The organism is Varibaculum cambriense DSM 15806, assembly GCF_000420065.1.
Classification (GTDB): domain Bacteria; phylum Actinomycetota; class Actinomycetes; order Actinomycetales; family Actinomycetaceae; genus Varibaculum; species Varibaculum cambriense.
Window position 1 is genome coordinate 57,672 of record NZ_ATUF01000003.1, and the last position, 57,671, is coordinate 115,342.

Below are 57,671 nucleotides of genomic sequence, written 5' to 3' on the forward strand. Positions count from 1 at the left end.
AAATGCGGCCGCCGCGCGCTCGGTTTTAGTTGCAGCAATACAACTAGCGACAGCGCCAACACTAACAGGGCGCCGGCAGCAAAGGTTACAAAACTGCTCGGGGTTAGTCCCAGACGTGCATAGCTAGCATCAGCGCGTTGAGAAGTACCCGCTAGGCGTTCGAGGCGATCAGTAGCACTTTGAGCGTCATTAGCGCTAATCATGAGGGGAGAACCCGAAGTGCTCAACTTTTCGTCGCGAGCTCCCAGCCAGTCCAGTACCGTAGCCGGTAAATCCGCGGTCTGCGCAATCCCTACTTGATGGGTAGAGGGAGAATAAGCTATCCCCGCGGTGATACCTTTCCCGTAGATCATGGCCGCCTGTAAGCGTTGGAGGGCAGAATCGGGGCTGGCGGAAACCACCAGGGCGCGAGTACCTTCTGGAAGCGCTGCCAAGGTGTTCTCCAGGGCGTGTATTTGCTTTTCTTGTTGCGCAAGCGTGATTCGGGCAGGCTGCATCCCGCGCAGATCAGGATAGGTCGATACTGTCGGAAACAGTCGGGCATTTTGCTTACGAGTCTGCGCTAAGTACTCGTGATCAACTTTTTCGTCGGGACTAAGCACTGTCGAAAGCTCTAGGAGGTGTAAATCCTCGGGTGAGAACGGCTGGTCAGAATCCCCAAATAATCCGGGCGTGGTCGGCGGAGTGGGATTTTCCTGCGGGGTCATCTCTTCACGGCGAAGTCTATTGCGATCTGATTCCTGCGGGCTAGGGTTTGCCGAATCGCTTACCAGGGTGCCTGCCTGTAAAGAGTTCCCCGACAGAGAGCCGCCGTTTTGCAGGAGCCAAACCGGATCCCAAATCTGGGTTTTTTTCAGTTGAGATTTCCCCGAGGACGGGTCGAGGAAATTAAAAAGATCTTCCCGTTGGGCGAGTATCTCTTGGGTCTGGCGCTCCGGGTTAAGGTTCTGAGGAGCAGCTTGCGCATCAATCAAGGTGAGGGTATGTGTAGATACCATCTTGTGTACTGCCTGCGCATATCCAGTGGCCAAGGGGGTAGTGTCGTCAACTTGCCCGCGGATAACCCCGTCCTCATCTGCTAGCGCTAAGGCGGCGCTATTGCCAATAGCTCCCGCAGAAATTTGGTTTTGACGCAGTTGGTCAGCAAATCCCCCCAGTCGAGCCGCCAGGGAGCTCGCTTCAGCAGCGCGCTGATAGTACTCCCACATTTTCACCCGCTCATCTTCGTCTAAAGCTTCGGGCTGTAAACACAGGTTCCGTCCGGCGAGAGAATATCGAGACGGGGCTTTGCCGGCCGAAAATGCCAACCAGGCATCCTGGGGACAAGCCATGGCTTTAAGCGGGTAGGGAGCCAGAGAAAACAGCGTCCCGCTCTTTACTCCCGGAGAGTTTTCTACCAGCTGCGGCTGCGCGGCCACTAGATCCTCCCAGGACAGACCGGAAGTAAAAATTACCGCAACTTTAGTGTCTGCGGACTTGGGTAAGGAAGCGATCTTAGTGGCAGGAGCGTCGGGATTAACCCCCCAAATGCCGATTATCCCCGCTCCCGCCAGGGCAACTGCTCCCAGTACTGCAGCTACCGACACGGCTCGGAAACCAGAGCGAGGACGCGAAACGGAATTTGGGTCCGGAACGATAAGTCCATAGGCCCGTAAAGCTACGGTAAGAGGCGCGAGGAAAAGCAGACCGCAGAGCAAGGCAGATAAACCTGCCCACAGGTAGATGCAGGTAAATAGGGTTGCCGCTGCTACCACAGTTATTACTCGGCATTTAAGGAGGTGTTTATGCCAGAAGGCACGCAGAGACGAAAAGGACGCCAGGATACAAATCGCCGCTAATGCCACGCAGGAAAGCGCTAAGGACGTGGCTTCGGCAGATAGCTGCCAAAAGAAAGGACCTGCCAGAACGTTATAGCCGAGCGGGGATCCCAGTTGCGCATAATCAGCGTCTTGACGGGCAAATAGTAAAATCCCCAAGGTGAGGGCGCTGGCAGCTATGCCCGCCGCACGCGCCGATAAAGCGGGAGGGAAAGCAAAACTTTGGCGCAGCGCAAAAACCAGCAGCGCCAGCAAAGCGCTTAACGTTAATGCAATTAGGATTATCGCCCCACTTATCCAGGCAGCAGACGCCGACCAATCAGCACCTGCTAGCAGATAGGGACAAAAAGAGGCGGGGAAAAGCAAAGCGGTGAAAACTCCGGCGGCACTTAGAGCGAGCCCGCTGCGGCGACGCTTTTGTGGCGCCCGCATCCGCCACCACAGATATCCCCCTAAAGTAAAGAAGAAACAGCAGAAAATAGCCAAATAAAACCAGGTTTTTGCGTAGCTGCTGCTACTGGAGCGATCTGCCTGGTTTTGTAAATAATCTAAACGCAGCTGCAGGTTTTGTTGCGCGGAATTAGTGGCGGCATTATTTAGATTTATTAAAGGTTGTATCTGGTCTGGGAGACTACTAGTTGTTAGTGCTGCCCCGTGGTTTTTATCGGGCACAGGTAGGGCAAAACGGAAAAGGATCTGGGCATTAATATCCGCTAAAGTGGCTAGACCTGTAACATTAGTACTCGCGGAAGTGGCTAGGCCGGTAGCTTCGGAGGGGGAATAACTCAGCACCTGGGGGGCAGAATTCCCCGAACCCGCCACTAGGGACAGGGAAATCAAATCGGATTGGGGAGTCAATCCGGCCAGCGCCCCCTCTAGCATTGCTAGCTGCTGTTCCGGATTGGCCAAGGAGGTCAAATCTACTACCGTGAGCCCGCCCGCGTCCATACCGGCTTTCACCTGTGTCGTGAGCCGGCGCGCGGAAGCGGGGAGCGCTTTATAGTCTTTAACTTCCCCCTTTGGGGAAGCGAGGAGTAATCCGGCCTGGGGGCCAATCGCGCGCGCCTTAATCCCGAAAGCCTCCAAAATTCCCGCTAATTGTCCCGGGCTCGCCTCTTTAGGTCCCCGCCAGTACTCTGCGGGCATTCCTGCTATTTTCCCGCCCGCCACCTCCGCTTGGGGGCAGGGATTCCAGGCCGAGGAAGCAGTGCCGTTTTGTATGGTCAACACGGATTCGCTAAGACATCCGGGGGCTGCCAGGTTACCGACACTGCCCGCCGCGGCATATTTCATTAGCTGCGGGTATTTTTTGAAATTTTTCGAGATATCTTGCCAGGATAGATTGCTAGTTAGTGCCACCAGGAGCGGGTTTCTTACCCGCGGCGTCGAGTAGGTGTCGAGGTCCGGATAGTAAACCTTTTGCGCCGGGGTGAGGGTCTTAGGGGCGGGCTCCGGCTCCCAGGTAGTAGCCTCGGCAAGACCTAAAGGCAGAGTAAGTACCGTAAAGAACAGGCTGAATAGAAGGGTGAAGCCCGCGAGGAGGAAGTGCTTAACCGTTCTTGCCATAGCCACATTCTACGGTCTAGATGGGGGTAAAGGACATTCTTCCTAGTATCGTGAAAGCAGTAGAAAAAGGAAGCGAAAATGAATACAGCAGTTAAAAACTATGCCTTCTTAGGCCCGATAGGAACTTTCTGTCACCAGGCATTGCTGCAAGTAGCCCCCGAGGATGCCCGGTTATTCCCCTGTGCCGGAGAACGCCTAGCCATGGACATGGTACGGGATGGGAAAGCTGATCGGGCGGTGGTGCCAATCGAAAACTCGATTGAAGGAGGCGTGAGCGCCACCTTGGACTCTCTGGGGTGGGACAAACGCCTGCAAATCGTAGCGGAAATGATTGTCCCGGTAGGGTTCACCTTAGCGGTGCGCGAAGGGACGCAGCTTTCCGATATTTCCCACATCGGCACCCATTCTCACGCCTGGGCGCAATGCCGCAACTGGGTGGCCGACCATCTGCCGGGGGCAGTTCATGTAGCCACCACTTCTACCGCGGAATCAGCGCGGATGCTTTCCGAGGGAGATGCGGGTTTCCAAGCGGTGCTAGCCTCGCGGGCAGCAGTAACGACCTATGGGCTTACGCCTCTTTACGAGGACGTAGCCGACAATCCGGGGGCAGTTACGCGTTTCGTGGAAGTAGCGAATCCCGGTCAGGTACCGCAAGCTTGCGGAGCAGATAAAACCACTATCCAAGTGCGTTTACCTAATGACTATCGCTCCGGGGCGCTCCTAGAGATGCTGCAACAATTTTCGGCGCGGGGAATCAACCTTAGCCGTATTGAGTCTCGTCCCCTGGCAGGACAACCGGGACGCTACGTTTTTAGTATCGACCTGGATGGACACGTGAGAGAAGAACGGGTGCAATCCGCGCTGCGCGGTCTTTATCGCATCAGTGAAGACTTACGTTTCCTAGGTTCCTATGCCCGCGCCGACCAGGTAAGAAATGACCATGCTCCGCGCACCGGGGATAGTGATTTCCAGCGCGCCCAGGGCTGGGTGGATTCGATTTTGCGCAAATAAGTTAAAAGTATAGGCAGATAGGAGCCGAATATAGCGGGGAGCCTCCTAGGGGACGCGTACCACTACCGCTCCGCTATCTAAAGAAGCAGAAATCTCTCGATAGCTGCCTACGGTATCGCCATCGACCTGAATCATCCGGGGTTCGCCGTGCACCTTGGCGCTGGCTGTCCGGGTGCGGATCACATCGGTTTTCGATACCAATCCGGCAGTGAGTTTTTTGACCCCTAAACTATCGCGAAATACTCCGCTGATTACCTCTAAAAACCCAATTAAGCCGCCGCGGACACTCAGCATTAATACTTCTAACCAGCCATCATGCGGGTTAGCCTCCGGCAAGAGCGGAATCCCACCCACCAGTTCCCCGCAGGAGGCAAATAGCAGGGTATTGACTTTGCGGGTGCGTGAATGGGACTGTCCCCCAAACGCAACGTCCATAGTGATCGGAGGTTTATTCGAGGCCGCGATTCCAGAAACCACATAGGCGCCCCACCCGATCGACTCCTTGAGTTTGTTAGACACTCGGCTCATAACCTCGGCGTCATAGCCAATCCCCGCCATGACCAGAAAAGGAAACTCCGCTCCGGTTTCAGTTTGCAGATGCCCCAAATCCACCCCGGTGTTTTTCCCGGTAAAGGCAATCTCGCAGGCGCGGGGAAGAGAATTAATGGGAATGTTGAGGTTGCGGGCTAAAAGATTCCCGGTACCCAGGGGCAAAATCCCGAGCGGAATCCGGCTTTCGGCCAAGGTAGCCGCGATAATCCGTAAAGTACCGTCCCCACCGGCAGAAATAACCAGTCCTGCTTCTTGTCGGATCGCTTCTTTAGCTTGGCTAGCTCCTAAAGACTCCGGGTCGGTTTCTAAGAAAATCGGCTCCTCGTACCCGGTAGATTGGGCACGCTGGGTAACGATGCGGCGGAATTCATTCGGATCCGCAATCTTCATGGGGTTATAAATGACCACCACCCGTTTTGAAGATTCATTGCTGCAGGTAGTGGCAGGAGCAGAAAATCCTTGTTTTATCGCAAGTTTCATCGCCCGGGTGGCAATCCGGCGGGCATTAACCGCCCAGGACAGAGCGATACCTCCTAAAGCCAGCGCCACGATTACCAGAATCCAGAGCACAGTGGTCATAGCAGCTAGTTTAGAACATTTGTAGTGAGCTCTGGGCTAGCAGGTATTTAGGACAGAAGCGACGGCTAGCAAGTGCCAAATCCCGCCGAGATCGGGGGTTCCAGGTGTTCGCCAGGAAAGGCAAGATGAGAAGCGATGCTCGGTGACGATATGATAAAAACATGATTGATATTCGTCAGCTGCGTGAGGATCCGCAGCCCGCTAAAGATTCCCTAATTGCCCGCGGGGATGACCCCGCCCGGATCGATGAGGTACTGGCCGCTGATGGGCTCCGACTGAAAAAACAGCAAGATTTTGAATCCATGCGCGCGGAGCAAAAAGCGCTTTCAAAGAGCATTGGGCGAGCCGACCCCAGTGAGCGGGCAGCGGTGCTAGCCCAAGCCAAAGAGCTGGCAGCAAAAGTTAAAGAGGCTGAGGCTGAAGCGGGAGCAGCTTCCGCTAAAGCCCAGGAGTTGTTGGCGGCACTGCCGAATATCATTATTCCCGGGATTCCCGCGGGCGGCGAGGACGACTACGAAGTTATTGCCCACCGCGGCTCAAAGATTCGCGATTTTGCTGCCGCGGGCATCAAGGTGCGTGATCACCTGGAAATCGGGGAGATGCTGCAAGCAATCGACGTTAAGCGGGGTGCTAAAGTATCTGGTTCCCGCTTCTACTATCTACGAGGGATCGGGGCGCGCCTGGAACTGGCGCTGCTCACTTGCGCCTGGGATTTGGCAGAGCAGCACGGATTCATCCCTATGACTACCCCCACGATGGTCACTCCCGATACGATGCGGGGAACCGGATTCCTAACTGAACATTCCGAAGAAATCTATTACCTACCTGCCGATGATCTCTACCTAGTAGGTACCTCAGAGGTTGCCCTCGGGGGATACCACGGCGGAGAAATCCTGGAGCTAGGGGAAGAACCTCTACGTTATTCTGGCTGGTCAGCATGTTATCGGCGGGAAGCCGGGTCGCACGGTAAAGATGTACGCGGGATTATTCGGGTGCATCAGTTCAACAAGGTAGAGATGTTTTCTTACTGCCGACCCGAAGTGTCGCAGGATGAGCACCAGCGTCTGCTGGCTTTAGAAGAAGAAATGTTGGCAAAGGTGGAGTTGCCCTATCGAGTAATCGATACCGCCGCTGGAGATTTGGGTACTTCTGCGGCCCGCAAGTTCGATTGTGAAGCTTGGCTACCCAGCCAAGAACGCTACTTAGAGCTAACTTCCACCTCTAATTGCACCACCTATCAGGCACGTCGCCTGGGGATTCGTTACCGGGACGAGAACGGAAAAACTCAGCCGGTTGCTACTTTGAACGGCACTTTAGCGTGTACCCGCTGGCTGGTTGCTATCTTGGAAAATCATCAGCAGGCAGATGGTTCAGTGTATGTTCCCCAGGCGCTGCGTCCCTATTTGGGAGGAAAAGAAGTACTAGAGCCAGTACCGAACGCCTAAATCTGAGCGCAAAGCATGAAAAGATTAGGCTAGGGCGCCCTCGGGTATCCCGAAATAGTTACTAAAGGGACGGAGAGAATCGATGGCTGATTACCTGCAGTATCCTCAGGGAGATTATGTGCCCAAAGTGGTTGAGCGCGCTCTCGAAAGCTACCGAGGCTACGGGGAAGATATTGCTACTGCTGCGATAGTGCCAGAAAATAGCCGTGCCCGCGTGCAATTTGTAGCCCTCCAGGATGGTCGGATCTGCGGTATCCCCGTTGCTCGCGAAGTACTAAAGCAAGTGCTCGGGGACTATGAACTGCACTTACGGATTGCCGATGGCACCACGGTAACTGCGGGAACTCCGGTTTTGGAGCTCAGTGGTGATACTCGCGGTCTATTGGAAGCCAGGGATCTTTGCCTCTGGTTCTTATCGCATCTGTCGGGGATTGCTACAAAGACCGCGCAATGGGCTCAGGCGCTCTCGCAGACAAAACTGGTGGTAAGGGATACGCTTTCGGTTACTCCTGACTTAGGTGAGCTTGAAAAATATGCGGTTCGAGTCGGCGATGGGATGACTTCTCGCCTTGGCGTCGGTTCTTTCCCGCGGGTGACGGTGGAACATCTGAAACTGGGAACCGGTCTGGGAGACGTTATCAACCACGTGCGTACGGCGGCCCAGGGCAAACCGATTGAGGTAGAAATAGATCGGCTGCAAGACTTGGATCCTTTGCTAAAAATGCGGGTTGACCTGGTAGCTCTACAAGGATTCCCCCCGGAACAGGCAACCATGGCAGCTGATCACCGCCAGACGATTAATCCGGGAACCTTGTTGGAAGTCAGGGGAGATGTAAATCTGGAAGATGCCGGTGCTTATGGCGAGTCCGGAGTGGATTATTTGGCGGTACCCGCTTTAACTGACACGGTTACCCCCGTGCGTCACCAGATGAAGTTTGTCTAGTCTTTTACCTGCCCCAAAGAAAACATCAACAAAGGAGCTGAACAATGTTTTGGTTCGACTCAATCGAACACAACCGTTGGCTGTCTGGCTGTTTGCAGGACTTGCTGGATTACGGGCGTAAATCAGAGGTGAAAACGGGATTCGCCTGCCTAGATCGAAACGGCGAAGTCGACCTAGAGCAGCCGATTCAGTTGTATCTAACCGCCCGGATGGTACACGTGTTTTCTCTCGGGGTGTTGCTGGGGGTACCCGGATGTCGCCGCCTGGTAGAACACGGGATTCGCTGCCTTAACCAGTATTTCCGCGACCCTGAAAATGGCGGCTGGTTCGATGCTATTGAGCATGAACTTGACCAGGATGGAAAGGCGATCCCCTATAAAGGACGTGACGATAAACGTTCCTACTCTCACGCATTTTTACTGTTGGGAGCGGCCTCGGCAACTGCTGCGGATCGTATCGGTGCCCATGAACTGATGCAAGAAGCCATTCGGGATAATGATCTGCACTGGTGGGATCCGGAAGCGGGGATGGTCTGCGAAAGTTTCGATCGCGACTATTCTGTTTGCGAAGACTACCGGGGTCTGAACTCTAATATGCATATGGCAGAGGCATATATGCTGTTAGCTCAGGTTACTAATGACAGTAAGTGGATGGATCGCACGCTGCGGATTCTGGAGCGAGTTGCCCGGGTATCGCGCGAATACAATTGGCGAATCCCGGAGCATTATGACAGTCAGTGGCAGCCGCTACTGGGGTATAACCGGGAAAATCCGCAGGAAACTCACCGTGCATACGGATCTGATGTGGGTCACTCCTTCATGTTCTCGCGTCTGATGCTTGAGGCGCGGGCGATGCTGCAAATCAGTGGAAAAGAAGTTCCCGCATGGATGAATGAAGCTGCAACCGGAATATTTGAGCGGGCTCGAGAAGATGCCTGGAGGCGTGATGGGGCTCCCGGGTTTGCCTTCACCGTGGATTGGGAAGGCAAACCGGTGATCCGGGATCGTCAGGCCTGGGTACAGTTCGAGGCAATCGGAGCGGCAGTTACTTTGCTCCGGGTCGCTCAGCAAGAGGGATCCTTAGCAGAGGAAGTGGACCACTACGAACATTGCTATCGCGCCTGGCTAGATTTCGCCTATGAGCATTTTCTGGTGCGTGGTGGGCGGATCGTGCATCGGCTCTCCCCGGATAATCAGCCTCTGGATCTAGAGAATCAAAAACTGCGTGACAGTGTTTATCATGCGGTTCAGGCGGTACTGCTGCCCCGCTTGCCGTTGGCGCCCGCCTTTGCGACGGCTCTGGCGCAGGGGAAACTAGACAAGCCGCTGTCTGAGGAGCCCAGTCGGAAGAAAAGATTTGGCGGATTTTAGCTCTGGCGGTTAGCAACTGTAACATGGGGCTTGTCCTTACGCTTTAGCGTAGGCCAGGAGAGTTGTCCGAGTGGCCGAAGGAGACGGTCTTGAAAACCGTTATACCCGCAAGGGTATCAAGGGTTCGAATCCCTTACTCTCCGCCAATGCCCTCACTGGAAGTTGATTCTGGTGAGGGCATTTAGTCTTTTTACGGCATTAACGCCAAAGTTCCGCTGGGAAAATAAGATTACAGCTTATGCCACTCTATCGGCTGCGGCAGAGGGCGATGCGCAGAGGAATCGGGGCTGGTTAAAGCCGGCTTTAACGAAGGCTTCTAGTACGGATTGGGCAGTTGCCTCTAGCTGATCGCTGCGAACCAGGGCGATGACGCACCCCCCGAAGCCTCCTCCCGTCATCCTGGCGCCATAAGCACCGGCCTTCCGGGCTGCTTCCACCGCAACATCTAGTTCTTCGCAGGTAACTTCGTAGTCACGCCGTAAAGATTTGTGGGAGGCATCTAGCAACTTGCGCCATTGATCTAGATCCGCGCCCGCTTCTAAAAGCTCACACAACCGCTGGCAGCGAGCGATCTCGGTAAGTACATGGCGCACTCTGGAAACTTGCTCCGCATCCTCCAATTTATCTAACTGCGATTGCACCCAAGAGGGCGGATAGTCCGCGAATTCTAAGTCGGTGAGGTTATCGGAGGACGCAATCTTCTTCGGTACCAGCTCACCAAGTTCTTTTACCCCCAAAACCTGAGCCGCAGCTTCGCAGGCTGCGCGGCGTGCCCCGTATTGTCCGTCCGCAAGATCATGGGAAGTGCAGGTATCGATCACTAGTAGGGATAGGCCAAGCGCAGACAGATCAAAGGGATGCGAACGAGTTTGCCAGGTGGAGCAATCCAACTCCAGGACACGATCCTGTTCACAAAGCATAGAAGCAGATTGATCTAGGCCTCCGGTAGGGGCTCCCACATAGCGGTTCTCAGCTATTTTTCCGGCCTCTACCAGCAATTTCCTTCCCTCAAAGTTGTCTGACAGTCGCAACGAAGCAAGGTCATTAATGCCCACCGCGATTGCACATTCTAAAGCGGCGGAAGAAGACAGGCCGGCGCTTAAAGGAACGCTGGAAGCTATCGCTACTTCTAATCCCGGGACTTTCTGCGCGAGTTCTCGTGCCTTTTCATTTTGACCGCGATCATTGAGTACCTGCCGCAAACCTAAAATCACGCCCCCGACAAAAGCTCCGGGGCCACTAGCGGGATAGTTTTTTGCTAACTCAGAAAGGCTATGAACACTTAGCTGTGGGAAGTCTTCAGAAACAATTTTTAGTTGATCGTCTTCACGTACTCGTAGCGCCACATAGATAGCGTGGGGGAGGGCGAGGGGCAATGCCTTTCCACCGTTGTAATCGGTGTGTTCCCCGATTACGTTGACCCGACCGGGAGCGCGCCAGACTCCTACCGGCTTGGCTGTAAAAGTTTTCTCGAAAAGCTCTCTAGCTCGGCGTGCGCCCTCTTGCGGCTCATACGCGGCGATAAACTCCGGTTTCATGGTTGCGTTAGAACCTTTCTATTTAGCCTGGTGCCAACCATTCTACCTTGCAGTTAGTCCCCGCAGGGAGGGTTTCTAAAATAGCAAACGAGACAGGCGCTGCCGTGCCAATTTCACTGCCTCGGGGTTGCGAGAAAGGCGGAATAGCTCCAGAAGACGTTGCCGATATTCATCGCGCTCCTCGTCAACAGACTTTGCAATCAGGGACAGCAACAGATCAAAAGCTTGCGGTTCATTACCGGCTTGGAAAAAACGATCTGCCAATACCAGAGGATCGGAGTCGTCTTGTCCTTCCTCTGCCTGCAAACGCTGCGCTATGGAAACTTTGTCCACCAGTGCCTGATAACGGGAGGCTTCCTCAGGTGAGTTCCGTAGTAGCTTTTGCGCCTGTTCCATGGCCTTTGTGTATTCGCCTGCTTCGACCAACGCTTCTACCGCTTTTTCTTCTTCGGTTCGCGGATCTTCCTGCGCAGGGTCACCTTCCCCAGCCATGACGCCAGTCAGCCCCGCCTGTCCCGCAATCTGTAAGACCTGATCGATAAGCGGTTTAATCTGGGCTTTAGGCTGCGCCCCTTGGAAGAGCGGTGCCGGTCTACCCCCGATTAACGCCACCACCATGGGAATGGATTGTGCCCGGAATGCCTGCGCTAACTGCGGAGAATCATCCACATTGATTTTTACCAGCTGGAACCGTCCCTGATATTCACGGGCCAGTTCCTCGAGAATCGGGCCGAGCTGTTTGCAAGGTCCACACCAGGGAGCCCACAAATCAATAATTACCGGCACTTTAAGCGAAGTTTCGGCTACCTCTTCAAAAGTGTCATCGCCAGCGTCGCGAATAAAGGGGCCAGCAATTTTAGCGCCGCCGTCCTGGTTTAGTCCGTTTTCAGTATTAGCTGTAGCTTCGCTAGCGGCAGGATTACCCGCCGGTGCTGGTTGAGAATCCGCGGTATTTTTAGCAGCGAACTCGGAAAGATCTACTGCTCCATGTGTCTGTGCCAATCGAAACCTTCCTTACTTAGCGGCCGCCGTCAAAACCTCAGAAGCCGCGACTACCCGCACCTTGCCATCTTTGGTGCCCTTGGGGGGTATCTGCAGTAGCACGCAGATAACTCGGCTCCAGGAAGCTTTTTGCGTGACCTTGCCGTTGTCTAGCAGATTAACCACGTCACCGCTGAGGGTAACCGGCTTATCACTAGCTACGTCGGTTAGCTTAACTTCTTGAGTGTAGGTGGTCGCCACCAGTGCCCCATTTTTCGCGGGCAGATTAATCGCTAGGGTGTTGTTTTTAAAATCAGCAGGAGTGATGGTGGATGCCACCTTACCGGCATTACCCACTCCCTCGGTTAGTGCCTTCAATTCCGCGCGTTTCCCTTCCATCAGCGGATCTACGAACACTAGGTTGGCGTTTTTTGCCTTCGCATCAAATACGGTCTGAGCCCAAGTGCTGACCGCTACTTCCGGAGAAAGTAACAGGTTCGCATCACTAGCGAGATCTAAAGTTTTCGATCCGCGAGCCACTACGTCAGTTTCCGGCAAAGATGCCTTGGGGAGGAGCTGCATCCATTGCCATAGCTGATAGGGTCTAGTTGCCTGGTTTTGGCGGATTACTTCCACATATTTTGCCCCGTTGTTATCTGCTCCCGTCACGTTTAGTAAAGCGCGTGGCCACTTGTTTCCGGAGGTAACGGTAGTGATTTCCGAGGACGCAGGCAGCGCAGTGGGAAGTGCTTGGTTGTTCTTTTGATGCATCTGGTATTGCGCGGTGCGCATGGTCAGTGCTGGGCCGGCCACTCTGGGATTTAATACTCCGGCATCAAACTTGGCGTCTCCGGCCGCTAAAGCCGAGTTAACTGCCTTAAGGATGGGGTCTACCTGCTCCACTCGCAGAGCTGGATAAGTCTCGGTGGGGGTAGAGTTTGGCACCTCTTTACGCTGTGCGGCGCTAGTGCATCCTGCCAAGCTGGTTATTGCTAAACAGCTAGCTGCAGTGACGGACAATAGTACTCGCATTTTTCTCATCGGTTGCTACCTCCTTGGCTCTGGTCAAAGGTGGAATCGCCTTCGAAATCTGCCGTATCAGGACCATCGCCCAACCCGTCCAGGTCGAAATCATCGTCCTCGAACCATTCTTCCGCGCGGTCAGGAGCTGTCTCCGCTGGCGCTGCGGGGGGTTGGTAAGAGTCTGCCGGGTTGTAAGAGACCTCCGGTTGGTAGGACTGAGCTGGCTGCGGGGAGTCTGCCGGGTTGTAGGAAACTTCCGGGGTAGCTTCTGGGAGTGGAGAATAGGCTGCCGGCTGTGGGCTTTGCACCGGTCGCGGCAGCTCTGCCGCCGGCATGGTGGGAGCGGGAAGTTCATTAGTGGCTGGAACTTCTGGTGACAGCGAAGCCTCAGCTTCGGGATTGATGGCTTTTCCGTCGGCATCTGTACGAATTACCGGCACCAATCCAGTGGGGAATTTTACCCCCTCAACTTCGATAGTGGCCTCCCCACGTTCGCGGGCTTTGCGTAGTTCTGAACGCGAAGGAGGCTTAGAAACCGCATTGAGAGCCGGGATTTGTACGGTTTGCTCTCCTTGAGCTGCAGCTTCCTGGGCGCGCTGCTCGCGGCGTTTACGTATTTCTGCTTCTTCTTTAGCTGCCGCTTTAGCCAGACGATTAAGAAGTACAGCCACAATCGCGCCGATTAACACCAATAGCAGTCCGGCGATCAGCAGCGGCCAGAACCAGGGGGTAGAAACTGGCTGTTTCCACTGCAAAGTCAGCTGTACGTTCCCCTCCTCTGACCAAGCAATCAGAGACCATGCGCCCTCAGAACGATCCCAGGTTTCGCTGATGCGGCCGGTATCTACCTCTTTATATTTGACCCACATATCTTTCCCGGCAGCTTCTCCGGGTTGGCGGGGGTCAGCTTTGCCCCGGTGCGGTTTGGTCAATAGGGTAGTGTCATCTTTTTGTCCGGTAACTTCTACATAGTTTTGGTCAGCTGCCCAGGCAGTGACATCGGTCGAGCGGCCGATGGCTAAGGCTACTTTTCCTTGACCGGAGACGGTGATTTTGGTGGGGGAGTCGTAGAGTTCAAACATTCCCGGTCGGGTAATCGCCAAAGTTTGTTTTTGGCTATTACTAGGCAAAGATGCCGAGACCTGCGGAGTTGGTTTCCAAATGGTGGCGCTTGCTACTCCAGATAGCGCAACCAGAGCCCCCACGATTACTAGAAGTAGTGGAAGCCAATATCTACGTAAGAAAATGTTCACCAGTTTCCCCTCAAGTCGTAGCTGAACAACTATAACTACACTGTACTTTCTTTGCTGCGGTGATGCTTATACCCGGTTAGGGGTGTGACTAGGGTCAATTTTACCTTAACGTTTGGTTTCAGGCTTAAATAAGTGAAAGACTAGGCAGTGATACGGGGTTTCGCACTACTTGATTAATGGAATAAAATGTTCCGAGTAATGCCTAATCTCAGCGGCTCATCTTCAGGGAGGACCAGGTGGAAGAACAAACTGATTTCCCGATCGTAATGCGCGGTTATGATCGCGTTCAGGTCGATTTGCAGATTCAAACTTTGAATAACCAGATTACCGAGTTGCAGCAGAAGCTGGACACGGTTGATCAGCGCAATGTGGATTTGGGGGAACAACTCGCGGAAGCGCAAAAGCAGTTGCGTTCTTCTGATCGCAGTTCTTACACGGGGATCGGCGCGCGGATCGAGCAATTGCTGCGCAGCGCGGAAGAACAATCTACCGCGGTTATTAACAAGGCCAATGCTGAAGCCGAGCAGCTGATGGAGAAGACCCGCAAGAACGCTCAGGACATGTCCGAGCGGGCAGAAGCGGAAGCTGCCTCCCTGATTTCAGAGGCACGCCGGGAAGCTGAAGAACGTACCACTACCGCGGCCACCGAATCAGAAACAGTGTTGACCAATGCGCAGCATCGGGCAGACGAACTGGTAGCAGCGGCAGAACGGGAAGCCTCCTCGCTGCGGGCAGAGACGAACACCCAGGTTTCTGACTTGAAAGCAACCGTTGATCGGGAAACCGAATTGCAGCGTGCTCAGGCAGAAAAAGACTACGTGGAAATGCGGGTTAAGGCCGAGCAGGAAGCTTCCCAACTGCGCAATGACGCCACTGCAGAGGCGCAGGCACTGCGGGAATCCTCCTTGAGTGAAGCCACTAAGACTCGGGAAGAAGCCAAGGAACAGGCAGAAAAGACCTTGGCGGATGCGCGTACCCAGTCTGAAAGTATTTTGAAGGAAGCGCGGGAAAGCGCGGATACCATTCGTGCCGAGATCCAGCAGATGCGCCAAGAGGCCGAAACTGAGATCGCGGCCGCTCGTGCCGCCGCTCGCGAGGCCGATGCCCAGGCTCATGAGCAGTCTCGCTCCGAAACCTCCGCTATGGTGGCTGCCGCTAAGGCTCAGGTTGCCGATGCCGAGAAGCACTTGGGTGAAACTTTGCAGCGGGCAGAGCGCTTGCTAACCGATACTGATGCAGTGGTACGTCGCCGTCAGGAAGATGCGCGCCGCGCGGCTGAAGCCACCATTGCGGCCGCCGAGGGCGAAGCCGAGCAGGTGCGCGAAGCTGCCCGGATCGAAGCCCAGGCAGAGCGGGCTGCTGCGCAACGTACAGTGGAGCGTTTGGAACGGCAGCGCGAATCCATCGCCGCTTACCTCGAAGAAATGCGGGGCTTGCTGGGCTCGGAGACCGCTACTGGTCTCGAAGGCCTCACCCCCATGCAGCAGCTGCCGGCAGTACTAGCTCAGGCAACTGAAGAGGTAGAGAGTGAACAGCCGGCTCCGGTGGAACCGCCGGTATCTCCGGTAACCCCCGATGAAGAATCGGCGGCTACCGATCTGTTCACCAGCGAGGAACAGTAACTTCAATAAGCTCGTTTAACTAACTTTGGGCGCGTCTTTGGAATATCAAAGACGCGCCCAAAGTTTTTTGCAGCTGCGATCAGGTAATTGTTTGTCCGCTCTGGTTGCGGAAACTATTCCGGGGTGCCGCAGCTGTCGAAGATCTGGGTCGCTGCTAGTTCTTAAAAGAATGGACCGGGGCGGGGATGCGACCGCCGCGGGCAGCAAACTTTTCCGAAGAAAATGGAGATACCTCCATAACCGGTGCCCAACCTAGCAAGCCTCCAAAATTAGCTTGGTCGCCTACCCCTTTACCCGGCACCGGAATCACACGCACCGCGGTAGTTTTCCCGTTGGCAACCCCAATCGCGGCCTCATCGGCAATCAATCCGGTAATAGTGGCCGCAGGCGTGTCCCCGGGAATCGCAATCATATCCAGTCCCACTGAACAAATAGCCGTCATAGCTTCTAGCTTCGCCAGGTTCAAGGAGCCGCGCTGGACCGCTTGAATCATATTCGCATCCTCGGAAACTGGAATGAACGAACCAGACAGTCCCCCTACCAGGGAACAAGCCATTAGACCGCCCTTTTTAACCGCATCGTTTAGCAGCGCTAGTGCGGCAGTAGTGCCCGGCGCGCCCACAGTTTCTACCCCTAGCTCTTCTAAAATAGCGGCCACCGAATCTCCTACTGCCGGGGTAGGAGCCAGGGACAAATCTACAATCCCAAAATTTACCCCTAGGCGTTTAGCCACGGTTTGTCCCACCAGCTGTCCCATCCGGGTTATTTTGAAAGCTGATTTCTTAATAGCTTCTGCACATTCTTCAAAAGGTCGCCCGCGTACTCCCGCAAGCGCCCTCTCGATTACTCCCGGGCCGGAAATCCCTACGGATATTACCGCATCCGCTTGGTCAATCCCGTGGAAGGCACCGGCCATAAAGGGATTGTCTCCCACCGCATTGGCGAACACCACCAGTTTTGCTGCCCCGATACCGTCCTGATCAGCAGTTTTCTGCGCGGCAGCCAATATCTGCTGCCCCATTTTGGCGGTAGCGCTCATATTGATGCCGCTGCGGGTGGAACCAATATTGACTGAAGAACAAACAATGTCGGTAGTACTAAGCGCCTCGGGAATCGAGTCGATTAGTGTTAAATCGCTGCGGGTGGCACCGGCTTGCACCAACGCGGAATAGCCGCCTACAAAATCTACCCCTACGGCCTTACCTACTCGATCAAGCGTCTGGGCAAAGGGGAGGGGATCATCGGTGCGACAAGCCGCTGCCACCAGGGAGATTGGGGTTACCGAAAGTCGCTTGTTAATAATCGGCACCCCGAACTCACCCGCGACTTCCTCGGCAGTCGAAACCAAGCGGGAGGCGGCGCTTAAAATCCGTTCTTCAATCCGCTCGCAGGCTCGTTCGATATCGGCGTCAGCACAGTCCAGCAGGGAAAGCCCCAAAGTTACGGTGCGTACGTCGAGGTTGTCCTCGGCAATCATCTGTATGGTTTCCAGGATTTCCCCGGTGGTATCCACGCCCATGATTCTCCCTCGTGGTTACGGTGATTTGACTAGGTAAGCGGCAGGCAGATTTACAGTTTATGCATAGCGTTGAACAGTTCCTCGGCCTGCACTTTAATCACCAGCCGTTCGGCCTCCTCTACTGGAGCCATTGCCACCTGCACCTGCGCTAACCCGATCTGATTCTCGTCAAATTCTAGCTGCATAATCATCGTGAAATATTCATCCATCAACGTCTGGGAGACATTGGTGATATTCACCTGATTTTGGGCGAGCGCCTGGGAAACCGCCGCGATAATCCCGGTGTGGTCGATACCGGTAACCGTCATAATTGCTTTCACGTGCTTCAGCTTACGTTCTTTCCCGGCTATTTCGCGATTTCTTGACCCCGGTTTCTTCACTTCGGCACTCTTTGGTAATAATGGCGGAGTGACTTCTAGTTTGATTTTTTCGACCCTCGTGCAAGCGCTAGTGCTATTTGTAGCCACTAACATTGACCACTTGGCGTTACTAACTTTGTGGTTTGTCCACGGACAGAATCATCCGGGAACTACTGCGCGCATATGCGCCGGTCAATATGTAGGTTTCGGGGTAATCCTGGCAGCCACCATAGCCTTAAGCGCCATTTCTGGTTTGGTAATCCCGCAGGAATACCTGCGTTTCTTGGGGCTGATACCCCTGGCACTGGGGATAAAAGCGGCGATCGGAGAAATCCACGAGCGCTTGTCTGCAGAAGAGGATGACGACGAGGACGAGGGCGAGGCGCAACTAAAGGGGAAAAAGGTCAGTGTGGGTGCAGTTGCCCTGGTGACCATGGCTAATGGGGGTGATGAAATCGCAGCCTATCTGCCGGTTTTCGCCCTCTCTGCCTGGTGGCAAATCGCCCTGTTTTGCGCCGTATTCTTATTGCTTGCGGGGGTGCTCTTGGCGCTGGCCCGCTTGATTACCGGACGCTTGCATCTAGCAGAAGTCCTGGAACGCTTTGAAGCAATTATTTTTCCCAGCGTACTTATCTTGCTAGGAGTGCTAATCCTCGCCGATTGGCTCTAAGCATATTAAGGGCAGCGTCTACGGGGGCTGGTCGCTAAAAGTCATGATTACCTAAAGCGGGGGAGTAGATTTTATCCGAGTAGGCGCGGCGGGCATAAGAATTCGGAAAACGTCGCTACGTTTTCCGAATTCTTGGGCGGGAGGAAAAATCTACTCCCGCGCGAACAGACGCCGCTTTCTTTTAGGCACGTCTCCGCAGGCGCGTGATTAGCATGGCGATGCCCCATAGCGCCAGCGTGAAAACTACCTGCACTCCGATATTTACCCAGAACTGTGAGGCGGCGGCGCCGCTAAAGCTGGTCATTTCCGCTAACGCATTGTTGTTGTCAATGTAGTAGAAGGTGGGTAGCGCTCTCCCGATGGCGACTACTGCATCGGGCATTAGCTCCCGGGGAATAAACGCTCCACATAGGAAAGCACTGGCTAGGGCCACCACGTTTACGATGGCGCTGAGGGCTTCTTTGTTATTGGTAATTTTTGCCATTAAGAAACCTAAGGCTAGTACCGGCAGCCCAAATGCCACGATGTTAAGCGCATAAAGTCCCTGTCGGCCGGTATCAGCAATGCCGGGCAGCAGCAATCGTACTAAGAGCACATTGAGTGCCACCAGAAATGCTACAATCAGCGCGCATCCGGCTACTAGGCTCAGGTCAATCCGGAAGGGATGGGCGGGCGAAACCAGGGTACGTTTACGTACGTTTATTACCGAAAAGGCCGCCAGCACCATGGTAATTACATAGGTGGCACCGGCCATGAGGGTGTAGCTTCCAAAGTTATACAGGGCGGTAACGTTGTGGAGTGTTTTTTGATCTAAATGCGAAGTGAGCGTGACTTTACTATCCAGTTTCAGGCTAGAGTTTACCGCTTTGACCAGCTCGTCCTCGTCCGTTAAATACTGCCCATAGCCGGTAGCCAGCCGCAGGAAACGGCTTACTAATACCTCAGCAGAGGCACTCTCAGAACTGGCGCGAGATTTTACGTCTACCACCGGTTTTTCACCTTTGAGGATGGTAGTGGTGAAGTCGCGGGGCAGGTAAACGACGTAAGACAAAGTTTGGTAATAGAGGGCGTCGTCGATTTCGCGTTCGCTAGTGCCGGTGTCTGCTTTCTTGGTTTGCCCGGCCAAGTAGGAGTTAAAAGACCGAGTGAGGGCAGTATCGTTGCCGCGGTTGATAACCAAAACTGTAGGTTTGGAAGCGGTGAAATCACCGGAGGAGCCAGGGCTGGTCTGGAAAGCAGTCAGTCCCATGACCACCATGATGGTGGTAAAGAGAATAACGAAAGCAATATTGCGCAGCAGTACCTGCAGGAAACCTTTAAAGACTATCATAGCGTTGCTTCCTTAGGACGAACAGGGAGGCTCCCAGGAGCACTGCGGAAATAAGCAGTAGCAAGGTGACATCTTGCCAAAAACCATGGAACCCGGGGTGATAGTAGAGGTTATAGAAACCGTCCGTGATTAGGGCAGTGGGATTTAGTTTATTTACCAGGGGCACTTTTTGGTCTACTACGTAGCGCATGGTTCCGCCCATCATGCCGGCCAGTACCGCCCCCAACATGGTGACTGAAATCAAGACTCCAATTTTCATGTTTTCCCCGCCAGGCACGAGCGCGGAAATCGCTACCCCGAAGGACAATCCGACCAGGGCTCCCAGGGAAGTCAGCAGGAAGGTTAATGCCCAATTGGGGCCAAAATCGATATTGAACAGGACGTGGCACACTGCCACCAGTAAAATCAGTCCCACCAATTGCAGTAGGTAACTGGCAATAATCCCGGAAATAATCAGTTTGGCTTTGCTGGTCGGTGCCACCGCTACTCGTCTGCCGATTACCCCCAGGGGTGGCTGGGCATTATTCATCACTGTCATGGAGAACATCCCCCCATACAGGGCAGCCATAGCTAGCAGCGAGAAGAACTCTGCCATCAGCAAGTCCATAGATTTGGGGCTGCGGTCACGCAAAGTAAAATCACTCTTAGCGAGTTTGTCTTGAACCGAGGCCGCCACCTGGCCGGGATTAAACGCCGGAGGCTGGCCGGGCGGAATATTTTGAAAGTCAGGCGGAGAGTGAGCGCGAACGTTTGCCGCTATCTCTCGCTGCGTCAGTTGGCTGATCATAGCGGTGCGTTGAGCGATTTCGTCAAGAATCGCTTTCAAGATGGTTTGTTCCATCCCGTTGGAAGCCAGCGTCAAATGTGCTTTGGCATCCCGGCTGATACCTGTCTGCGAGGTTCCGGTAATCTCGACTACTCCGGAAACTTCCTCGTCCTCTAAAAGCTTTTTTCCTTCTTCTAGAGTCTTGACCATTCGCAGTTTCAATAGGGGTTGGTTTTTGGAGCTGACGGGGGAGGAGTCTTCTTTGCTTAAGTCATCGAAGGCGATTTTGAAGGTGCTGTCTTGGTAGACCTGGGAGTTTACTACCGCTATCGGCACGGTATCGAAGGCTTCTTTATTGACAATGTCGCCGAGTGCTCCTTTGAATAGCAGTCCCAGCAGGATGGGGAAGGCGAGTGTCCAAAAAACCAAGGTGCGGTTGGACAGCAGTAGCTTGAGGTTATATCTGATCAGGTGCCCCATAGCTAGTCTCGCAATTCCTTGCCGGTTAGCTGCAAGAAAACGTCATTTAGGGTGGGACGCTCCGAGTAAATGGACTCGTAGGATACCCTGGCCTCGCTCAATTGGGTGATGAGGGTGGAAACGTGGTTTTGTCCGTGTCGGTAAACTAGCTGGACTGTGCGATTTCGGGTGGTAACTGACTCAATTTGGGGATCGGATTCGAACTTTTCTTTAAGTTCTGGCGGCAGCTCCACCCCTTGCAGGGTAACTTTTTCTTCAATATCGGATAGCTGTTTCAGCTCGTTAATGGTGCCTTGCGCAATGATCTCCCCTTTGTCGAGGACGATGAGGCGGTCGCAAATCTGCTCGACTTCTTCCATATAGTGGGTGGTGTAAACCACGGTCGCGCCGCGGTCACGCAAAGTAACGATACCGTCCAGGATGTTATTGCGGCTTTGAGGGTCCACCGCCACGGTTGGCTCATCCAGGAAAATTAGCTCCGGTTGATGGGCGATACCGCACGCCAGGTTTAAGCGGCGCAAAAGGCCTCCGGAGAGCTGCTTAGGGCGAAACTTTAAGTAGTCTTGCAACCCCACCAACTGAACTGCCTCTGCAATCATGGCGGCGCGTTTGCGCTTGTCGGATAGGTACAGTCCGCAGAAATATTCCAGGTTTTGCGCCACGGTTAGCTCATCGAATACGGCTACGTCCTGGAATACCACCCCTAGACGCCGTTTAATGTCGAAGGCATCGGGGCGCATTTCTTTTCCGAAGATTTTCACGCTCCCGCTGCTAAAACGAAGCAGGGAGAGGATGCAGTTGATAGCGGTCGATTTTCCAGATCCATTCGGCCCTAGCAGCCCCAAGATTTCGCCCTGACGAACTTGAAAAGTCAGCTTATTGAGGGCGCGTAACTGCTGATAGTCCTTGGTTAGACCCGCTACTTCAATGATGTTGGTCACGACGGTTCTCGCGTTCTTGGGGTAGTTATTTTTAAGGCTATTCTAGCGTAGCTAATCAGAGGTAACCCCACAGTCGTGGCGTCGTTAATTAAGAATTAACTAAACGTTATTGGAGATTTTAAACGCCGACGCGGCTGAGGGAAGAAGCTATTTCCGTTCAAAAATTTTCGAGTCGGTTAAACTAGCTGAGAAAACTCCTAGGAAAGCTGGTGCGGTTATGGGGAAGAAACACGTAAAAACTAACGCCATGCGCATCCTCGAAAATGCGAGAATTGCGGCGCAAATGACGCAGGTTTCTTCGAAGGGGGAATTTTTGGATGCCCTCACGATTGCACAAGAGCTGGGGGTAGATCCGCAGTTAGTATTTAAAACTCTAGTTTTGGAAGGTGGACCGGGGGAACACTTTGTGGCGGTAGTGCCCGCTACTCACGAGTTAGATTTGAAAGCCACGGCCAGGTGTTTTGGGGTAAAACAGGTGGGGATGTTGCCCTTAAAAAAGTTAACCCCGCTCACCGGTTACTTAAAAGGAGCGTGTTCGCCTTTGGGAATGAAGAAAGATTTTCCCACGGTGATTGACGAATCCGCTTTCGCGCAAGAAAAGATTTACGTATCGGCCGGTAAACGCGGCTATCAGATTTTGGTGGCGGCTACTGATCTACAAAGGGTGATTGCGGCGCAGCGCGGGGATATTTCTCGCCCCTAAAGCACATAAGCCTCACAACTGCGGATGTTTTTGGTTGGTTTTTATCTTCCTGAAGAAACAGAGTAAAGTTTCGGGTATACGAAACTTATGTAAGGGACGCCCTTAAAAGCGGCTAAGGGAGATTATAAGTCTGGAGAGATGAGTAGTTTCCCCGATTTAGAAAGGTGAATCTGCGCAGATGGAAACGGAAATAGCCTCAGATTCTCAGGCTGTCGATGGCAAGGCGGCGGCCAAGAAAGGTTTGCTCCCGCTGCTAGGGCCGGCATTCGTAGCGGCAGTGGCCTATGTTGATCCCGGGAACGTCGCCGCGAATATCACTGCTGGCGCCCGCTACGGCTACCTGCTGGTATGGGTATTAGTACTGGCCAACCTGATGGCGGTGATCATTCAATATCAAAGCGCCAAACTAGGGCTAGTTACCGGGAAATCTTTACCCGAGATTTTGGGGGATCGGCTGCCCAAAGGCAAACGCATCATGTTTTGGATCCAAGCGGAGATTATCGCGGCCGCCACCGACTTGGCGGAGATCGTGGGGGGCGCAATCGCCCTGCAGCTGCTGTTTGGCTTACCGCTGCTCGCAGGGGGCTTTATCGTAGGCTGCGTGTCTTTAGCGCTGCTAATTTTCCAGAATGAACGCCGGCAAAAACAGTTCGAAACTATCGTGGTCGGTTTGCTAGTAATCATCACCGTAGGTTTCTTGTCGGGGCTGGTGATTAGCCCGCCCGATCCCGCGGGAATGCTGGGGGGATTGCTGCCCCGTTTTGCCGGTACCGACACCGTGCTAATTGCTGCCTCCATGCTGGGGGCAACGGTAATGCCGCACGCTATCTACCTGCATTCTTCGCTGGTAAATCACCGGTTCCCGGGACGCGGTTCTCGCGATATTCCCCACTTGCTACGAGCCTCCAAACATGACGTAGCCTATGCGCTAATAGTTGCGGGAGCGGTCAATATTGCGCTGCTTTTGCTGGCCGCTTCGGCGCTCGCTGGAAAGAGCGGCACCGACACTATCGAGGGCGCGCATGCCGCTATCGAAAATGCCCTGGGTAGTGGAATCGGAGTAATTTTTGCGATCGGCCTGCTAGCTTCCGGTCTCGCCTCCACCTCGGTAGGAGCCTATGCGGGTTCGGAAATCATGGGCGGGCTACTGCATGTGCGGGTACCACTATTTCTGCGCCGTCTGGTCACCCTAATTCCCGCGCTGCTGATTCTGTGGCTGTATCCCAATCCCACCTGGGCGTTAGTGGTTTCCCAGGTGGCGCTGTCTTTCGGGATTCCCCTAGCGGTAGTACCGCTCGCCGCCTATACCCGCAAGAAAGAGCTGATGGGTAGCTATACCGATAACCGGGCAATGCGGTGGACGATGGGTGTCATTGCGGGCATGATAATCGCCCTGAACCTGCTGCTGGTGGTGCTCACTTTCATGGGAGTTGACGTATAAACCGGTGCCTGCAAAGGGCTAGGGTATCCCCGGAAAGCTGCCTGCGTCCTCCTGGTTATTTTGTGCCGGGGAAACTTTAACCAAGATAATAAGGGTGCGTCCTCGAGAATTAAGCATTCTCGAGGACGCACTCTCTTAAAACCGTTAAACGGCTGAGTTATTAACTTAGTCTTCTTTAGGGCGCAACCACAGGCACCCCAGAGGCGGTACTCTTAGCTCTACCGAGTAGGGGCGGCCATTCCACTCCATATCTTCGGCAGTTACTTGCCCCAAGTTAGTAACTCCCGAGCCGCCATACTTGGCGTCATCAGTGTTAATAACTTCTTCCCACTCCCCGCCATCGGGTAGTCCCACCCGGTAGCCTTCGTGAGGATTACCTGCAAAGTTGCAGATACATACCATCTTGTGTTCGCGTCCATGATCATCACGGGACTTGCGCACATAAGAGATCACGTTATGTTCGGAATCGTTGGATTCAATCCATTCGAACCCGGTATGTTCGTCATCCCACAAGGCCGGATCGGTGGTGTAGATCTGGTTCAAGTCCCGTACCAGTGCCTGCACCCCCTGGTTGCGTTCATCATCGAGCAGGAACCAATCTAGGGAGCGATCCGCATCCCACTCGGCGCCTTGCGCGAACTCGCCGCCCATAAACAGGAGCTGCTTGCCCGGGTGAGACCATTGATAGGCGTATAGGGAACGCACCCCCGCCAGCTGCCGCCAGTAATCACCTGGCTGCTTGGCCAGAATTGAACCCTTGCCGTATACGACCTCATCGTGGGAGAGTGGCAAAATATAGTGCTCTGAGAATGCATACACCAGGGAGAACGTGAGTTCGCCGTGATGCCAGGAACGGTTTACCGGGTCTTCCCGCAGGTACCGCAAAGTGTCGTTCATCCAACCCATATTCCACTTCAAACCGAAGCCCAAGCCGCCGGCATCGGTAGGAGCAGTTACCCCCGGCCAAGCCGTGGACTCTTCCGCAATCATGCAGATGCCCGGATGCAGACGGTAACAGGTGGCGTTGGCTTCCTGTAGGAAAGAAATCGCTTCCAGATTTTCGCGTCCCCCGTATTGGTTGGGATGCCACTGGCCTTCCTCGCGGGAATAATCCAGGTAAAGCATGGAAGCCACCGCGTCGACCCGCAAACCATCAATATGGAATTCATCCAACCAGTAAAGGGCGTTGGCCACCAGGAAGTTCCGCACCTCGTTGCGACCAAAGTTGAAAATCAAGGTACCCCAATCGGGCTGTTCCCCGCGGGTGGGATCCGGATGCTCATAGAGTTTGGTGCCGTCAAAATCGGCCAGGGCAAACTGGTCTTTAGGGAAATGCCCGGGAACCCAGTCTAGGATTACCCCGATTCCCGCCTGGTGCAGCTTATCTACCAGGTAGCGGAAATCGTCGGGAGTGCCATAGCGGGAAGAGGGCGCGTAATATCCAGTCTGCTGGTAGCCCCAGGAACCATAGAAGGGATGCTCGGAAACTGGCATCATTTCTACGTGGGTAAAGCCCATGTCTTTGACATAGGTAACCAGATCATCAGCTAAATCCCGATAGTGGGTGTCATAAGACCAGGACCCAATATGCATCTCATAAACCGACATGGGGGAGTTGTGAGGATCGGTCTTTGCTCGCTTCTCCATCCACTCTTGGTCTTCCCACTGGTGGTGCTTATCGGTAACTACCGAGGCTGTCAGCGGGGGAATCTCGCAGGCGCGCGCCATCGGGTCGGCTTTTTGCTGCCAGCTACCGTCCGGTCTTAAAATTTCGAACTTGTAGCGAGCGCCGATTTCTACGTTAGGAATAAACAATTCCCAGATCCCGGAGGAACCCAGGGAACGCATCGAGGAGGTTTCCCCGTCCCAATAGTTAAAGTCACCTACTACCCGCACTGCCTGTGCGTTCGGCGCCCACACCGCAAAGGAGGCTCCCTTGGTTTGCCCCATTTCCGTGTCGTAGGTGCGCAGGTGAGCCCCTAGTACCTCCCAGAGTTTCTCGTGGCGCCCCTCGGAAATCAGGTAAAGGTCGAATTCACCTACAGTAGGCAGATAACGGTAGCCGTCATCTAGCTCCGTGGTTTCTTCCCCATAGGTGGTGCGCACCCGATAATCCGGGATTTCGGTGCCCTCCAGGACTGTCACCCAAATACCATCTTGCTCATGGGTTGCTGGGAAAGTGCCCTGGGGGGTGATGATCTCCACCGCATCTGCCAAGTGGGCGACGGTGCGGATAGTTACGGAATCTTCCCCCACATGGGTGCCGAGTACCGAATGGGGGTCAAAATACCGCCCATGGGCAACGTTAGCAAGGACGTCTGGATCTACAGGTACAGCTTTTGCGTTCATGTCTCTAGCGTGTCACGAATCGCCCAATAATTCTTTGGAATAGCGCCCCGATTTCCAGAATTTTCCCGCCCCGAGTTCCAAAATCATGCGTAACTTAATATCATCTGGTTCTATTTTTCGGGGCTGGCTGGGTAAAAGCACTCCGGGGACCCCGTGATCTGCTACGCAGGTCAAGCCCCTCTCGTATCTTTTACCGGCCGCGCCCCTAGTCGCATCGGGTTACCCTCTCAGCGCGGGGGATAGATTTTATCCGAGTGGGTGCGGTGGGCATAAGAATTCGGAAAACGCCGCTACGTTTTCCGAATTCTTGGGCGGGAGGAAAAATCTATCCCCCGCGCGTACCGATTATCCGTACGCATAGGCGGATATTACCCGGTGGAGTTACCAATCGAGGCTGAAGTATTGCACCTCTTGGAACTCTCTCATCCCTTCGCGGGCGCCCTCGCGGCCAATCCCAGATTGCTTGACCCCACCAAAGGGCGCGGCGGGATCGGATACTAGGCCGCGGTTTACTCCAATCATCCCCGCTTCGATTCTTTCCGCTAGATGCAGTGCCCAGTTCAGGTCACCGTAGACATAGGAGGCCAGCCCCATTTCGGTGCCGTTGACCATCTTAAGAAGTTCGTCCTCGTCAGAGTATTCCTTAATAGGAGCGAGGGGCCCGAAGATTTCGTTTTGTAGCAGGGGAGAGTCGGCGCGGGGCACTTCGATAACTGTGGGTGCCACGAAGTATCCGGCTAGATCCTGGGGGAGCGCTGCTTGCGCCCGGACTTTTGCTCCTTGGTTTAGGGCGGAGGAAAGTAGCTCGTTCATCCTTGTCTTTGCTTTTTCGTTAACTACCGTGCCAATTTCGGTTTCTGGATCTAGTCCCGCGCCCACTTTTAAAGCCGTTACTCGCTGGCAAAGTTTTTGCGTAAATTCTTCTTTAATATCTTTGTGCAGGTAGATGCGGTTAGCAGCGGTACAGGCTTGGCCACCGTTGCGGAACTTGGCAACCATTAGTCCCTCAACAGCGGCATCTACGTCGGCGGTGGCTCCGACTACGAAGGCGGCATTTCCACCCAGTTCCATAGCGGTGTTGACTACTCGGGGAGCGGCGAGCCCTAGTAGGGTGCGTCCCACCGGGGTGGAGCCGGTGAAGGACACTAGGCGTACCCGGGGATCTGATAGCCAAGTATTGGAAATTTCGGCAGAGTGGCGCGAAGGTACCAGGTTTACTACCCCGTCTGGTACGCCGGCCTCTTTTAGGATGCGCATAATGGCGAGGGCGGTTAAGGGGGTTTCGGAGGCCGGTTTTAGTACTACCGCGTTGCCGGCGGCGAGGGCGGGTGCGATTTTTCGGGTTGCCATGGCGGCCGGGAAGTTCCAGGGAGTGATCAGCGCGCATACCCCGACCGGGCGGGCAGTGACCAGGGTGCGCGAGCCGCCTGCGGGTGGAATCGCATAATCGCCGTCAGAGCGGACAGCTTCTTCGGAGAACCAGCGGAAAAACTCGGCAGCATAGGAGGCTTCGCCCAGTGAATCGGTATAGGCTTTACCGTTTTCCCAGCTCATTAAGCTAGCGAGTTCCTTGGAGGAAGCGATCATCAGCTCCCAGGCGCGGCGCAGGATCTCGGCACGTTCGCGGGGGGTGCGCGTTGCCCACCCGGGTTGAGCGCTGGCTGCAGCATCGAGAGCAGCGCTGGCATCGGCGGTGGTGCCCGAGCTCACTTCGGTAATAGGGGAGGCGGTGGCGGGATCTATTACCGGGAAAGTTTCCCCGCTAGTAGCTGGTCTTGCCGAGTTGTTAATCCAAATGGCTTTTTCCGGTTTCAAGTCTGCTACGTACTGCGTTAATTCCTTGCTATCCATAACCTCTTATTCTCGTTTCATTTTAAATACCGCTTGTTCTGCGTGCTCGCGCACATTCTATATTCCTACTATCAGAGGTGGCAGGAAAGTATCTCCCCCGAGCGGTAGGCCCGCTCGGGGGAGATAACAGATCACCTCAACGGGCAGATTTCTGCCACTAGGCAGCGATCACGGGTAGAGACCGCGCCGTTTGTGAGCCTGCAAGACGCGCTCCACCGCCAATACGGTAGCTGCGACCCGCAAGGTAACGCCCTTTTCTTCGGCGTAGGCTTCTACATCTTTCCAGGCGGCGGTAATCCGCTGTTCCTCTTCCTTTTGTACCCGCTCTAGCGGCCAGAAGAAGTTGTCGCGTCCTTGTACCCATTCGTAGTAGGACACGATTACCCCACCGGAGTTAGCCAGAATGTCGGGAACAATCATCACTCCTTTTTCGTTCAAAATCTTGTCGGCGGCGGAATCGGTGGGACCATTCGCGCCTTCCACAATGATCTTGGCTTTCACATCAGGAGCATTGTCCTTGGTGAACACGCCTTCAATGGCGGCCGGTACCACTACGTCTACGTCCAGCAGTAGCAGCTGGGCGGCGTCCATGGGTTCGGCACCGGGGAAGCCTACGACTTTGCCTTTTTCGTCAACGTATTCGCCCAGAGCCTTGGTGTCGATACCATCGGCGTTGTAGATGGCACCGAAGATATCGGAGATGGCGACTACTTTGCCGCCCCGGCGCTGCGCGATTTCGGCAGCTCCGCGTCCTACTTTACCGAAGCCTTGGACTGCCAGGGTTGCCTCTTCAAACTTGATACCCTTTTTCTTCAGGGCGGCTTCTACCATGATTACTACGCCCAAGGAGGTAGCTTCCGCGCGTCCTAGAGATCCGCCCAGGGAAACCGGTTTACCAGTACAAATGCCGGGCACCGTATAGCCTTGGAACTGCGAATAGGTATCCATGATCCAGGCCATGGTCTGTTCGTTAGTTCCCACGTCCGGGGCGGGCACATCCTTTTCCGGCCCGATAATCGGCAGAATCTCGGAAATGTAGCGGCGAGTTACCCGCTCTAGCTCGGCTTGGGAATACTTGCTGGGGTCAATGGTGACCCCGCCTTTAGCTCCGCCGTAGGGTAGATTCACTAGGGCGCATTTCCAGGTCATCCACATGGATAGGGCGCGAACTTCGTCAATATCGACGTGTTCGTTGTAACGGATGCCGCCTTTGGCCGGTCCGCGCGTCAAGTTGTGTTGTACCCGGTATCCGTGCAGCACCTCATGGGTGCCGTCATCGCGACGAATCGGAATCGAAACGCTCATTTCGCGGCGCGGCGAAGCGAGCATATCGTAGTCCCCTTCGGAAAAACCCAGGATTTTCTGGGCTTCCCGCAGCTGACTCTTCGCGTCCTCATAGGGATTCGGTTTGTAATCCTCGGACATATATTTTGATCTCCTTTAAGGTTTTCAACTGGGGGCTGACCTTAGTTTTCCTGATTGGCAGGAATTGTTTACGACGATCATCGTCATGCTAAGACGGTCAGCGTCCCAACTACCTCCGGTTTTAAGCGGTGGTGACTGCAGTCTATCTAGGACGTAAGTCAGGGGTAAATGTACAAAGTGCACTAAATATTGAATTTAAATGTGCATAATGTACATATGATCACTGTGCAAGCGCTCTTGGGGCGACCGCATCTACATATTCAATCCCTGTGGTGTCCTAATCCTTTGGCCAAGCTGCGCTGGGTGGCAACCTCGGAACAAATAAATCCCGCCACTTTTTTAGAGGGAAACGAGCTACTGCTAACCACATCCGCGGGCAATCCAGAGGGGGAAGCGGGCTGGCTCGAATATGCCCAGCGTCTGGTGAGTGGGGGGATTAGTACCTTAGGGTTCGGTTTGGGATTTAGTTACGATACCGTTCCTCCGCTATTGGTACAGGCAGCCCGGAAAACCGGTCTTAATCTGATTGAGGTCGCCCCCGATCAGTCTTTTGTGGCGCTTTCCCAAGAAGTGGCGCGGATGATCGAGGTCGAAGCCACCTCGGGGAAATATAAACTCACGGCTTTGCAACAGCGTCTGATCCAGGCATCTGCCCAGCCGCGCAGTGTAGACATGATTACCGGGGAGCTAGCGCGGGGGATCGGCGCGCGGGTAATCATCAGAGATAAGGCGGGCAGGATAGTAGCTCAAGCATCCGCGCCTACGTTGAGTGCCGATTTAGGGAAGTTTGCAGAACAGTCTTGGGAGGGTTTTTCCGAAACCCTTTCCCTGCGTTCCTTCGAGAGCTCTGCAGGGTACTGTCTTTTTACCTCAATTGACGCTCTAGGGCAGGAAACCGCTTGGCTGCAAGTCTGTTGGAACGTGTTTCCGCAACCTTGGCAGCAGCAGGCGCTTTCTCAGGCGGGGCTGTTAATCGCCTCCGCTTTAGCTAACTCGCGGTTTGTGTCCTCCTATCATGGGCGTCTATTGCAACGTGCTTTTACCCTGTTGCTTTCTGGGGAGCTGGGGGCGGCACAGATTCTCACCGAGATGGCGTTTCCGGACGCACGGGTGCTTAGTGGGCGGTATGTGCCGGTAGTAGTGGCCGGGGAGGAGGGCGACCTGCGGGCACTGGCTGCCAGAGTGGAGCGGGCTGTGACTAAAACTATGCCTCCGCCACTTTGGCGTTTTCAAGCCGACAATTTAGAAATGGCGATTCCGGTGGCGGCACTGCCGCTGACTTTGTCCAACTTTTCCCGGAAGGAATTTTCGGCTTTGCGAGCAGGCGTGGGGCAGGATTACCCAATCTCGCGGTTTAGTGCCGGGTTGCCTGGGGCACGGCAAGCTTTGCGGCATACCGGAAATACCCAGCAGGTAGCCCGGTGGGGAGAGATTTCCCGTTCCGGACTATTGCAGGTGATGGGGCGGGAAACGGTGGCGGCTTTTTCTCAGCAGTTTCTGCTGCCTTTGCGAGGAGAGGCGGAACTAGTGGAACTGCTGGAACAGTATGTCGCCACTAAGGGTAACCGGCAGCAGATGGCCAAGACCTTGGGACTGCACCGTAACACCGTGGCGAAGCGACTGGAAAAACTGCAGAGCAAACTGGGAATTAACTTGGCAGAGGCCGGTGCCCAAGCCTCCGCCTGGGTAGCCCTCCAAGGCCGCGAGCCTTAGCGATCTTCCCGGAGTTTGCGAGCCGTGAGCACTCCGGCTCCAGCCAGTGCCAGGATCGCGGAGATCAAAGCCAGGGTGCCTCCGTTCGCGCCGGTCACCCGCAAGGAAGAGGGTGCCGGTCCCGCGCTAGCGCTAGAGGCACTCGAACCCCCGGTCATATAGGCACCGGCAGGTGCTTCGGTAGCTCCGCCGTTTTGGTCAGCTGACGGCTTCGTATTACTTGCTCCACCGTTGTCACCCGGCTGGGGTTCAGCGGTGGGGTCAGTACTGGGGGTACTCGGCTCGTCAGTGGGATCCGTAGTCGGAGGTTCTTCCGGAGCCGCCGGGTTAACGAGCGAGCTCGCAGCGTTTTGCGACCATTTGCCATCCGTCCCCTTACTAAAGGACAGCGTTTGCGCTGCTGCCAGTTGCAGACCTTCAGCGGTAGTTAGCTGCTCTAACTGATACTGCAAGGTTACGTCGCTGACCTTTACGCGATAGGCGCCGGTAGCAGCATCGAGGTCAGTGGGTACCCCAAAGGTGGTGGGGCCACTGACAAAATCCGTGACCTCAAAGGCAGCCGCAGTATTGGGCTTCCCATCTTTGCCCAGGGGAGTGACCTGGAAAGAAGTCCCGGCTACTGCCTTACCTTCAGAATCAACTACCTTCCAGGTGAGTTCCCCGCTGACCGGTTTGGGATCAGGGGTTGGCTCGTCCGTAGGATCGGTTCCGGGCGTAGTCGGTTCCGTAGTCGGCTCGTCTGTGGGATCTGTGCTCGGCTTGGTAGCCTTCTTGGTATTGGCAATCACCAGCGCCCCATCAGTCAGGTCAACCCCGGTGTCATCTACTGAAACCTGGGTTTTTCCATCCTCATAACTGATGGTGTAGGTCTTGGTATCTTTTTCGTAGCCTTCCGGTGCGGCGGTCTGCTGCAACTTATAGGTCTTGGCTTGATTCAAAGTGGCCTGGAAAGAGGCATCCGCCTTATTCTCCGTGACCGGAACGGTTTCGCTGCCATCTTTCAAGGAGAAGCTGCCGCCGGATAAAGGCTTCGAGTCCTTATCTACCAGTTTCCAAGTAAACTGCGCGGTCTTAATCACCGGGGTGTTTTCAAACTTGAGGCCGTTACCCACCACGATCTGGCGGTAGCGTTCATCCTTTTGCAGCTTGAAAGTGACCACCTGAGCACCGGTCTTAGGAGCAAAATCAGCGCCGAAGCCTACTTGTTCCACCTGATACTTCAAGGAACCGTCTGGAACCTCGACCCGGTATTGCCCCAGATTTGGATTCAGATCTCGATTCCCGGCGATAGCGGTGGCATCGGAGACCGTGAAAGACTTCGTGGTATCTAAGGTTTGGCCATCCGCTTTTAAGGCGGTCACCTTAAAGGAAGTTCCCGGTACGTACTGCGAAGAATCCGCGGTGGAAACTACTTCCCAGCGGATCTCTGCTTTGGTCGGCAGTTTAACGTTCTTGATTACCAGACCCGCAGCCGGCAAAGGCTTACCGTTTATCTGCGGCTGGTAGGTGGCGCCGTCGGCAACGAAAGTGAGCTTATAACTGGCCTTATCAGCCTCGTAGCCATCAGGCGCTGTACTTTCGGTTAAGGTATAGGTCTTCTTCGGGTCTAGGCTAGAAGCGCTATAAACTCCGGGATCTGCCACATCCTGAGAGGTCACCTTGAGGTTGCCATCTGTACTGCTCAGAGTAAAGGTGGCCCCATTTAGGCTCTTACCGGCTTTATCGGTCAGTTTCCAAGCAAAAGAGGTAGTGGCCGGAGGCTTCGGAAGTGCCACGTTAGTGAAGGTCACCGTGTTGGTTTCCTTGTCGGCAACCTTCGCGGCCCAAATGCCGCCAGCCTTGTCCTTTTCTACAAAACTAATTTCATAGGAGGTCTCGTCACCCAGCTTGTACCCTTCGGGGGCAGCGGTCTGGGTGAGGGTGCACGCTTTCTTAGTGGGGTCTAAAGAAACGTTATAGGTGCCTGAGGCCGCGCCGGCAGCGGGAAGCGCCACTTCGTCAGAGCCGCAAACCAGTTTGAAGCTGCCGCCGGGGAGCAGGTTCTTACCGGCATCTTGCAGTTTCCAGTTGAAAGCTACCGGCTGGGGAGGCAGCGGGGTCTTAGTGTTTTGTACTATGAAAGCATCGCCGGTTACCGCTTTACCGTCTACTTTTGCCTGGTATCCTTGCGAGTTTTTTTCAAAAGTGACCGTATACCTGGTTTGCTGCGGCAAGTCATAACCTTGGGGAGCAGCGGTTTGCGTAAGTACATAGCTCTTAGCTGGATCCAGGTCACTGGCGGTGAAAGTACCGGAAGCAGAATCTGGGAAGGCGAGTGCCGCGCCGTCCTTTTCCGTCAAAGCGAACTGGCCACCACTTAAAGCTTTACCGTCAGTGTCTTGCAGCTGCCAAGTGAAAGCCGCTTTTTCTGGCTGAGGAGCCGGGGGAGTAACCTGGTCCTCACACTTGGTTACCGCTGTGACCACGGTACCGGTGCTCAGCTTTGCCTGAGCGATCTCGGCCTCGCTAGTCGCGGTGCCGTTAAGCTCCCAATGGTCCACCGTGCAGGTCTTACCAGAAACCTCAGGTAGGGTTACTGCCGGTAGCGCTCCGATTACCGTATTCGGGGGCAGGAAGCGCGCAGCGGTATACGCCTGGGGGAGGGTGCCGCCCTCGCCAGCTACCTGGTACTTTAAGGAATATCCCGGCGCCCAGAGCAATCCGTCCTGGGTATAAATCTGACCGTTAACCGGGAAGATAAAGGCATCCGCCGCGTTCTTATCGCCGTGATAGGCGAACAGGCTGGGGGTTACCTCTGATTGCAAGTAGTAGTTCCCCTTCTGGGGTACCGACAGCGCCAAGTTGTTGTAAAGGGTACTGGTGAGTGCAGAAGAAAGCACAGTTTCACCCGCGGGGGTAACCAGCGAGAAAGGTACTGACTGTTTATTCTGGGTAAGTTTAGCTACCGCAGTGGTCAGCCCCAAAGTTTGGGGATTGCCAGATCCGTCCGCCTTACCATCAGCAAAACGTAAGTTCAGGACCTGTCCCTTGCCTCCGGTGGTATCGAGCGGCAGATTTTGGCCTCGTGTGAGAGCATATTTACCTCGATCGGTGGAGCCGTCAGTGCGAGGGGAACCATCGGGGGAGGTGACGTGAACTTTCGCCTGCGCATCCAAATTGGCGGTAACGGTGTTGCCGCCGCGAATGCTTTCGTAACCCTGTCCTACGCCAGAGGAGGCTTGACCGCCGATTATATCGAGATTAGGACTACCCGAAAGGGTAATCTGAGCAGGAACTTTCGACTGGTATCCAGAGCCGATGGCCGCCCCGAAACCGTAACCCAGTTTCTTAGCTGCCGGCAGCGACACTGGCTGTACTGATGCCTGTACGGTGGGGGAACCAGAAATAGTGACCTGGAAGGGGTCGGATACGTAGGTATCAATGTAGCCGGCACTGCCGATTACGGCTCCGTCGCGGCGTCCAAACACCTTCGCATTTACGTTGGCGTGGTCGGTAATAGTTACCTGTCCCGAACGGTTAGCAGCGGAACCAATAGCGCCGTTAAGAGCCTCGTTGTGTTCGGCAGAATCGGTCGCCGTTTGCGCATTAACCTGTGAGTTCCCAGAAATTACCACCTGGTTGTGGGCGGCTCGACGAATCGTATCCTCGTTCAGTCGGGAGTTTCCGGTAAACAGTGCGTCTGAGGGGAGACCGCCCGCCCCAATCGCGGGGGATTCGCTTACTACCCCCAGGGCGTCAACTTGGGCGTTATCTGAGATGGTAACTTTGGAAGCTCCGGAAGCATAGCCGCCACCAATCGCGGCGCCGCGCCCATTAGAATAGGCATTCACCTGTGCTTTTCCAGAGATTTTCACGTTTACATTGACGCTGTCAGGCCCCGACCCGATAGCGGCAATATCGCCTGACCTATCCAGAGTGGAGTCAGCCGATCCCACATTGACTTTTCCGCCGCTGATCACCACTTCACAACCCGGAGCCAGGGGCCAGTTGAGACTGGCAAATTCCTGGTTCCAGTTTCCGACCCCGCGGCACCCGATATTCAGGGCGCTATTGCCGGTATCAGCGGTATTAGGAGCGACCTGAATGGTACCCCCGGAGATGTTTACCCGTGCATAGGGCTGGGTGAAGGTATCTTTTACTTGCCCTTCGGAATCTTGTAGCGGGGTAGTGAAGCTGCTTGCTCCCAGGGCGGTGTGGTTACCGTGGGCGTTGATTTGCCCGCCGCTAACGTTGATAGTTACCGCCGCGTTTTGCGGTGCCCAATCGGATTTTGCGCCTGCAGGGAGCTTAACGGCGCCGCGACCGGCACCGATGAAAGCTCCGCCGTAAGCGCCGGTGCCCGCTTTGGCAAGGTCGACGCTCCCGCCGGTGATGTTGACGGTGCCCCCGGCGCTCCAAGGGGTTTCGTCATAGTTGTTGAGCCAGCGGGGATTAGTTCCCGGGTTGACCTCGTAAAAAGCCCCGCCCGAGCCAATCAGGGCGGCACTTTCGGAAGATCCCTTGAGGTTTAAGGCGCCACCCGCAATGTTGATGGTGCCAAAAGCTGAGAAGTGTTGGGTGCCAATCAGGGCAGCTTGCGAAAGGGGAGAGCGCGGATTATCTAGGTTCAATACCCCGGAGTCGGTCTGGCCGATATTTAGGGTAGTAGCTGCTTTTACCTGCACTAAGGGCAGGGGAACCGCGTATTCTTTAGTGGCATTTTCCGAGGAGGCACCCTGGCGGGTGAAAGTGTTTTCCCCGCTAAAGGCCAGGCGGTTATGGGCATTGTTGTCCCCAGCGGTAACCATTGCCAGTTCCGGGTGGGAGGAATTGTCGATGTTGAGGTTGTTTAGCGTCAGAGTGTGACCCTCGCTGACCAGGAAAGAAAGCCCCTTAAAAGTCTTACTGGCCGCGCCAGTTACCGTCACGTTGTCCCCAACCGTCAGGGTGCGTCCCGCGGCGTCGGCAGGTAGAGCGGAATCACTGAGGTCGATGTCCTCGGTGAGAATGGTGCCTAGCTGGTTCCAAGATTTGATGACTTTGCCGTTGGCGGCGTTAGCGACACCTACCGCCAAAGCCGGTCCGATCAGGGCAATCATGTATCCGATCAGGGAGAGGGCGAGGACAAGCGCTGTAGGGCGCTTGGCTAAGGGATTGCGCATCAAAACTCCTGCTGATTTCCTCAAAGTTACAAAGATTACAATTCTGTAACGAGTCTACCAGAATTTGGGGTTGATTCGCTAGTGTGTTCACCCTGAAAAACTTGCTGTTTATGCTGGTTAAACCGATTGTGGCAGAAGTAGCAATAATGCTTTCAAGGGGATGCTTACCCAGTCGGGACGTTGCTCCGCTTCGTAGCGCACTTCATAGAGGGCTTTTTCCACTTCAAAGGCTCTTAAAACCACTAATGCCGGGCCGGGAAGTTGCTCTTCCCCAAAGTATCCGGCCAGGAACGCTAAGCGGACGCGGTTAAGCCAGTCCCCATCGGCGCCGCCTTCTACGCGGGCATAGTCAAATGAACGGAGCATTCCCGCAATGTCCCGTTCTACCTGGTCAGGGGCGGTGCGTTCTTCTAAGGGACGTAAAGGCTCACCCTCGAAATCGATAGCGTACCAACTATCGGAGCTGTAGAGGCACTGTCCGAGGTGGTAGTCTCCGTGTACTCGCTGTGTAGGCGGCAATCCTCCCAGGCCAGTTAGTGCCTGGGCGAGGCGAGCGACTTCTTCCCCGATTTGGGGATGCTCTCGCAGCTGCGGATAAGCCGTCTCCGCCTGCTGATATTGGTTGCGTAAACGGCTAGCGAGCATAGTTCCCGAGGCCGGATCCTCGCCCTCTCCAAAAGCCTCCAAGAGGTGGCGGTGCATATCGGCGGTAAACGCTCCTAGCTGGCGAGCTAGCTTCGTGGGGTCTTCACCGCTACCTGCGAGGGAACAAATCAATTTGAAACCATCTTGAGCTGCATCTAGACGGATCGCAGCGCTTGCGGTAGTGACTTGTTGCGGCTGGCCATCTTGATCCCAAAGACTGAGTTGGGAGTAACCGCGGGGCTGGGGCACTCCCTGCCAGCCGGTACGCGCCAACGCCAAAGGTACGGGTACCTCCGGGTTTGCTCCGGTCACCAGCACCCGGAAAAACTTGATGATCGTCGGGTATTTTCCGCCCAATAGCACCGAAGTATTGGATTGCTCCCCGGATAAAATTTTACTATCCAAACTGGCATCCAGCAGGTTAGCTAGCAGATCATCAGCTTCTGGTAACAGCGGTAAAGTACCAGCTTGATGGGTGGAGCGGATCCAATGCTGGACGTAGGCCGGACAATAGGGGCCATCAACCAGGTAGCCGGGGTTTTCCGGCGGGAAGGAAGTACGTCCGGCTATCCCGTCTCCGTTCCAATCGGCCACCAAGGCCAAGGGTAGGTGATACCAGATGCCCTGCGCTTCCAAAATCAAGAGCCGGAAATTTGGATCCTCAAGTTCCCGGTAATCCAAAACCCGCACCTGGGAACGTTCCAGGTGGGAGGGGAACCAACGCCGCTCAAGGAGATAGTCCCAGACAATGTCGATAATAGCGTCTCTGCCAGGCCATTTAAGCTGGCTATGCGGGGACTCAGCGGTCATCTTCATTCTCCTTTAGCACCGAGAAATCTAGGGCCGGGTAAGAGTAGGTGGTTATTTCGGCGTCCGTGTCGGGTTGCGGGGTATCCGCCGGGGTAGCGCTATGGGCAATCACCGGGACCGACGTGGTAGTGGTGGGGGGCTCTTTTTCTCTATCCTGCAGGTCTTGTGCCTGGTCAGGGGCAAAAAGCTCCAACCAGTAAAAACCGTGGCGATTCATAGTTACGGTTACGGTCTCATCCGCGCCCACCGCCGGGAACCAGCCCCCATCGAAAGCTTCGCGCAGGCACCAACTGGCCATACCGGGCAAGGATAGTCGCGCTGCCACCGCGCCCTCGCCCAGGTTGTAGACACAAAGCACCGTAGAGTTTTGGTCGCGGCGAATAAAGGCCAATACCGAGTCTTGATCCGAACCTACCTGCGATAAGGAGCCTTGCCCGAAGCAGGTGAGGCGGCGGCGCAACTGGATGGCACCCCGCAGCCAGTGCAGCAGGGAAGTGGGACGCCCTAGGGATTCTTGCACGTTAATGGTGCGGTTATCCCAGCCGGGAGAGTCAATCAGGGGAACCAGGAAAGTTTCCGGGTCAGCGGTAGAAAAACCGGCGGTCGCCGAAGTGTCCCATTGCATGGGGGTGCGCACCCCGAAGCGGTCAGGGAGCCAAATATTGTCGCCCATCCCGATTTCGTCACCGTAGTAGAGGAAGGGCGAGCCCGGCATCGACAGCAGGAGGGCGTGGGCAAGTTCTATTTTGCGGCGCGAACCTCCCAAAAGGGGCGCGAGGCGGCGGCGAATCCCCACATTTGCGCGCATCCGCGATTCTGGCGCATACCAGGAATACATGTTTTCGCGTTCCTGGTCAGTCACCATTTCCAGGGTGAGCTCATCGTGATTACGCAAGAAAGTTCCCCATTGGGCACCCGCGGGTAGCTCCGGTAGTTCTGCGAGGATTTGCCGCAACCCTTTTGAAGAGCCGGTGCGCAGCGCCGCAAACAGTTTCGGCATTAGGGGGAAGTGGAAACAAATATGGCATTCGGGTTCGGTTTCGCTGCCGAAATAGTCAATCACATCTAGGGGAGGCTGATTGGCTTCCGCCACCATTAACGTTCCCGGGAACTCTGCGTCCACCATTTTGCGCAGTTCACTCACAAACCAGTGAGTTTTTGGGAGGTTTTCGCAGTTGGTACCGTTTTCTTCAAATAGGTAAGGGATCGCGTCCAGACGGAAACCATCCACCCCGGTCCGGCACCAGTAGCGCACTACGTTCATTACTGCCGCTTGTACCTGAGGATTTTCGAAGTTCAAATCCGGTTGGTGGGAAAAGAAACGGTGCCAATAGTACTGTCCGCGTACCTCGTCATAGGTCCAGTTAGAGGTTTCGGTGTCGATAAAAATAATGCGGGCATCTTGGTAGTCCTGGTCGCTATCGCGCCAGACGTAAAAATCCCCGTATTCGCCCTCCGGATCCTTGCGGGAAGCCTCGAACCAAGGGTGTTGGTCAGAGGTGTGGTTGACTACGATATCGACCAAGATGCGGATGCCGCGTTCGTGAGCGGCCTCCACTAAGGCGGTGAAGTCTTCCATCGAACCGAAAGCCGGGTTCACATCGGTGTAGGCGCTAATATCGTAGCCGCCATCGCGCATCGGTGAAGGATAAAACGGGGGTAGCCACAGGCAATCCACTCCTAGCCAAGCCAGGTAATCCAGACGCGATATTAGCCCCTGGAAATCGCCTATGCCGTCCCCATTAGAATCCGAAAACGCCTGGATTAATACCTCGTAGAAGACGGCACTGCGATACCAACTCGGGTCCTGAGCAGGGGAGGGAACCGCCTGGGAATCCCGGCGTGGCAGCAATAGTTTGCCCAGGTTGTCGTGTTCCTCGGTTATGGCTTCGCTCAACAAATACTCCTCTTAAACGCGTTAGTCTAGGAAGCTTCCACGGACATAATATGGGCAGGACGATCAGAGGGGTTGAGCTCGAAATAGTTAGCCGGCCCCCAATCGTAGACTGTCCCATCTAGCTCATCTCGCACCTTAAAGAAGGACGAGGAAGAACCACTGATCTTCAGCGCCGACAGATCTAGGTGAATCGCCCCGATCGCGGTTTCGTGGGGATCCAGATTTACCACCACGATTACGGTGTCAGCTACCCCGGTGGGAGATTCCCAAGCGTCCAGGTGACGGGAGAAGCAAACTACTCCCGGATGGGTGGTTTCATGAATCTTCAGGTTGCGCAGACGCTGCAACGCTGGGTGGCGGCGGCGAATCTCGTTCAAAGTAGTCAGCAAGCCCATCATCTCTTGGGCGGTTTCCCCGGAGTAATCACGCGGCTTGTACTCGTACTTTTCATTATCGATTTGCTCTTCAAAGCCGGGGCGTTGCACATTTTCTACCAGCTCATAGCCGGTATAGATTCCCCAGTTAGGTGAGCCGGTAGCGGCCAAAACTGCCCGCATTTTGAAAGCCTGGATCCCGCCATCGACCATGACTTGGGTCAAAATATCGTGGGTGGTCGGCCAGAAGGAAGGCCGCATATAGGGACTGGATTCCCAAGCCACCTCGTCGAAGTATTCTTCGATCTCTTTACGGGTGTTGCGCCAAGTGAAATAGGTATAGGACTGGTGGAAACCTACCTGCGCCAAAGTGCGCATCATCGCGGGGCGGGTAAAGGCCTCCGCCAAGAAGAGCACCTCGGGATGTTTGTGATGGAACTCCTCCAAAATCTCTTGCCAGAACTGCACCGGCTTGGTGTGGGGATTATCCACCCGGAAAATAGTTACTCCATGATCAATCCATTTTTGAATCACGTCGCGCACCGCGTTATAGAGACCGCGATAGTCCTGATCGAAAATCAGAGGATAAATGTCTTGATATTTCTTGGGAGGATTCTCCGCATAGGCAATGGTGCCATCCGGGCGATGCTTAAACCATTCCGGATGATCCTTCACCCAGGGGTGATCCGGGGAGCATTGCAGCGCCAAATCCAGTGCTACCTCTAGCCCTAGCCCCTTCGCTTTCTTTACGAAATAATCGAAGTCATCAAAATCGCCCAGATCAGGGTGAATAGCGTCATGTCCGCCCTCGGGGCTACCAATACCGTAAGGTGAACCGGGATCTTCCGGGGTGGCCTCCAAGGTGTTATTGCGCCCTTTTCGGAAAGTAGTTCCGATGGGATGAACCGGAGTCAAATAGGCAACGTCAAAGCCCATTCCAGCAATGCGGGGCAAATCAGCGGCGGCAGTGCGCAAGGTTCCCGAATGCCAATGGCCTTCCTGGTCTTTATAAGCACCGATAGAGCGGGGGAAGATTTCGTACCAGGAACCGTAAAGGGCGCGTTCCCGGTCCACCCGCAGGGGATAGGTACGAGAAGATTCCAGCAGATCCCGCAGGGGATAGGCGCGGAATATTCCCCGAATCGAGGAATGGAGCCCCACCGAGAGACGCTCTTGAGCAGGACGCGACTGATCCCGCATCGCTTTAGCGGCATCCAAGAGGCGCGCGGCACTCTTGGCGTCCGGTGCCTGCTGGGTGGGATTATTTACGGCTTCCCCCTTAGCAGCACGCTCGAAAAGTCGCGCTCCCAGCTCGAACTCCAATTCCACATCTTGATCCGCCTGCACCTTAATGGAGGCTTCCTTTGCCCAGGTCTGGTAGGGGTCGCAGAAAGTATCAACCCTAAAAGTCCAATCCCCCACAGCGGTGGGTTTTATCCAGGCTTCCAACCGATCCAAACCGGGGGCGACATCGTACATCCGCGCCCGCATAGTTTCTTTGCCTTGCGGATCCACCAACACCACTTCTGCCCCTAAAGCGTCGTGGCCTTCCCGGAACACGGTGGCGCGCACCGGGAAAGATTCGTTCTCGACTGCTTTGGCAGGCCACAGGCCGTCCTCGAAAACCGGTTCCACTTCAGTGACCGGGATCCGAGCCAGGCGAGCCTCGGGAGAAACCAGATTCAAAGGTTTAGCGGCAGCCGCTTTGGGGGCAGCAGCTTTCGCCCGGCTCACCCGCTTGCGAGGAACACTGGTGGTAGTTTTCGCTTTGCTCGCCGCGGCCGTCTTGGCTTTCGCGGTTGCATCCGTCTTCGCGGCAGAGGAGGCAGCTTTAGTGCGAACCGGAGTTTTCCGGGAATTAGCAGCGGCGGACTTAGAAGTTTTAGCTTTCTGACCAGCTGAACTAGTAGTGGAGCGGGTTTTGCGGGAACGAGGCGTATCGCCGGCCATAGTGTCTCCTTATTAGACGGACTCATTCCCCTCCAGCCTAACAAGAGGCAGTGCGCCCCGTGTCCTTTCCGCTCTCTGCTAGCGATAAAGTTGAGCGGAAATCAGAAAACAGCTATTTAGACCAGCGAAACTTCTTAACCGTTAGTCGCCGAGGCCGGGCCATCTAAAGAAATCTTAGGGCCCAGATAGGTTGGCTTTTGATCAGTAATCGCCCAGGCAACATCCTTGGTGCGCGCCAAATATTCGCGAAGATTACGCTCAGTTTGCCCCCAATACGCATTACCGGCCGCGCCTACTCCCCAAGCCTCGATACCGCGGCTTTGACAATCGTAGAGGGCGCGGGGCAAATGGTAAGGCTGAGTTACTACAATCGCGCGTTGTACCGAAAAAATTGCTTCCGCGCGATAAGCCGATTCATAGGTAGAAAAACCAGCATGATCAGTATAAATCACCTGGTCGCTAACCCCATGCTTCATTAGCCACTGGCGCATCGCCTTGGTCTCGTCGTAGTGCACCTGTCCGTGATCGCCACTAATCAAGATTTTCTTCGCCGCTCCTGCCTGGTACAGATTCAAAGCGGTTTGCAAACGGTGGGTCAGCATCGGCGAGGGCGAGCCATTCGGGTTTACCCCCGCCCCCAAAACCAGGATCACCTGGGCGTTCTTATCCTTGGCCTCAGTTAAAGAAACCATCTGGTCTTTCGTTCGCTGCCAAACATAAATGTTAGTTCCCGCCACGATAATCGTGGCAATAACCACCAGGGTAATCGCCAGCCGGATCAGGCCACGTAAAGCACGCATGAGGCTAGTAAACCATGTTCATCGCCTGGCGAACTTCCGCCAAGGTCTGGTCAGCTACCTCATTGGCGCGTTGGTTACCGCGCTCTAGTACCTGCCACAAATAACCAGGGTCAGCCAATAGTTCCGCGCGCCGCGCCCTAATAGGAGACAGAGCGTCATCTAAAGCCTCGGTGAGCACCTGTTTTAGCTTTCCTGCCCCCTGATCCCCGATTTCCTCGGCGAGAGTACGCGGATCCTGCCCGCTAGCCAGGCCAGCCAGGCGTAACAGGTTCGAAACCTCGGGGCGATTCTCGGGGTCATAAGTAATCTGGCGCTCGGCATCAGTCTTGGCGCGTTTAATCAGCTTCGCGGTCTCATCACTGGTCATTCCCAGTTCGACCGTGTTACCGCGCGACTTCGACATTTTTTCGCCATCCAACCCCAAAATCAGGGCGCCATCACCAGACAGCAGTCCCTCCGGACGGGGGAACACCCGATGCTCCAAAGAAGACTTACGGCGGAAAACCCGCTCGAAACGATCCGAAATCACCCGCGCCTGCTCCAGGTGGGGGAGTTGATCCTTACCCACCGGCACCAGGTTCGCTTTACAGAACAAAATATCGGCTGCCTGATGCACCGGGTAAGTCAGCAACAACCCCGACATAGGCCGCTCCGAAGCCTCCAGCTCTGCCTTCACCGTGGGGTTGCGGTGCAGTTCCGCCTCCGTAACTAGCGACAGGAACGGTAACATTAACTGGTTCGCTGCCGGCACCGCTGAGTGCGTGAAAATCGTGGTCTTTTCCGGATCCAGGCCGCAAGCAAGATAGTCCGCCAACATATTGAGGACACGCTCGCGAATCGGGCCAGTACCCTCGCGGTCAGTGATTACCTGGTAGTCAGCAATCAGAATCCAGGTTTCCACCCCGCGCTGCTGGATCGTGACCCGGTTCTTAATCGTCCCGAAATAATGCCCCAAATGCAGGGCGCCCGTGGGGCGATCCCCGGTAAGCACCCGGAACTTGGAAGGATCCTTATCAATCGCTGCCTCAATCTCTTGAGATTTCAGCTCTGCGCGCTTCAAAGAAGCCGCATCAGTGGAATTTTCTAGTTTCTCGCCGCTATCGCTCATGGTTCCCAGTCTACGGTGCCAAGGATCTTCCCGGAAAACCGGGTGCAACCGATAGGCCTCTTTCTGGTTGTTAGTTGTGCGCGGAGAAAAGTTTCCTCCTGCTAATCACCCGGGGGCGAGATTTTTCCTCCTGCCCAAGAAATCGGAAAACGTGGTCACGTTTTCCGAATTCTTATGCCCACCGCGCCTGCTCGGATAAAATCTCGCCCCCACGCTTAGCCAATACATGGAAGCTGCTAGGTCTGGTTGCACCCGGGTTTTCGGGAATGAAATTAATTAAGAGGGACGTGTTCCTGTTCAGTTGTGCGTGTAGCTGATTTTCTGTTGCCTTGAATATTTGGCGGTAGTTCCCTTCTGTACTTTTGCGCAATTACTTTGCGGGGGTGAAGGTTAGGAGTCGGTCGCGGTAATACTCGTACTGTTTACGCCGAGCCGTAATCTCCGCCGGTAAACCAGAAGAAAGATCATTTACCAAAGCATCGAACTTGTCCAGAATCGCCACAATGCGCTCCTGCTCCGAAAGCGGTGGTACGGGGATTTTTACCTTTTTTAGTTGCGGCGCAGTCAGTTGAGGTATACCCCCGTTTGGGAGTTGATATTTTTTCCCTTGTAAACAGTAATACAGGTATTTTGTGTTTAGTAAAGAAGTGTCTTTAGGGATTGCAGTTAGTAAACGTATTATTGGAAAGTAAGGGTAATCTCTGTATTCTGCATATCCGATCGTTCCTCTAGCTGCAATAGTCACCGCAGGAGTATTTATTTTTGCAATGTCGGTGTATCCGTAAAGGGCATTTTCCCCAATACCGTTGCTTACTATTGGTACTTTAAATTTATCAGTTTTGGATTTACCCATAGATTCTTTAGGAGCATCACCTCCCGCCGATATATTGCATGTTTCTTCTAAAGCAATAATTTCTACTTTTTTGCCTAAACGGTTTTCTTGATTACTTACATCTCGTAGCGAGTTGCGGTAGTACTCGTACTGCTTGCGACGAGCTTCTAGCTCCGTTTGTAGATTCGCTTCTAGCTCCGTGAATGAATCTAGAATCCGTACGATTTCCTCTTGCACTTCCAGCGGCGGCACTGGAATCTTTAACTTGGCGATATCTTTCGGATAGACGTGGGCAACTCCGCTTCCCTTTTTTAGGGAATGTAAAAAGTCTTGTTGATTTTTCAACCAGTGGTAGAGAAACCGAGTATTTACTTGAGGATTAGTGATGATGCTAAAGGCATCTGAAACAAAAATTGGCGAGTCCCAATACTGAACAAAGCCAGCGTAAGCGCCCGAACCGGCAACCGTTAGCAGCTCGCCACTTCGGTTGGCTTCGTTATGCCAATAGGCGGGGCCTCTACCACCTGCTATTACCGGAATATCTCCAGGAATCGCAGTTTTCTTAGATATGTACTTTCCCCGCTCTAATTCCGCAACATCGGATATTAACTTCTCATCCACCCCGTTGGGGCAGTATTTTGCGATTAGGTCTTCTATGCGGCTCATGCGGGTACCTCGGTGTTTGGGGTGCTGCTGGCGCTTTTGGGGCTTGGCGTTTGCGCTGTTGCAGCTTGCAAGGTTAACCTCCCGATAATCGCGGCTTCGCCCTCTATCGTACAAAGTTACTAACCATCTAGCGATAAACTTGCCGCCACTGATCTACTTCACTGAGAGACATTTACAGGTTCACGCGGGGGAGAGATTTTATCCGAGTGGGCGCGGTGGGCATAAGAATTTGGAAAACGCTGCGACGTTTTCCAAATTCTTGGGCAGGAGAAAAAATCTTTCCCCCGCGTTTCACATGCGAAAGCTACAGCTGGGGCTTAATCCCCACTGGAATCGGCTAGGAAAAGCTTGATGGATAGCGGCTCCAGGAAAATATCGTCGCCGGCGAGGTTAAACGGGGGAGCTTCCGCTTCCGGTTCAGAAACCGCAGAATCCCAAATCTCTTGATAGGCGGTTCCTCGTCCCGGAGCTAAGCGCACATGCTTAGGATCGAGCGTTCCGTTGAAAACCGCCAACAAATCCTGATCCCCATAGGGGCGTCCCGAACGGAGCATCTGGAAAACTCGGCTGGCCGGATCATGCCAGGCGCGATCGCCCATCAGCAGCCCCACCTGGTTATACCAGGAAAGATCGGGGATAGTGTCTCCCGGATATCGCTGGCCGCTCAAGTAGTTTGCAGGCCGGAAAACTGGGTGTTCGCGCCGCAAAGTAATCAGTTTTCGTACCGCTACATAAAAGTCTTTTTGCCAATCCACCAGGTCCCAGTTAAGCCAGGTAGTTTCATTGTCTTGGCAATAGGCGTTATTGTTACCTCCCTGGGTGCGGGCAAACTCGTCACCCGCCAAAATCATGGGGGTCCCCGCAGAAATCATTATGGTGGTGAACAGATTGAGCGCGGATCGTACCCGGGCGGTGAGTAGTTCCGCCAACGGGGAATCGCCATCTGTCCCCGGTTCTATTTCATTACTGAGCTGGAACGCCCGCCCTTCACTACCATGATTCCAAGACAGATTATTCGGGGAGCCGTCCCGGTTGTTCTCTAGGTTTTCTTCGTTATGTTTATGGTCGTAGCTAACCAAATCCCCCATGGTGAAACCGTCATGGGCGGTTACGAAGTTAATCGAACAACGGGGAGGACGCACCGCCGGGATATTCCCGGCACCATACATATCTTGGGAACCCGAAAGCCGGGAAGCTAGTTCATAGGGAGGAGCGCCCCGGGATTCCCCGCGGGACTGGGCGCGCCCATCTGCGATCCAAAAACCGCGCACCGAGTCCCGGTAACGATCATTCCAAGTAGAGAAAGGTAGTGGGAAATCGCTGGTGCGCCAACCATCCGGCCCCATATCCCAAGGCTCGGCGATCATTTTCTTATTCCGCAAAACCGGGTCATCTAGGCAGGCTTGGAAGAAAGGATGGAAACGAGTGAAATGTTCCTCGCCCCGCCCGCAGGTAACCCCCAGGTCAAAGCGGAAACCGTCGACTCCTACATCGCCAGCCCAATAACGCAATGAATCCAGAATCATTTGGATCACTCGCGGATGGCCAGTATCTAGGGTGTTACCGCAACCGGAATAATCGATACTGGCACCCTGGGAATCTAGACGATAATACATAGCGTTATCGAGGGCGCGCCAAGAAAGCGCCTGCCCGTCGCCGCTGCCCTCACAAGTATGGTTATAAACCACGTCTAGCAGCAGTTCGATCCCATTTTGGTGCAGAATCGAAACCATTCCCCGGAACTCATCCAGGACGGCCATGGGCCCGAGGGCACGGGCATCCTTGGTGGCATAGGAAGGCTCCGGCGCGAAATAAGACAGGGTAGAGTACCCCCAATAGTTACTTAAACCCCGCTCGTTAAGGAACGCTTCCGAAAGTTTCGCGTGTACCGGCAATAGCTCTACGGCGGTGACCCCTAAATCTTTGAGGTAAGCGATAGTAGCCGGGTGGGCTAGTCCCGCGTAGGTGCCGCGGAGTTCTTCCGGTACTCCCCTCAGCTGTTTAGTGAGTCCTTTGACGTGTGCCTCGTAAATAACCGTGTTTTCCCAAGGAATGGCTGGACCCGGCGCCACCTCAAACTCTTTACCAGTGACCACTCCGCGCACGGTATAGGGCGCCGAGTTAGTGGGGTCGAGCTCCAAAGGATAGAGCGGATACAGCTGATCATCGGTTTTATGGGCGTAAGTTTGACTGCAAAGCTGCACGTTTCCGCTGATAGCACGAGCATAGGGGTCGAGGGCGAGTTTATAGGGATTAAAAAGGTGACCGCGTTCCGGATCCCAAGGCCCCCAGGTGCGAATACCATAGTAGGTTCCGGCCAATACCCCGGAAACATGCCCATGCCAGATACCATCGACCGGACCTAAAAGTCGGTAACGAGTTTCGTGAGCGGTAGGTTCCGCCGAAGTAAAAAAACAGATTTCTACCGCAGAGGCATTCGGGGCAACCACCGCGATATCCACCCCGTTGCCTTGCAGGTGCACTCCCAGGCGGCTGGGGTCAGCGGTGCCATCATGCACAAAGGGGCTGGACGGCCTAAAAAAGTCGTCTATTACTGGTTTCGACACGTGTTCAATCCTATCGGCTGGTGTGCAATAGGGCTATTCCTCTAGCTAACTGGGTTTTAGACAGATGGTTATTTTCCTCCCTTAGCAAAGGGGTAGGGCTTCTCACTTTTTCACCGCGAAAGCTTGTGGCAAGGTAGAACTATGAGGATTGTCGTAACTGTAAAGCATGTACCCAACCCGCAGTCTGAACGGCGCATTGAAAATGGCCACTTGGTGCGCGGGGAAGAAGATACCCTAAACGACCTGGATGAGAACGCGATTGAGGCGGCTCTCAGCGCGAAAGCGGTAGTACCGGATGCCGAAATTATTGCCATCACTATGGGGCCGGAGGGAGCGAAGAAAGCCCTGTTGCGTGCCCTCCAGATGGGGGCAGACCGGGCCTATCACCTGTGTGACCCCGCCCTGGCGGGCTCGGATGTGACCGTGACTGCCCGGGTACTGGCGCGGGCTATCGAGAAAATCGGGGACGTTGATTTGGTAATTTGCGGAAGCTCTTCCCTGGACGGGATGACTTCGATGCTGCCGGGAGCGCTGGCAGCTACCTTGCAGCTGCCGGTAATAACCGATGCTTCCGAAGTTAGTTTCAGCGCCGAGGCCGTAGAAGCCACCAGCTATCAGGTGAGTACGGCGCTTACCTTACGTGCAGAATATCCCCTGGTGCTGTCGGTAAATGACGAGGCTAACCGGCCGCACTATCCCGGGTTTAAGGAAATGTTAGCGGCGAAGAAGAAACCGATTGAGCAATGGGATCTAGCCGAGCTAGAGCTCAGCCCGGAGGAAGTAGGCGCTGCCGATTCCGGTACTGAAGTGTTAGACGCCCAGCTATACAGCCAAGAAAAGAACCAGGGAACTATCGTTACCGACTCGGCAAACGCTGGCGAAGCATTAGCAAAATACCTGGTTGAAGCCGGTTTTGCGCAGGAGAAGTAGGAGGAAATCGTGAGCGAGAAAATCGAAAAAGATGTCCTAGTTTTTGCCCACCCGGATGCGGCTCGTCCCCAGCACCTATCGGTAGCGGCGGCGCGCCTGATTACCTTGGCGCGGGAAATCACCGGCGGTAGGGTAGTGGCGCTCGCGCCCTCTTCCATTACCCCTCAACATTTTTCCCAGGTCGGGGTAGCAGCCGTGCGCTATTTTGACCCGGAAGAAACCGGAACCTGGCAGGTAGGGGCGGTTTTAGCTGACCTAGTGGTTTCTGCGGTCCGTACCGGAGACTTTGGGGCCGTATTGCTGCCCTCAACCTCCTGGGGACGCGACGGCGCTGCCCAAGGCGCTATCCTTTTGGATTCGGGGGCCAGCACCGATGTGACCAGCCTAAAGGTGGTTGACGGGAAACTGGTGGCCGGTAAATCGGTACTCGATGGCACCTGGGAAACCAGCTACTATATTCGCCGCGGCATCCCGGTAGTAGCCATGCGGACTACGGCACTCTCGGCGGTACCGGTAGCCGAATTCTCCGAGGTAGAAACCGAGGATCTGCAAGTACAGCTGCGTGAATCTACTAAACGCATCCAAGTAGTCTCTCAAGAAGACACCGGATCTTCCCACGCGGGACTAACCGAAGCGCCAGTAGTGGTATGCGCCGGGCGCGGGGTTAACGGCGATTTTGGTCCGGCCGAGCAGCTAGCCGAGGTATTGGGCGGGTCTGTGGGAGCCACCCGCGTAGCCTGCGAACAAGGCTGGATTGATCGCGCCGCCCAAATCGGGCAATCCGGGATCTCTATCGCCCCTAACCTTTATATCGGGATGGGGATTTCTGGGGATCACCACCACGTGTGCGGGATTCGCGGCGCCAAGAAAATCGTGGCGATCTGTGATGATCCCGAGGCACGCATCTTTGAAATGGCAGATTTCGGGGTAGTCGGGGATCTATTCACCGTGGTTCCGGATGCCCTGTCTAGAATCAAGCCGCTGGACGCATAGTGGAGCTAGCCTACCTAGATAACGCTGCCTCCGAGCCGCTACGCCCGCAGGCGTTAGCGGCGATGAATGAGGCGGCTGCTAGCCTTGCCGGAATTGGGGCTAATCCCTCTTCCGCGCATGCGGCCGGGCGTAAAGCGGCGGCGCTATTAGAGACCGCCCGCGCCCAGGTGGCGAGGGCGCTAGGAGCCGAACCGGCAGAAGTTATTTTCACCGGGGGCGGTACCGATTCTTGTGCCCTGGCGCTGCGCGGCCTGGCGAGGGCGGCGCGCCGCCAGGATTCCAGCCGCACCCAAATAGTGGTTAGTCAGGTAGAACATGATGCAGTTGGGCTTAATGCTCGCGACTTGCAGGATGCCGGCTTTAAGGTGCAAGTACTGCCGGTAGATAGCGGCGGGGTAGTAGAGCTGGAAGCGGTATCCGCCCTCGACACCACTCAAATAGCGGCGGTGTCAGTGATGAGCGTGTGTAACGAAAACGGAGTGGTGCAGCCGGTTTCTAAGCTGTGCCATTTGCTGGCCGAAAAAGTAGCAGCAGATACGCGGGCTGGGCAAGGCGATCACTCTGCCGGCGGGAAAGGTACCGGCAGCGGCTCAGATAGCGGGTTCGCTATTCACACGGACGCGATTGCCGCAGCCGGACGCCAAGAAATAAACTTTGCGGGTTCCCCGGTAGATGCCATTTCGCTGGCCTGTCACAAAGTGGGCGGGCCGGCAGCCCTGGGGGTACTGCTGGCGCGCCGGGAAGTAAAAATCGCTAGCGACCGGCGCGGAGGCGGCCAAGAACGGGCGCTTAGAGCCGGCACCCAAGACGTAATCGCCGCCGTCGGGGCAGCAGCAGCATTTACCGCTGCTCAGCAAGAACTAGCAGAAACCAAGCGGCGTCACCAGCAGTTACGGGAAAAACTATTGCAAGGCGCGTTAAAAATTCCGGGAGTAAAACTGGCCAGCGAAGCCCTCGCAGTACCCGGCATTGTCCAGTTTGCGCTGCAAGGCGCGGAAGCCGAAGGGCTACTGTTTGCCCTGGATCAGGCGGGAATCTGCGCCTCGGCCGGATCCGCCTGCCACACCGGGGTAGCGCGTCCCTCCCCGGTACTTTTAGCGCAAGGCTATAGCGAACAGGACGCCCTCGGGTCTTTACGAATCTCCTTTGGCTGGTCCACGCGGGACGAGGATGTAGACCGGCTGTTACAGGCATTACCGGGCGCCCTCAGTGCCTCCCGGAAACTCGCAGAGCGGGAGAGGAAATAAATGAAAGTATTAGCAGCCCTGTCTGGAGGGGTAGACTCCGCGGTCGCCGCCGCCCTCGCAGTCGAAGCAGGACATGACGTAACCGCCGTCCATATGGCGCTTAGCGCTAACCAGACCCAAAACCGTTGTGGCTCGCGCGGATGTTGCACCGTAGAAGATGCTTCTGATGCGCGCCTGGCGGCCTCCATGTTGGGGATTCCCTTCTACGTGTGGGATATGGCGGAGACCTTCGAAGAAACCGTAGTAGAAGATTTCTTGAACGAATACCGGCGCGGACGCACACCCAACCCCTGTGTACGCTGCAACGAGTTCGTAAAATTTAGGGAACTAGCTACCCGCGCCGATGCCCTGGGATTCGATGCCGTATGTACCGGACATTACGCTCGCGTATTGAGGGGACCGGGTGGAGTGGAACTACACCGCGCCAAATGCATCGAAAAAGACCAATCCTATGTGCTGGCGATAATGGGGCGTCAGGCTCTAGAGAAAGTGGTTTTTCCGCTCGGAGAGTATAAATCGAAGAGCGAGGTACGCGCAGAAGCCGAGCGACGCGGCCTGCCCATGTCCGCCAAACCAGATTCGTACGATATCTGTTTCATCGCCGACGGGGATACTCGCGGATTCTTGCGTTCCCACCTGGGCAGTAAAGCCGGAAAAATCGTGGATACGGAGGGCGCAGAAGTGGGAACCCACTCGGGTGCCTATCAGTTCACTATCGGGCAGCGTAAAGGACTAAACCTGGGGCGGCCGGCTGCCGATGGGCGTCCTCGCTACGTGCTAGGTACCGATATGAAAACCAATACGGTAGTAGTTGGTGCCAGCGAGTTGCTGAGCGTAGATGGAATCACCGCCACCGACGCAGTTTTACTTACCGAACCGGATGATCCCGCACTAGCCGGGCAGGCAGAAGTAACTTTGCAGTATCGGGCGCACGGGCAACAAGTACCGGCGAAAGTTTATTTAGAGGCAGACGGCACCTTGCGCGCCCAGCTGCTTAAGCCCACCCGCGCGGTTGCCTCCGGGCAATCCCTAGTGGTCTATTTGGGGGATCGCGCCATCTGTGAGGCAACTATCGAAGAGGCGTTTAAGCAGGAAAAGGGGCAGTAGCCAATTCTGGGACTGGAAAGGGTGCCTTGCCTTAGGTTAATATATTCAAGCCAGCGCGAGTGGCGGAATTGGTAGACGCGCTAGATTTAGGTTCTAGTGTCTTACGACGTGCGGGTTCAAGTCCCGCCTCGCGTACCAGCTATAGCGGCTCTGACCAGCTTAAATAAAATGGTAGAGTTAAAATCAATACGGCGCCTAGGCGTTAGTATCTCTACGTTTAACTATTTAAGAGGGAGTTTCCATGTCAGAGTTAACCGCAGGTCAAAAGGCTCCAGATTTCACTTTGCCCACCGATCAAGGCACCGAAGTTAGTTTGCAAGGACTATTGGAAGAATCCGAAAAAGGGGCAGTTATTTATTTCTATCCCAAGGCTTCTACCCCCGGCTGTACTACTGAGGCCTGCGATTTCCGCGACTCTTTGAACTCGCTAAAATCTGCCGGATACGCAGTCGTGGGAATCAGTCCCGATAAAATGCCGGCCTTGGAAAAGTTCCGGGACAAGCAAGAACTTAACTTTCCGTTAGCCTCCGATCCGGAACGGGAAGTAATGAGCGCCTGGGGTGCCTACGGAGAAAAGAACTCCTATGGTCGTCTGGTAAAAGGGGTAATCCGCACGACCGTAGTAGTGGGCAAAGACGGAAAAGTAGTGCTCGCCAAATATCGGGTACGCGCCAAAGGGCATGTGGCTCGCCTGCGCAAAGAACTGGGAATCGACTAGTAAACGACAGCGCGGATCAGGGGAGAGCTGTCGAATAAGCGGCAAGTTTGGTACGCCACCGGGGACTCGAACCCCGAACCCTCTGATTAAGAGTCAGATGCTCTAGCCAGTTGAGCTAGTGGCGCCTGGGTAAAGTCGCAATGACTTTCGTACGCCACCGGGGACTCGAACCCCGAACCCTCTGATTAAGAGTCAGATGCTCTAGCCAGTTGAGCTAGTGGCGCATCGCTGCTAAACGCAACGAATAAACTCTAACCCGCCAGGCACGTCCTGGCGAAACCAATACCGGCATTGGGAGCAGTTTCACACGTGGAAGAAACAAAGTCGGCGCCAAGCTAGACTGGTGGGCATGGCGCCAGCGAAAGATTTTGTTCATCTTCATGTTCACACCGACTATTCCATGTTGGATGGTGCCGCCCGGATTGGAAAACTAGTGGAGCGGGCGGTAGAAATCGGTCAACCGGCCGTAGCTATCACCGACCATGGCTACCTGTTTGGCGCTTACGAGTTCTATGCTGCTGCCCGCAACGCAGGAATTAAACCCATAATCGGCCTCGAAGCCTATATCACCCCCGGTACTTCCCGCTTTGACCAAACTCGGCAACGCTGGGGAGAAGAAAGCCAGCGGGCAGATGACGTATCGGCACGTGGCGCCTACACCCATATGACGCTGCTTTCGCGCACCACCGAGGGGATGCACAACCTGTTTCGCTTAGGGTCGCTGGCCTCCATCGATGGGCAGATGCAAAAATGGCCGCGCGCCGACCGGGATCTGCTGGAACGCTACTCCACCGGGCTGATTGGAACCAGCGGTTGCCCCTCGGGAGAAATCCAAACTCGCCTGCGTCTAGGACAGTGGGAAGAAGCCAAAAAAGCTGCCGGAGAACTACAAGATATTTTCGGGAAAGAAAATTTCTTTATCGAACTTATGGATCACGGCCTGCAAATCGAGCGGCGAGTGCGCAACGATTTGCTGAAACTGGCGAAAGTTATTGACGCCCCCCTGATAGCCACCAACGACTCGCACTACGTCCTCAAAAGCGATCAACCCACCCAAGATGCCCTGCTGTGTATCAACTCGGGTTCGCGGCTCAACGATGCTGACCGCTTCCGTTTCGAAGGCTCCGGGTACTACCTGAAAAGCGCAGAAGAAATGCGGGAACTATTCTCTGAATTCCCCGAGGCCTGCGATAACACCTTGAAAATCGCGGAAATGTGCGAGGTGCATTTTCAAACTACCGACGAGGGCGCCGACTATATGCCCCAGTTCGAAGTGCCCTCTGGGGAAGACACTACCAGCTGGTTTGTCAAAGAAGTTCAGCGCGGCCTGCACCGGCGCTACCCGCAAGGGATCCCCGAAAAATCCCAAAAACAAGCCGACTACGAATGCGGGATCATCACCCAGATGGGATTCCCCGGATACTTCCTGGTGGTAGCCGACTATATTAACTGGGCGAAAGCACAAGGAATCCGGGTAGGGCCCGGACGTGGGTCGGGAGCCGGATCAATCGTGGCCTACGCGATGGGGATTACCGAACTCGACCCCCTCGAACATGGGCTCATGTTTGAACGTTTCCTTAACCCCGAACGGGTGTCTATGCCCGATATCGACGTAGACTTCGATGAGCGCCGGCGCGGGGAAGTCATCGATTACGTAACCGAAAAATACGGGAAAGACCGGGTTGCGCAGGTAGTCACTTACGGCAAGATTAAAGCCAAGCAGGCGCTAAAAGACTCTTGCCGGATCATGGATAAGCCCTATGCGCTGGGTGATCAGCTCACCAAGAAAATGCCGCCCGCGATTATGGGTAAAGATATCCCGCTGTCGGGAATCTACGATGAGAAGCATCCACGCTACGGGGAAGCCAGCGAGTTTCGCCAATACGTTTCCGATAACGCAGGCGAGGTTAAACCGGTTATCAAAATGGCGCAAGGGCTAGAGGGCATTACCCGGCAATGGGGAGTGCACGCCTGCGCGGTCATCATGTCCAGTCATGATTTAACCGATATCGTGCCTATGATGAAACGCCTGGCCGACGGGGCGATCATCACCCAATTCGACTATCCCACCTGCGAAACCTTGGGACTGTTGAAAATGGACTTCCTGGGGCTGCGTAACCTAACTGTCATCTCGGATGCCCTCGACAATATCGTGGCTAACGGGAAGGAACCTCTGGATTTAGAGCAAGTTCCCCTGGATAACCGCCCCACTTATGAGCTGCTTTCCCGAGCGGAAACCCTGGGGGTATTCCAGCTGGATTCTGCGGGGATGCGGTCGCTGATGCGGCTGATGAAGCCTACCGAGTTCTCCGATATTTCTGCGGTCGGCGCCCTCTACCGGCCTGGCCCTATGGGGGCGAACTCGCACACCAACTATGCTTTGCGGAAAAATGGGCGCCAAGAAATCGAGCCTATCCATCCCGCCCTCTCCGAAGCCCTTGCCGATATTTTGGACGAAACCTACGGTCTCATCGTCTACCAAGAGCAGGTAATGGCAATCGCCCAAAAAGTCGCCGGCTATTCCCTGGGGCAGGCAGATATTTTGCGGCGCGCCATGGGTAAGAAAAAGAAAAAGGAGATGGATAAACAGTATTCGCGCTTCCACGATGGGATGATCGAGCGCGGATATCCCGAGGACGCGGTCAGTAAACTTTGGGAAATTCTGGTGCCGTTCTCCTCCTATGCGTTCAATAAATCGCACTCCGCTGCCTATGGGTTAGTTTCCTATTGGACGGCCTACCTCAAAGCCAACTATCCCACCGAATACATGGCGGCGCTGCTGACCTCCACCAAAGATAACAAAGATAAACTGGGGCTTTACCTGCGAGAATGTCGCCGGATGAATATTGCGGTGTTACCTCCGGACGTGAACGCCTCCGACTCAGATTTCACTGCAGTTGGCGAATCCATCCGCTTCGGTCTGTCTGCAGTACGTAACGTCGGTATCAACGTGGTTGCCGAAATCGTGAAAGCCCGTAAAGAAAAAGGTGACTACACTTCGTTCCACGATTTTCTGGACAAAGTCCCCATCGAGGTTTGTAACAAGCGGGTAGTGGAATCTCTGATTAAGGCGGGGGCCTTCGATTCCTTAGGGCACGCCCGCCGCCCGCTCGAAGCCATCCATATTGAGGCCGTCGACTCCGTGATCGACGTGAAACGAAACGCCGCCATGGGGCAAGAAGATCTCTTCGGGATGATGGCTGCCGATGAGGGAGTTACTTTCACCGTGCAAATCCCCGAGCTTCCGGAATGGGATAAACAGCAAAAACTCAAGTTCGAACGGGACATGTTGGGGCTTTATGTTTCTGACCACCCCTTACAGGGGATGGAGACCATTCTTGCCCACAATAGTGACACTGAAATCGTGGATCTTTCTTCCGAGGACGGGGTAAGAGATGGGCAACAAATTCAAATATGTGGCCTGATTACCGCGGTGCAAAGTAAAACTACCAAGCGTGACGGGAACCTGTGGGCGATCGCCACTATCGAGGATATTTCCGGCTCTACCGATGTGCTGTTTTTCCCGAACACCTACCAGAAGTATTCGCAAGACTTGGTGACGGACGAAATTGTGAGCGTGCGGGGACGGGTACGGATTCGTGACGAAGAAGCTTCCCTGTACGCGCAAGAAATGACCGTGCCTGACATCAGCCAGGTTTCCAATGGCCCTTTAAATATCTATATCGCGGCAAATCGTCTTACCGAAGATATAGCGGAGCAATTACGGGAAATCCTGGGTTCCAGTCCGGGACAAAGCGAAGTTCGGATGCATCTGCGCGGCTCTAAAGGCACAACTATCGTGCAGCTGGGTGATGATTTGCGGGTAAATCGCGGATCCGGTTTAGCCGGCCAGCTAAAAACCCTACTCGGTCTGCACTGCCTAGAAAAGCGCAAATAACCTTCCGCGCTCCACTAATTTAACGGGAGACTTGGGCTCCGGCGGTGCCGGTGGGGAGATTTACTTGCACGATATCGCCGGGGGAGAGGGCGCTGCCGCGGCGAGTTTCTACCTCGCCATTGACCGTCACATCACCGGATTGGATAAGCACTCGTGCCTCGGCGCCGTCTTCTACCAGGTTTGCTAGTTTCAGAAACTGTCCGAGCTTGATAGTTCCCCGCACTGAAATCGCCGGTAAGGAAACGCTGTTATTATCTGCCACACAGTAAATGATACTAAACTGTTGGCAGTATGACTTTATTGGCGCATGTTGGAGGAGCTAGATGAGCAACCCCGAACCGCACGGATTCCCACAAGGTGATCAGCCAAGCGGAGCAAACTGGCCTTTCCTAAGATCAGGGCAAGCAGAGCTAGGTAGTCAACCCATCGAGTCGCAGCCGCAACCGGCTTTCCCTGCCCCGGCCGCACCTCCGGCGCAAAATGTTCCCCAATATAGCCCGCAGTTCCCGCAGGTGGCAGAATACCCGCAGACTCAAAAAAAACCGCTTCCCGAAGAATCAGTGGTTTCGGCCTCTGGAAGCAAAAACCCGCAGCCCGAACCGGTAAAGGAGGCCGGGGCACCCGCGGAAACTGAGGGAACGCCGGTAGCCACGGAATATGATTCCCGGGTGTCGGCACTGGAGATTCAGAAATCTTTACATCAGCAAGCCTTAACTCCGTGGTGGTTGGACGCTTTAATGG

Annotated in this window: 39 protein-coding genes and 4 tRNA genes (2 of these 43 cut by a window edge); 18 read left to right on the forward strand and 25 right to left on the reverse strand. The window is 54.8% G+C overall.

Features of this window, described 5'->3' with window-relative positions:
• Nucleotides 1-3,383, reverse strand: partial view of a hypothetical protein gene (locus F605_RS0105440; RefSeq protein WP_156005286.1) — the 5' portion only. 1,216 nt of this gene lie to the left of the window's left edge; 3,383 of the gene's 4,599 nt are visible here — the first part of the coding sequence; the start codon lies at nucleotides 3,381-3,383; its stop codon lies off the left edge, out of view.
• Nucleotides 3,384-3,461: 78 nt separating this feature from the next.
• Here F605_RS0105440 and pheA point away from each other — a divergent pair, with 78 nt between their 5' ends.
• The gene (gene pheA / locus F605_RS0105445) at nucleotides 3,462-4,394 is read left to right on the forward strand and encodes a prephenate dehydratase (RefSeq protein ID WP_022864884.1); all 933 of its coding nucleotides are present in this window, start codon (nucleotides 3,462-3,464) and stop codon (nucleotides 4,392-4,394) included.
• Between the two features lie 45 nt (nucleotides 4,395-4,439).
• On the opposite strand, the gene F605_RS0105450 is transcribed toward pheA, so the two are convergent.
• Nucleotides 4,440-5,525, reverse strand: a complete 1,086-nt coding sequence (locus F605_RS0105450) for a diacylglycerol/lipid kinase family protein (protein WP_022864885.1) — start codon at nucleotides 5,523-5,525, stop codon at nucleotides 4,440-4,442.
• Between the two features lie 161 nt (nucleotides 5,526-5,686).
• On the opposite strand from F605_RS0105450, the gene serS reads away from it, so the two are divergent.
• The 4 genes from serS (at nucleotide 5,687) to F605_RS0105470 (ending at nucleotide 9,429) form a co-directional block, all read left to right on the forward strand.
• Nucleotides 5,687-6,970, forward strand: coding sequence for a serine--tRNA ligase (gene serS, locus F605_RS0105455; RefSeq protein WP_022864886.1), 1,284 nt, complete (start codon nucleotides 5,687-5,689; stop codon nucleotides 6,968-6,970).
• 82 nt (nucleotides 6,971-7,052) lie between these two features.
• Nucleotides 7,053-7,913, forward strand: a complete 861-nt coding sequence (locus tag F605_RS0105460) for a nicotinate-nucleotide diphosphorylase (RefSeq protein ID WP_022864887.1) — start codon at nucleotides 7,053-7,055, stop codon at nucleotides 7,911-7,913.
• A gap of 44 nt (nucleotides 7,914-7,957) precedes the next feature.
• Nucleotides 7,958-9,283: an AGE family epimerase/isomerase gene (locus F605_RS0105465; RefSeq protein WP_022864888.1), complete on the forward strand. Its 1,326-nt coding sequence runs from the start codon at nucleotides 7,958-7,960 to the stop codon at nucleotides 9,281-9,283.
• A gap of 56 nt (nucleotides 9,284-9,339) precedes the next feature.
• Nucleotides 9,340-9,429: transfer RNA gene (locus tag F605_RS0105470), tRNA-Ser, on the forward strand.
• A gap of 90 nt (nucleotides 9,430-9,519) precedes the next feature.
• On the opposite strand, the gene galK is transcribed toward F605_RS0105470, so the two are convergent.
• The 4 genes from galK to F605_RS0105490 form a co-directional block, all read right to left on the reverse strand.
• Nucleotides 9,520-10,821, reverse strand: coding sequence for a galactokinase (galK, locus tag F605_RS0105475; protein WP_022864889.1), 1,302 nt, complete (start codon nucleotides 10,819-10,821; stop codon nucleotides 9,520-9,522).
• Between the two features lie 75 nt (nucleotides 10,822-10,896).
• Complete coding sequence (locus F605_RS0105480) at nucleotides 10,897-11,823, reverse strand: tetratricopeptide repeat protein (protein WP_022864890.1); 927 nt, start codon at nucleotides 11,821-11,823, stop codon at nucleotides 10,897-10,899.
• Between the two features lie 12 nt (nucleotides 11,824-11,835).
• The gene (locus F605_RS0105485; protein ID WP_022864891.1) at nucleotides 11,836-12,843 is read right to left on the reverse strand and encodes a hypothetical protein; all 1,008 of its coding nucleotides are present in this window, start codon (nucleotides 12,841-12,843) and stop codon (nucleotides 11,836-11,838) included.
• Nucleotides 12,840-14,078, reverse strand: a complete 1,239-nt coding sequence (locus F605_RS0105490) for a hypothetical protein (protein WP_022864892.1) — start codon at nucleotides 14,076-14,078, stop codon at nucleotides 12,840-12,842. Before F605_RS0105490 ends, F605_RS0105485 begins: the two co-directional genes overlap by 4 nt.
• Nucleotides 14,079-14,344: 266 nt before the next feature.
• Between F605_RS0105490 and F605_RS10075 the strand changes: the two genes are divergently transcribed.
• A complete protein-coding gene (locus F605_RS10075; RefSeq protein ID WP_308409712.1) occupies nucleotides 14,345-15,700 on the forward strand; it encodes a coiled-coil domain-containing protein in 1,356 nt (451 codons plus the stop codon).
• 154 nt (nucleotides 15,701-15,854) lie between these two features.
• Here F605_RS10075 and F605_RS0105500 read toward each other — a convergent pair whose 3' ends face one another.
• Both F605_RS0105500 and F605_RS0105505 read right to left on the reverse strand, forming a co-directional pair.
• Entirely contained in the window at nucleotides 15,855-17,219 is a 1,365-nt protein-coding gene (locus F605_RS0105500) for a PFL family protein (RefSeq protein WP_022864894.1), read from the reverse strand.
• A 50-nt stretch (nucleotides 17,220-17,269) separates the two neighbouring features.
• Nucleotides 17,270-17,599, reverse strand: coding sequence for an ACT domain-containing protein (locus F605_RS0105505; RefSeq protein ID WP_022864895.1), 330 nt, complete (start codon nucleotides 17,597-17,599; stop codon nucleotides 17,270-17,272).
• Between the two features lie 28 nt (nucleotides 17,600-17,627).
• Here F605_RS0105505 and F605_RS0105510 point away from each other — a divergent pair, with 28 nt between their 5' ends.
• Nucleotides 17,628-18,248 carry a cadmium resistance transporter gene (locus F605_RS0105510; RefSeq protein WP_022864896.1) on the forward strand — a complete coding sequence of 207 codons (621 nt, stop codon included), beginning with the start codon at nucleotides 17,628-17,630 and terminating at the stop codon, nucleotides 18,246-18,248.
• 181 nt (nucleotides 18,249-18,429) lie between these two features.
• Here the strand turns inward: F605_RS0105510 and F605_RS0105515 are convergent, their stop codons facing one another.
• From F605_RS0105515 to F605_RS0105525, 3 genes are read right to left on the reverse strand one after another with little or no spacing between them, the layout of a single operon-like run.
• A complete protein-coding gene (locus F605_RS0105515; protein ID WP_022864897.1) occupies nucleotides 18,430-19,578 on the reverse strand; it encodes an ABC transporter permease in 1,149 nt (382 codons plus the stop codon).
• The gene (locus tag F605_RS0105520; protein ID WP_022864898.1) at nucleotides 19,565-20,824 is read right to left on the reverse strand and encodes an ABC transporter permease; all 1,260 of its coding nucleotides are present in this window, start codon (nucleotides 20,822-20,824) and stop codon (nucleotides 19,565-19,567) included. Before F605_RS0105520 ends, F605_RS0105515 begins: the two co-directional genes overlap by 14 nt.
• A 2-nt stretch (nucleotides 20,825-20,826) precedes the next feature.
• Nucleotides 20,827-21,765, reverse strand: coding sequence for an ABC transporter ATP-binding protein (locus F605_RS0105525; protein WP_022864899.1), 939 nt, complete (start codon nucleotides 21,763-21,765; stop codon nucleotides 20,827-20,829).
• Nucleotides 21,766-21,982: 217 nt separating this feature from the next.
• On the opposite strand from F605_RS0105525, the gene ybaK reads away from it, so the two are divergent.
• Nucleotides 21,983-22,468: a Cys-tRNA(Pro) deacylase gene (gene ybaK, locus F605_RS0105530; RefSeq protein ID WP_027723631.1), complete on the forward strand. Its 486-nt coding sequence runs from the start codon at nucleotides 21,983-21,985 to the stop codon at nucleotides 22,466-22,468.
• A gap of 178 nt (nucleotides 22,469-22,646) precedes the next feature.
• Entirely contained in the window at nucleotides 22,647-23,909 is a 1,263-nt protein-coding gene (locus tag F605_RS0105535; protein WP_022864901.1) for an Nramp family divalent metal transporter, read from the forward strand.
• A gap of 165 nt (nucleotides 23,910-24,074) precedes the next feature.
• Here F605_RS0105535 and glgB read toward each other — a convergent pair whose 3' ends face one another.
• The 3 genes from glgB to F605_RS0105555 all read right to left on the reverse strand — a co-directional run bounded on the left by glgB (nucleotide 24,075) and on the right by F605_RS0105555 (nucleotide 29,534).
• Complete coding sequence (gene glgB, locus F605_RS0105540; RefSeq protein WP_022864902.1) at nucleotides 24,075-26,258, reverse strand: 1,4-alpha-glucan branching protein GlgB; 2,184 nt, start codon at nucleotides 26,256-26,258, stop codon at nucleotides 24,075-24,077.
• Nucleotides 26,259-26,639: 381 nt separating this feature from the next.
• Nucleotides 26,640-28,109 carry an NAD-dependent succinate-semialdehyde dehydrogenase gene (locus F605_RS0105550; protein ID WP_022864904.1) on the reverse strand — a complete coding sequence of 490 codons (1,470 nt, stop codon included), beginning with the start codon at nucleotides 28,107-28,109 and terminating at the stop codon, nucleotides 26,640-26,642.
• Between the two features lie 168 nt (nucleotides 28,110-28,277).
• The gene (locus F605_RS0105555) at nucleotides 28,278-29,534 is read right to left on the reverse strand and encodes a Glu/Leu/Phe/Val family dehydrogenase (protein WP_022864905.1); all 1,257 of its coding nucleotides are present in this window, start codon (nucleotides 29,532-29,534) and stop codon (nucleotides 28,278-28,280) included.
• Between the two features lie 201 nt (nucleotides 29,535-29,735).
• Here F605_RS0105555 and F605_RS0105560 point away from each other — a divergent pair, with 201 nt between their 5' ends.
• A complete protein-coding gene (locus tag F605_RS0105560) occupies nucleotides 29,736-31,247 on the forward strand; it encodes a PucR family transcriptional regulator (protein WP_162138276.1) in 1,512 nt (503 codons plus the stop codon).
• On the opposite strand, the gene F605_RS0105565 is transcribed toward F605_RS0105560, so the two are convergent.
• The 8 genes from F605_RS0105565 to glgX all read right to left on the reverse strand — a co-directional run bounded on the left by F605_RS0105565 (nucleotide 31,244) and on the right by glgX (nucleotide 48,037).
• On the reverse strand, nucleotides 31,244-36,388 hold the full coding sequence (locus F605_RS0105565; RefSeq protein ID WP_022864907.1) for a SpaA isopeptide-forming pilin-related protein: 5,145 nt from the start codon (nucleotides 36,386-36,388) through the stop codon (nucleotides 31,244-31,246). The two genes, F605_RS0105560 and F605_RS0105565, sit on opposite strands and share 4 nt — an antisense overlap.
• A gap of 117 nt (nucleotides 36,389-36,505) precedes the next feature.
• Nucleotides 36,506-37,843 carry a phosphotransferase gene (locus F605_RS10080; RefSeq protein WP_022864908.1) on the reverse strand — a complete coding sequence of 446 codons (1,338 nt, stop codon included), beginning with the start codon at nucleotides 37,841-37,843 and terminating at the stop codon, nucleotides 36,506-36,508.
• The gene (gene treS / locus F605_RS10085) at nucleotides 37,833-39,740 is read right to left on the reverse strand and encodes a maltose alpha-D-glucosyltransferase (RefSeq protein ID WP_022864909.1); all 1,908 of its coding nucleotides are present in this window, start codon (nucleotides 39,738-39,740) and stop codon (nucleotides 37,833-37,835) included. Before treS ends, F605_RS10080 begins: the two co-directional genes overlap by 11 nt.
• A gap of 26 nt (nucleotides 39,741-39,766) precedes the next feature.
• Nucleotides 39,767-42,064, reverse strand: coding sequence for an alpha-1,4-glucan--maltose-1-phosphate maltosyltransferase (locus F605_RS0105580; RefSeq protein ID WP_022864910.1), 2,298 nt, complete (start codon nucleotides 42,062-42,064; stop codon nucleotides 39,767-39,769).
• Nucleotides 42,065-42,198: 134 nt separating this feature from the next.
• On the reverse strand, nucleotides 42,199-42,864 hold the full coding sequence (locus F605_RS0105585) for a SanA/YdcF family protein (RefSeq protein WP_022864911.1): 666 nt from the start codon (nucleotides 42,862-42,864) through the stop codon (nucleotides 42,199-42,201).
• Between the two features lie 4 nt (nucleotides 42,865-42,868).
• Complete coding sequence (trpS, locus tag F605_RS0105590) at nucleotides 42,869-43,972, reverse strand: tryptophan--tRNA ligase (RefSeq protein ID WP_022864912.1); 1,104 nt, start codon at nucleotides 43,970-43,972, stop codon at nucleotides 42,869-42,871.
• Between the two features lie 370 nt (nucleotides 43,973-44,342).
• Nucleotides 44,343-45,470: a restriction endonuclease subunit S gene (locus F605_RS0105595; RefSeq protein WP_022864913.1), complete on the reverse strand. Its 1,128-nt coding sequence runs from the start codon at nucleotides 45,468-45,470 to the stop codon at nucleotides 44,343-44,345.
• A 317-nt stretch (nucleotides 45,471-45,787) separates the two neighbouring features.
• Nucleotides 45,788-48,037, reverse strand: coding sequence for a glycogen debranching protein GlgX (glgX, locus tag F605_RS0105600; RefSeq protein ID WP_027723634.1), 2,250 nt, complete (start codon nucleotides 48,035-48,037; stop codon nucleotides 45,788-45,790).
• 141 nt (nucleotides 48,038-48,178) lie between these two features.
• Here glgX and F605_RS0105605 point away from each other — a divergent pair, with 141 nt between their 5' ends.
• The 6 genes from F605_RS0105605 to F605_RS0105630 all read left to right on the forward strand — a co-directional run bounded on the left by F605_RS0105605 (nucleotide 48,179) and on the right by F605_RS0105630 (nucleotide 53,032).
• Nucleotides 48,179-48,967 (forward strand): electron transfer flavoprotein subunit beta/FixA family protein, encoded by a 789-nt coding sequence (locus F605_RS0105605; RefSeq protein WP_022864916.1) that lies wholly within the window; start codon nucleotides 48,179-48,181, stop codon nucleotides 48,965-48,967.
• 9 nt (nucleotides 48,968-48,976) lie between these two features.
• On the forward strand, nucleotides 48,977-49,960 hold the full coding sequence (locus F605_RS0105610) for an electron transfer flavoprotein subunit alpha/FixB family protein (protein ID WP_022864917.1): 984 nt from the start codon (nucleotides 48,977-48,979) through the stop codon (nucleotides 49,958-49,960).
• On the forward strand, nucleotides 49,960-51,207 hold the full coding sequence (locus F605_RS0105615; RefSeq protein WP_022864918.1) for a cysteine desulfurase family protein: 1,248 nt from the start codon (nucleotides 49,960-49,962) through the stop codon (nucleotides 51,205-51,207). Before F605_RS0105610 ends, F605_RS0105615 begins: the two co-directional genes overlap by 1 nt.
• Nucleotides 51,208-52,314, forward strand: coding sequence for a tRNA 2-thiouridine(34) synthase MnmA (gene mnmA, locus F605_RS0105620; protein WP_022864919.1), 1,107 nt, complete (start codon nucleotides 51,208-51,210; stop codon nucleotides 52,312-52,314).
• A gap of 53 nt (nucleotides 52,315-52,367) precedes the next feature.
• Nucleotides 52,368-52,452 (forward strand) — tRNA-Leu (locus tag F605_RS0105625).
• Between the two features lie 103 nt (nucleotides 52,453-52,555).
• Entirely contained in the window at nucleotides 52,556-53,032 is a 477-nt protein-coding gene (locus F605_RS0105630; protein ID WP_022864920.1) for a peroxiredoxin, read from the forward strand.
• Nucleotides 53,033-53,080: 48 nt separating this feature from the next.
• Here F605_RS0105630 and F605_RS0105635 read toward each other — a convergent pair.
• Nucleotides 53,081-53,157: transfer RNA gene (locus tag F605_RS0105635), tRNA-Lys, on the reverse strand.
• A gap of 25 nt (nucleotides 53,158-53,182) precedes the next feature.
• Nucleotides 53,183-53,256 (reverse strand) — tRNA-Lys (locus F605_RS0105640).
• A 125-nt stretch (nucleotides 53,257-53,381) separates the two neighbouring features.
• On the opposite strand from F605_RS0105640, the gene dnaE reads away from it, so the two are divergent.
• Entirely contained in the window at nucleotides 53,382-56,930 is a 3,549-nt protein-coding gene (gene dnaE / locus F605_RS10090; RefSeq protein ID WP_022864921.1) for a DNA polymerase III subunit alpha, read from the forward strand.
• Nucleotides 56,931-56,949: 19 nt separating this feature from the next.
• Here the strand turns inward: dnaE and F605_RS0105650 are convergent, their stop codons facing one another.
• Complete coding sequence (locus tag F605_RS0105650; protein WP_022864922.1) at nucleotides 56,950-57,192, reverse strand: RNA-binding S4 domain-containing protein; 243 nt, start codon at nucleotides 57,190-57,192, stop codon at nucleotides 56,950-56,952.
• Nucleotides 57,193-57,253: 61 nt separating this feature from the next.
• On the opposite strand from F605_RS0105650, the gene F605_RS0105655 reads away from it, so the two are divergent.
• Nucleotides 57,254-57,671, forward strand: partial view of a hypothetical protein gene (locus tag F605_RS0105655; RefSeq protein ID WP_022864923.1) — the 5' portion only. It continues 344 nt past the right edge of the window; only the first 418 of its 762 coding nucleotides appear in the window; it begins with the start codon at nucleotides 57,254-57,256; the stop codon falls past the right edge of the window.

Coding starts and splice junctions, on each gene's coding strand:
- F605_RS0105535 (WP_022864901.1), top strand. CDS start 22,647: ATGGAAACGGAAATAGCCTCAGATTCTCAGGCTGTCGATGGCAAGGCG.
- F605_RS0105450 (WP_022864885.1), bottom strand. CDS start 5,525: ATGACCACTGTGCTCTGGATTCTGGTAATCGTGGCGCTGGCTTTAGGA.
- F605_RS0105580 (WP_022864910.1), bottom strand. CDS start 42,064: ATGGCCGGCGATACGCCTCGTTCCCGCAAAACCCGCTCCACTACTAGT.
- F605_RS0105465 (WP_022864888.1), top strand. CDS start 7,958: ATGTTTTGGTTCGACTCAATCGAACACAACCGTTGGCTGTCTGGCTGT.
- F605_RS0105555 (WP_022864905.1), bottom strand. CDS start 29,534: ATGTCCGAGGATTACAAACCGAATCCCTATGAGGACGCGAAGAGTCAG.
- dnaE (WP_022864921.1), top strand. CDS start 53,382: ATGGCGCCAGCGAAAGATTTTGTTCATCTTCATGTTCACACCGACTAT.
- F605_RS10080 (WP_022864908.1), bottom strand. CDS start 37,843: ATGACCGCTGAGTCCCCGCATAGCCAGCTTAAATGGCCTGGCAGAGAC.
- F605_RS0105520 (WP_022864898.1), bottom strand. CDS start 20,824: ATGGGGCACCTGATCAGATATAACCTCAAGCTACTGCTGTCCAACCGC.
- F605_RS0105500 (WP_022864894.1), bottom strand. CDS start 17,219: ATGGGCGTGGATACCACCGGGGAAATCCTGGAAACCATACAGATGATT.
- F605_RS0105485 (WP_022864891.1), bottom strand. CDS start 12,843: ATGAGAAAAATGCGAGTACTATTGTCCGTCACTGCAGCTAGCTGTTTA.
- F605_RS0105550 (WP_022864904.1), bottom strand. CDS start 28,109: ATGGATAGCAAGGAATTAACGCAGTACGTAGCAGACTTGAAACCGGAA.
- mnmA (WP_022864919.1), top strand. CDS start 51,208: ATGAAAGTATTAGCAGCCCTGTCTGGAGGGGTAGACTCCGCGGTCGCC.
- F605_RS0105460 (WP_022864887.1), top strand. CDS start 7,053: ATGGCTGATTACCTGCAGTATCCTCAGGGAGATTATGTGCCCAAAGTG.
- ybaK (WP_027723631.1), top strand. CDS start 21,983: ATGGGGAAGAAACACGTAAAAACTAACGCCATGCGCATCCTCGAAAAT.
- F605_RS0105585 (WP_022864911.1), bottom strand. CDS start 42,864: ATGCGTGCTTTACGTGGCCTGATCCGGCTGGCGATTACCCTGGTGGTT.
- pheA (WP_022864884.1), top strand. CDS start 3,462: ATGAATACAGCAGTTAAAAACTATGCCTTCTTAGGCCCGATAGGAACT.
- galK (WP_022864889.1), bottom strand. CDS start 10,821: ATGAAACCGGAGTTTATCGCCGCGTATGAGCCGCAAGAGGGCGCACGC.
- F605_RS0105565 (WP_022864907.1), bottom strand. CDS start 36,388: ATGCGCAATCCCTTAGCCAAGCGCCCTACAGCGCTTGTCCTCGCCCTC.
- F605_RS0105595 (WP_022864913.1), bottom strand. CDS start 45,470: ATGAGCCGCATAGAAGACCTAATCGCAAAATACTGCCCCAACGGGGTG.
- F605_RS0105515 (WP_022864897.1), bottom strand. CDS start 19,578: ATGATAGTCTTTAAAGGTTTCCTGCAGGTACTGCTGCGCAATATTGCT.
- glgB (WP_022864902.1), bottom strand. CDS start 26,258: ATGAACGCAAAAGCTGTACCTGTAGATCCAGACGTCCTTGCTAACGTT.
- F605_RS0105630 (WP_022864920.1), top strand. CDS start 52,556: ATGTCAGAGTTAACCGCAGGTCAAAAGGCTCCAGATTTCACTTTGCCC.
- F605_RS10075 (WP_308409712.1), top strand. CDS start 14,345: ATGCGCGGTTATGATCGCGTTCAGGTCGATTTGCAGATTCAAACTTTG.
- serS (WP_022864886.1), top strand. CDS start 5,687: ATGATTGATATTCGTCAGCTGCGTGAGGATCCGCAGCCCGCTAAAGAT.
- trpS (WP_022864912.1), bottom strand. CDS start 43,972: ATGAGCGATAGCGGCGAGAAACTAGAAAATTCCACTGATGCGGCTTCT.
- F605_RS0105605 (WP_022864916.1), top strand. CDS start 48,179: ATGAGGATTGTCGTAACTGTAAAGCATGTACCCAACCCGCAGTCTGAA.